The organism is Pseudomonas sp. KCJK9058, from assembly GCF_046230975.1.
GTDB classification, from domain to species: Bacteria; Pseudomonadota; Gammaproteobacteria; order Pseudomonadales; family Pseudomonadaceae; genus Aquipseudomonas; species Aquipseudomonas alloputida.
Window position 1 is genome coordinate 111370 of sequence record NZ_JBJJLR010000005.1, and the last position, 49577, is coordinate 160946.

Sequence of the window (49577 nt, forward strand, 5' to 3'; positions counted from 1 at the left end):
GCGTTCCAACCCTGCAGGAGCTTCCAGCATGAGCGACTACCCTACCCCTCCTTTCCCATCCCAACCGCAAAGCGTTCCCGGTTCCCAGCGCAAGATGGATCCGTATCCGGACTGCGGTGAGCAGAGCTACACCGGCAACAATCGCCTCGCAGGCAAGATCGCCTTGATAACCGGTGCTGACAGCGGCATCGGGCGTGCGGTGGCGATTGCCTATGCCCGAGAAGGCGCTGACGTTGCCATTGCCTATCTGAATGAACACGACGATGCGCAGGAAACCGCGCGCTGGGTCAAAGCGGCGGGCCGCCAGTGCCTGCTGCTGCCCGGCGACCTGGCACAGAAACAGCACTGCCATGACATCGTCGACAAGACCGTGGCGCAGTTTGGTCGCATCGATATCCTGGTCAACAACGCCGCGTTCCAGATGGCCCATGAGAGCCTGGACGACATTGACGACGATGAATGGGTAAAGACCTTCGATACCAACATCACCGCCATTTTCCGCATTTGCCAGCGCGCTCTGCCCTCGATGCCAAAAGGCGGCTCGATCATCAACACCAGCTCGGTCAACTCTGACGACCCGTCACCCAGCTTGTTGGCCTATGCGGCCACCAAAGGGGCCATTGCCAATTTCACTGCAGGCCTTGCGCAATTGCTGGGCAAGCAGGGCATTCGCGTCAACAGCGTCGCACCCGGCCCGATCTGGACCCCGCTGATCCCGGCCACCATGCCTGATGAGGCGGTGAGAAACTTCGGTTCCGGTTACCCGATGGGACGGCCGGGTCAACCTGTAGAGGTGGCGCCAATCTATGTCTTGCTGGGGTCCGATGAAGCCAGCTACATCTCGGGTTCGCGTTACGCCGTGACGGGAGGCAAACCTATTCTGTGATCGTGCTGCCGGCGCCTGCTGACGCGGGCCTCGGCGCCTCTGGCAGAGCGGTATCGAGCCTGAGCTTGACGCGTGCCCTACCAGACGTCATCAGCGTTGAACCCTGCCGCCCACTGCTACTCAACCTCATGCAAGCCATTTTTCATTCGCCCGCGACGAGGTGACACCATGAATGCTATCGACCTGCTGGTTCAAGACCATAAATTAGTCAAGAAGCTGCTGGAAGAGCTCTGTGCGACCACAGAGCGTGCCGTGAAGAAACGCGCCGAACTGCTGCAACGCATTGAGCAGGAACTGCAAATCCACACCGCTCTGGAGGAGGACATTCTCTACCCGGCGATCAAGCAAGCCGGTGGTAAAGAGGAAGCCAAGATGTATTACGAAGCCAAGGAAGAACACCGGACTGTCGACGCCCTGGTGCTGCCTGATCTGCTTCATACGCAGCCAGGCACGCTTGAGTTCGCCGGTCGGGTCAAGGTGATGAAGGAGCTGCTTGAGCATCACATCGAAGAAGAGGAGGAAGAACTCTTCCCCACCGCGAAAAAGCTCCTCGGCAAAGACCAACTGGACGAGCTGGGGCTCGCCATGCAAGCCCAGAAAAAACTGCTCAAGGGTGAGCAACGGGCCGCTTGAATCAAAGGCGCCAGGCCGGGTCGGACACGACCGGCCCGGCCTGACGCCAGGGATTAATGTTTGGGACTCGCTTCGATGGAGAGCTGGATCGAATTGCTGGAGTGGCCGGCCATGGTGGTCACAGTGGTGGCAGCCTGGTGCATCGGGTCGCACCGCCCAGGACGGCGCATGGTGGGCTTCTGCTGTTTCATCGCCAGCAACATACTGTGGTCAGTCTGGGGGTGGCATGCCCAGGCCTGGGCTTTGATTGTGCTGCAGCTTGTGTTGTGCCTGATGAACCTGAGGGGGTGGCGCAAGAATAAACGCGCTTCAAGTAAATCGCAGGTCACACTTGCCGAGCATCCCTTCGCACCGCCTGAGGAGGTACGCCCAACACACGGACGAATACCTCGCGCAGGTGCCGGCGGTCCCTGAACCCGGTTTCCTTGGCCACCACCTCCAGGCTGTGCCGGCTCTGCTCGATCATCAGCCGGGCAGCCTCCAGCCGCAGGCCCTCGATGGCCTTGGCGGGTGACTGCCCGGTTTCGGCGGTGAATACACGGGTGAACTGCCGCGGGCTCAGGTGCGCCACCTGGGCCAGCTCTTCCACGCACAATGGGCGGCTGAGGTGCCTGCGCGCGTAATCCAGGGCGCTCTGGATACGGTCCGTCCTGGGCGACAGCGACAACAGTTCCGAGTGCTGGCACTGCCCGCCAGAACGGCGTTGGTGCATGACCATCTTGTGCGCTACCGACCTGGCCATCTCGTTACCCAGATCCTTTTCCACCATGCCCAGGGCCATGTCCAGGGCGGCGGTCATGCCGGCGGACGTCCAAATCGGCCCATCGACGATGAAGATCCGGTCTTCCTCGACGTCGATCTTCGGGTGCAACTCACGCAACTTGTTCGCGTAGGCCCAGTGGGTTGTAGCACGCCGCCCATCCAGCACCCCGGCCTGCGCCAGAACGAAACTCCCGGTGCATAAGCCCGCAGTGCGCCGCGCAGCGTCGACGAAGCCCCGCACGCTGGCCAGCACCTCGTCACCGGGTGGCGTCAACGGCGTCAGCGTACCCGTCACCATCCAGGTGTCGGCCAGGCCAGGGGCAGCCAACGGCAGCGTCTCGACAGACATCCCCAGCGAGGAGCGTACCGTGCCGCCCCCGACAGAAAAGTTCTCGAGCCTGTAAACCGCTTTGCCGGCGACGATGTTGGCAAACTCGAACACGGTTTGCGTTGCCAGGCACATGATCTGAAAGCCTTCGGTTAACAAATAGCCGACCCGGTGCATGCTTGAGCCCTCTGAGCAATGTCCTGAAAAACTACCATATACGTCCTTTAAGACAAAAACTGTCTTCTGCATGATGGCTCCACCCACTCAAAGCAACGGAGTATCACCATGACACAGGCATTCAAAGGCACCGCGCTTGTCACCGGCGCTTCCACCGGCATCGGTTCGCTCTACGCAGAACAGTTGGCACGCCGCGGCTATGACCTGGTACTGGTGGCCCGCAACCGGGAGCGCCTCAACGCATTGGCGGGCCGCCTCACTACCGAAACGCGGCAGAACGTGGAAGTGTTCCCGGCCGACCTGGCCAATACAGATGACCTTGCCAAGGTAGAACGCAAGCTGCGCGAAGACGCCAGCATCAGCATGCTGGTGAACAACGCGGGCATCGGCACCCACACCAGCCTGCTGGAAAGCGATGTCGAACGCATGGCCGAAATGATCAGCCTGAACGTCACCGCCCTCACCCGCCTGACCTATGCGGCTGTACCCGGTTTTGTAGCGCGCAAGCAGGGGGCGATCATCAATATCTCGTCCATCGTCAGTCTGGCGCCAGAACTGCTCAACGGCGTCTACGGCGGCAGCAAGGCGTACGTCACTGCGTTCACCCAGTCCCTGAACAAGGAGCTGGCGGGCAAGGGGGTTCAGGTGCAGGCGGTACTGCCCGGGGCTACCGCCACTGACTTCTGGCAAATCGGTGGCTTACCGGTCGAAAACCTCGACCCCGGCATCGTGATGTCGGCCCAGGACCTGGTGGACGGTGCGCTGCAGGACTTCGACAACGGAGTGCTGATCTCCTTGCCGTCGATGCAAGATCTGCAAGCCTTCGACCAATACGAAGCTGCCCGGCAGGCCTTGTTCAGCCAGCTGTCCAGCAACCAGCTTGCACCGCGTTACAGCGCCAGCTGACGGATGCGCGTGAGGCGCTTACGCTTGGTAACGAGTGCCTCACACCATTTTCACTGAGGGAGAGAAAGTCTTGCGCTATTTGGCCAGTTTATCGACTTAATCCAAACCACTAGCCTGAGCTCACTTTTCCAATACCCAAGAGGTTGCGCCCATGAAGGCTGTCGTTTACACCCAACCCGGTTTGCCGATCCAGGACCCACAGTCGCTGTATGACGCGCAGTTGCCCGAACCCAAACCGGGTGCCCGGGATCTGCTGGTCGAGGTAAAGGCCATTGCTGTCAACCCGGTCGACACGAAAATCCGCGCGAGCCGCGGCGGTGAGCAACCACAGGTTCTTGGCTGGGATGCGGTTGGCGTTGTTCGCGAGGTTGGGCCAGAGGTCACGTTGTTCCAACCTGGCGATGAGGTTTACTACGCCGGTGCCATCGACCGTGCTGGCAGCTACAGCGAGCGCCATGTGGTGGACGAGCGTATCGTCGGACACAAGCCCCGCAGCCTGGACAACGCCAGTGCCGCAGCCCTGCCCCTTACTTCCATCACCGCATGGGAGCTGCTGTTCGACCGCCTGGGTGTCGAAGAAAACGGGGGCCAGGGCCAAAGCCTACTGGTGATCGGAGCCGCCGGCGGGGTGGGCTCGATCCTGGTCCAGCTCGCCAGCAAGCTCACTCAGCTGGTGGTCATCGGCACAGCGTCGAGGCCTGAAACCAAAGCCTGGGTCAAGGAACTGGGGGCGCATCATGTCATCGATCACACCAAACCGATCCCGCATCAACTGGAAGCGCTCAAGCTGAGCCAGGTCGACCATGTGATCAGCCTGACCCATACCGACACCTACCTCCCCCAACTGGTCGAAGTGCTTCGCCCACAAGGCAAGCTCGCGCTGATCGACGACCCGGCGCAACTGGATGTCATGCCGCTCAAGCGCAAATCCCTCTCCCTGCACTGGGAGCTCATGTTCACGCGTTCGCTGTACCAGACCGAGGACATGATCAAGCAGCATCAACTACTCGATCGCATTTCACAGCTGGTCGATGATGGGGTGCTCAAGACCACCCTCGGCGAGCACTACGGCACCATCAACGCCGAGCACCTCAAACGCGCTCACGCCCTGATCGAGAGCGGGAAAGCACGCGGCAAGATTGTTCTGGAAGGTTTCTGATCGCGTTCCGGTTCTGATCCAGGGCTCAGCTTTCAAGACCACCCCGGCCTCCGCTTCGCGAATGCACAAGCCATGAACCACCACCTGAAAGGAACGTTTCCCGGCGGCGGCTGGCCTCCTCAAGGTTTTGCAGTGCGCCCTTTTTTCCACTGCGCCCTGGAGACACCTTCAGCGTAGCCGGTGACACCGATCGCTACCTGCTGAATGCGGCCGCCATGCTGAAGGAAGGCCTCGACCTGCTCGCAGATGCGCACATGGGCTTTTTGGGCCGCGCTGGGGTACGTCTGGGACATGTTGGCATCTCGGTTATGAGCCACTGAACGACAGTCACCCGAGCAAGCACTATACACCCTGCATTGCCATCAGCGTCTGAAGCCTGCCAAAACCCTGCTTTTGTCGACCGAAGGGCGTGGCCATGGTGAGCTGCAAGCGCACAAGCCCAGGAATGCTTGCCTGAACATATGGAAATACGTATATTCGGCTTTCCGTATGTACAGCCCCCCCCCCCATGATCACACCGCCCGATGTCTTCAAGAGCCTCTCTGACGAAACCCGCGCTCGCGCCACGCTGCTTATCGCCAGCCTGGGCGAACTGTGCGTCTGCGAACTGATGTGCGCGCTGGACGACAGCCAACCCAAGATCAGTCGCCATCTGGCACAACTGCGCAGCAATGGCATGCTGCTGGACCGCCGTCAGGGCCAATGGGTGTATTACCGGCTGAATCCGGAACTGCCTTCCTGGGTTCACGAAATGCTTCAGGTCACCTTGCACGCCAATTCGCAATGGCTGGCTGACAATGCCCTTCGGCTGAAGAACATGGACGGTCGCCCCGTGCGTGATTCCGTCTGCTGCTGATCATCACCAAGCGAGATTTTCATGCTGCCCGCCATTGCTGTCTTCGTCTTCACCCTCATACTGGTCATCTGGCAGCCCAAGGGGCTCGGTGTTGGCTGGAGCGCCGCGCTAGGCGCCATCATCGCCCTGGCTACAGGCGCCGTTTCACTGCATGACATCCCTGCCGTATGGGCCATTGTCTGGAACGCCACCGCCACGTTCATCGCGGTCATCATCATCAGCTTGCTGCTGGATGAGGCCGGTTTCTTCGAATGGGCCGCATTGCATGTGGCGCGTTGGGCAAACGGCAGCGGCTACCGCCTGTTCGCCTTCTGCGTACTGCTCGGCGCCGCTGTATCGGCGCTGTTCGCCAACGACGGTGCGGCGCTGATCCTCACCCCCATCGTCATGTCGATGCTGCTCGCGCTGCGCTTCTCACCTGCAGCGACACTGGCCTTTGTCATGGCCGCAGGCTTCATTGCCGACACGGCCAGCCTGCCGCTGGTGGTCTCCAACCTGGTCAATATCGTCTCGGCCGACTACTTCGGCCTGGGCTTCGCCGAATACGCATCGGTGATGGTGCCGGTGAATATCGCCAGCGTGGCGGCCACCCTGCTGGTGCTGTTTCTGTACTTCCGTCGTGATATCCCCAGGCAGTACGCGCTCGATGCGCTGAAGGCGCCGAGCGAGGCAATTCATGACCACGCCACCTTCAAAGTCGGTTGGTGGGTGCTGCTGGTGTTGCTTGCAGGCCTGTTCGTACTGGAACCTCTGGGCATCCCGATCAGTGCGGTGGCCGCCGTCTGTGCCGCAATCCTCTTTGCCGTGGCCGCTCGCGGTCACCGCATCTCAACCCGTCGCGTGCTGCGGGAAGCGCCGTGGCAGGTGGTGATTTTTTCTCTGGGCATGTATCTGGTGGTGTACGGCCTGAAGAACGCCGGCCTCACGGACATGCTCACCCACCTGCTGGACAGGCTTGCCGAGCAGGGCCTGTGGAGCGCGGCCATTGGCACCGGGTTGATCTCCGCGCTGCTGTCCTCAGTCATGAACAACATGCCCAGCGTGCTGATCGGCGCCTTGTCGATCCAGGCCAGCGGCGCAGAGGGCGTGGTACGTGAGGCGATGATCTACGCCAACGTCATCGGCTGCGACCTCGGCCCGAAGATCACCCCGATTGGCAGCCTCGCCACACTGCTTTGGCTGCATGTGCTGGCGCGTAAAGGCATGCGCATCACCTGGGGTTACTACTTCAAGGTCGGCCTGCTGCTCACCGTACCGGTTTTGCTGATCACCCTTTCTGCTCTGGCACTGCGCCTGAGCCTCTGACGTTCGTCCCCCCAGCGGAGGAGCCCTCCATGCGAGTCCTGTTCATGTGCACGGCCAACAGCTGCCGCAGCATCCTGTCCGAAGCAATGTTCAACCACCTGGCACCGCCCGGTTTCGAGGCAGTCAGCGCTGGCAGTTTCCCCAAGGGCCAGGTGTTGCCACGCAGCCTGAGCACGTTGCAGCAGGCCAATATTTCGACCCAGGGCCTGAGCAGCAAAGGCAACGATGCGTTCGAGGGCAACCCACCCGACATCGTCATCACCGTCTGCGACAAGGCCGCGGGCGAAGCCTGCCCGGTGTATTTCGGCCCTGCGCTGAAGTCGCATTGGGGGCTGGAAGACCCGTCCGATGTCGTGGGTGACGAAGCTTCGGTCGATGCGGCTTTCCGGGCCACACTGGCCCGCATCGAATCTCGCTGCCAGGCCTTCTTCACACTGCCGTTCGATCAACTCGACCGCGAGCAGCTCAAGCACGCGCTGGATCGCATCGGCTCGCTTTGAACAGGAAGAAATCATGTCCGAGCAACTGCCTAACCTCGACCTCACGCTGTTCGACCTGCCGCCTTCGGCAACCCCGACCAGCGAACACAAACCACGCATCCTGCTGCTGTACGGGTCCACCCGAGAACGCGCCTTCAGTCGCTTGCTGGTAGAAGAAGCCGCGCGCCTCCTGGAGCACTTCGGTGCAGAAACCCGCACCTTCGACCCGTCGGGCCTGCCGCTGCCTGACGATGTCCCCGTGGAGCATCCCAAGGTGCAGGAGCTGCGAGAACTGGTGCAATGGTCAGAAGGCCAGGTGTGGTGCTCGCCGGAGCGCCATGGGGCGATGTCTGCGGTGTTCAAGGCACAGATCGACTGGATTCCGTTGGCGCTGGGGGCATTGCGCCCCACCCAAGGCAAGACCCTGGCCGTGATGCAGGTGTGCGGCGGATCGCAGTCGTTCAACGTGGTCAACCAGTTGCGTGTGCTGGGCCGCTGGATGCGGATGTTCACCATCCCGAACCAGTCTTCGGTACCCAAGGCTTATCTGGAGTTCGACGACACCGGGCGGATGAAGCCATCGCCGTACTACGATCGCGTGGTTGATGTCATGGAGGAGCTGGTGAAGTTCACCGTGCTGCTGCGCGACCGCCAGGCATTCCTGGTGGATCGCTATTCGGAGCGCAAGGAAAGCGCCGAGCAGCTGTCTGAGCGGGTCAATCAGCGATCCATCTGACGCAAACGTGATTCAAGACAGTGGAAACGACAGGGTAGCGGCCAGCCCGCCACCCGCTCTGTTTTCAAGGCGTACCTGCCCCCCCATACGGTCGATGATGGTCGCGACGATGGAGAGCCCGAGGCCAGCACCATTTGGGCTGTTTCGGCTATAGAAGCGTTCGAATACACGGGATAGGCTCTCCTCGTCGATACCCGTCCCTTCATCCTCGACGACCAGTTCGATACGGCTGGCCAGGCGCCTCAGTGACACGGCTATGCGCCCCCCAGGCGGTGAGTGTTCTACCGCGTTGGACACCAGGTTCTGTAGCGCAATGCCCAGCGCGCCAGCGTCGACCTGCAGATGAAGGCCCCCTTCGCCGATGTCCAGCGAGGGTTCCAAGCCACGGTCCAGTATCCATGGGGTCAATTCAGCCAGCGTTTCGGTGACGACCTCGGCCAGGTCGATACGGGCGCTGGCTCGCTGCCCCAGTTTTGGCTCAACGCGGGCCAATGTCAGCAACTGGTTGACCACCCGTGTCAGCCGATCGACCCCGCCCACAAGAAAGCCCAAGGCTTTCTCGCGCTCGGCATCATTGCTGGCGGCCAGCGCGTTCTGCGCGTGCAGCCGCAGTACGGCCAGAGGCGTACGCATTTCGTGGGCAGCATCGGCAATGAAGCGATGCTCACGCCGCAGCAGATCGTCGATCTGCGCCAGCAAGCGATTGATGGCCGCCTGCATGGGCTCCAGTTCAGTGGGAAGCGGTACCAGTTGCAGCGGCTCCAGCGAATCGGCATGGCGTCTGCGGATGACATTGGCCATGTTCTGCAGTGGCCGTAGCCCCCAGCCGATCGCAGCCCACACCAGCAGTGCCAACGCCAGGCTGCCAAGCAGGAACGGGAACAGCGTGTGGCGAACGATGCGGTCGATCAGGTCGTAGCGCACATCATCACGCTCACCCACCCAGATAAGCCAGTGTTTTTCCGGCACCGGCAAAACGAAACCGCGCCATTGTTCACCGCCACTGGAAAAGTCGTAGAACCCTGGAGCAGTGGGTGGTGGGTCGATGGGTGGCGCACTGGGTGTATGCACCAGCAACGCCATGCCTTCTCCCCAGACCTGGAACGCCAGCTTGCTTTCGTAAGGGTGGCCCACCTGATGCCGCCCTGCTTTGCCCAAGGCATCGTTGAAGGCCTGATACAGCGCCTCACGCGAGCCCTCTTGTACCGGCATGCTCATGACGCCTTGCAGCAAACGCGCGTTCTGGGCCAGGTGCGCGTCATACACCTCGTTAATTTCGTGGCTGCTGTCATGGTAGTTATAGAGCGCGAGCAGGCCGGTGCCCAGTAGCAGCAAGAGCATCACGCGCCACAGCGTACGCTGGCGTAGCGAGCTCATGCCTTGACCTCGACCAGATAGCCAATGCCGCGCACCGTGCGAATCAGGCCGTTGAACAGCTTCTTGCGCAGGTGATAGATGTTCACCTCCAGCGTGTTGCTCTCCGGTTCTTCATCCCAGCCATACAGCAGTTGAGTGAGGCGCTCACGTGTGAATACCTTGCCGGGATGTGCCAGCAACTCATGCAACAGCACATACTCTTTGGGGGTGAGCACAACTTCGACGCCGTTGTAATGCACTTGTTGGGTGGTCGGGTCCAGGCTGACCCCGGCATGCTCGATCAGTACCTTGGCGCGCCCGACGCTGCGCCGCAGCAAGGCGCGCAAGCGCGCCTTGAGCTCGTTGAGGTCGAAAGGCTTGACCAGATAATCATCGGCGCCGGCATCCAGGCCGGCAATGCGATCATCAAGGGCATCCCGCGCGGTGAGGATCAGCACCGGCAGGCTGTCGCCGCCGGCGCGTAATCGCCTGAGTAGCTCGATGCCATCCAAACGGGGCAATCCAAGATCCAGGATCAGCAGGTCGAAGGTCTCGTGTTGCAGCGCATGCAAGCCACTGACACCGTCCCGCAACCAGTCAAGGGTGTACCCCTCCTGGCGCAAGCCGTCGCAGATCCCTTCCCCCAGTGCAATGTCATCCTCAACCAGCAACAGCCGCATGTTCAGTCCTGTTTGTCCTTGATAGCCTTGAGTAAAGCATCGATATCGGCACGCCGGCCCTGGTCAGCCAACTCACGCCCCGGCCGGGGCGGTGCCTGCAAGGCTTTCTGCAGGGCTGCGGTAGCTTCAGGGTAGCGCTTCTGCCGATACAGATGATCAGCCCAGAAATAGTTGCTGTCGATACCGTTGGGGTTGATCTGCAAGGCTTTGCGCAGCATCTTGTCGGCCATTTCGGCATCACCGAAACCGATAGGCCAGCCGGGCACCTGATCATACAGCGTGCCCAGGCTGGTGTAGGCCGAACCTTGCAGGGCGTTGGGGTCCAGCTTCATGGCCTGCTCCAGGCTGGCTTTCGCCGCCTTGACCTTGCCCAGTGCACCGAGGCCACCCGTCGCCCCCGCCCAACTGCTGTTGATGATGCCCTCCCAGATCAAGGGTTCAGGTGTGCCCGGATACTGATGAACAAACGTTGCTGCATCGCCTGCCAGCTTTTCGAAGGCGTCGGCACGCGTGTCCTTGGGCATTTGGTACTGAATCTGCGCCCAGCGCTGCTGCAGATCACTCAGGCGCTGGCTGCCTGCCTGGTCCAATGCCCAGGTGAAGGGTGCAAATGCCAGCAAGCTGGCAATGAACAGACGCTTCATTTGTTCGACTCCTTGGAATGGCTGCCGATATAGCGGCGAATGACTGGCAGTTGCTTGCGCAGTGCGCGATCGACTATGCCCGGCAACATCCCGTTGATACGCACGAAGAGCTTTTCCGGCCACCCCAGATAAAGCTCGGTGCGCTCGGATTGCACCGCCTCGAGCACAGCACGGGCGACGTCCGCAGGGTCGTCCATGCCAACTTTCAGCGCTTGATTGAGCGCAGTCGCAGCACTGCTGTTCATCGTTGTGCGGGTCGCCCGGGGGGCGGCATACAGCACGTTCACCGTGGTGTCGGCCAACTCGCGGCGCAGCGCTTCCGAAAAACCACGCAGCGCAAACTTGCTGGCGCAGTAGGTGGCGTAGCCGGGGTAGCCGATCGAGCCATAGGTCGACCCGACATTGACCACCAACGCCTTGGGCTGAGCGCGCAGCAACGGCAGGCAGGCGCGTGTCAGTTGCAGGGGGGCCTTCAGGTTGATGTCCAATAGCTCGTCCAGCGCATACTCATCCAGCTGGTCGAGCAGAGCGAAGCGATTCACGCCAGCCGCGTTGATCAGCACATTGACAGCCCCCATCTCGCGTGCCCGCTCGATGACATGTTCGCGCCCTGACGGGCTGCGCAGGTCGGCCTCCTGCCAGCGCAGACGATCAGGGTACCGGTTCATCAGGCCAGCCAGCTTGCCCATATGCCGACTGACGGCCAACACCTGGGCACCGGCAGCACAGAGCTGTTCAGCCAGCTCCAGGCCTATGCCCCCACTGGCGCCGGTGAGGATCACCACGGACTCAGCCAAACGCATGGTGCACCTCTTGCTGCCCGGCACGCGGCAAGCCCTGGAACATCTCGGTGTACAAGCGGTAGACGACCTTGGCCGCGTGGAGGACGGCCTGCTGGTCACCGGCATCGTCGAGGCGGTCCATCAACTGTTTGTAGGTCACCATGTGGTCCTGGTCGAGCGCACCGTGCGAGCTGAGGTAGCTGAATGCCTGGTCTGGCAGTGCCAATGTGTTCTGGATAACGCCCGCCGCCTGGGTGGCCAAGGCGATGCTGGTGCCTTCAAGCACGTTGACCATGCCGAACAACCCGACCGGGTTGCCACGGGCGATCAGGTCGTACAGGTAGGCGACCATCAGCTCGATGGATTGCACCGGCTGGCCATCGCGCACGGCCTCCCAGTCACCGCCGCACGCGTTGATGTCGTTGAGGATCCACTGCTCGTGGCCGTATTCCTCTTCAATGTATTCGCAGACCGCGCCGCGCAGCCACTCCAGCCGCAGCGGCAATCGAGCCCCACAGGCCATCATCAGCGGCACGGTATGGCGCACGTGGTAATAGGCCTGGGTCAGGAAGGCGACGTAGCTGTCCAGGCTGACCTGGCCGGCCAGCGCTTCGCGGATCACCGGTACGGCGAACAGCGCCTGACGCTCTTGGGCGGTTTGTACTTGCAGGGTGTCGAAAAAGGACATTATGAACCTCACAACGAGATGTCGGACAACAGGGTGTGGTAACGCTGCAAGATCGCCTCACGTCGCGGGCGGCCATTGGCAGTCAGGGTTTCGTCAAGCGTGCTCAGAGGCACTGGCAAGCGGCGCCAGGTGTGCACCCTGGCGTAATCGGGCAGTCGCGCGTTGCATTGCTGTACGGCCTGTTCGATGGCCTCGTCGCTGATGCCGGGATCCAGCGGCCAGAGCAAGGCAAGGTTGCGTGGCAAGGCCTCGCCATGCACGAAAGCCTGGGCGATCACGCCACTTTGGCTCAGCTCGGCTTCTACCCACTCCGGGTTGACGTTGCGCCCGAAGCTGGTGATGAACTGATGCTTCTTGCGGCCATCCAGGTAGAGGTAGCCCTCCTCATCGAGGTGCCCTACATCGCCTGTTGCCCACCACTGCCCGGTTACCGGCGGCTCTCCCAGGTAGCCCAGCAATATCGAGCCGGCCACCAAAACTTCGCCATCGTCGGCAATGCGCACCTGCACATGCGGCAATGGCTTGCCGACGCTCCCAGGGCGCACAGCCCCTGTGCGGTTGAGCGCCACTACCGAGGCGCACTCGGACAAGCCGTAACCTTCGAACACCGGCAAACCGACCGCCTCGGCCCGCACGAGCAGGCTTGGCGATACCCGAGCGCCGCCTACCGCCACCAAACGCAGAGGGCCGACCCGCATCAGCCCGCGTTCGATCGCTGTCACCAGCCCCATCAGCAGTTGCGGCACAAGGATCAGGCTCTGCGCACCACTGAGGGCGATTGCGCCCAGCAGGCGCTTGAAATCGACCTGGCTTGCGCCTCCCATCCCCAATTGCTGCTGCGGATAGAGCTGCACACAAGCGCCAGCCATGAGCGCGGCGTAGACGCCCAGGTTTTCCAGCAGAACACCCAGTGGCAGTACCGCCAGGTATCGCTGCGGCTCGGTTGGGCGGCTGGCGGCCTCCAGCTCATGCGCCACACGCAGCAGGGTTTCAGCGCTCAGGCACACGCCTTTGGGCGTGCCGGTACTACCGGAGGTGTAAGTGATCTTGGCAGTGCCCTCCGGCAGCGCCGGGGCGACAAAACTGTCACGCTGCCACACGCCAGCTGGCGCCTGCCGGGCAAAGCCAAGCGCAACGAGCTGTTCGGCCCACTGCGCCTCGCACACGACCGCCGTGACCCCGCTTTGCTGCAAGCAGTGCTGGAACTGGGTCGCGCTGAAAAACGACGGCACTGTCACAGTGGCGCGTTCGGCGAACAGCGCCGCCAAATCCCAGAATAGCGCCTCGGGCCCGTTATCCAGCACCACGGCGAAGGTTCCTGGTGGTTGGCTACGCAGGCAGCCCGCACGAGATTCGACTTCGTCGAGCAGTTGCCGGTAGGTGTAACGCTGCGCATCGCCCTGGACGGCCACGGCGTCAGGATGTTCCAGGGCATGCTGGCGCAACAGTGCCTGAAAGGCAGTCAGTTCATGCCGCATGGCCGGTCTCCAGGGTTAGCATGGGAAACCCAAGCCGCTCGAACATGCCCGCCTGCTTCAGGGCATCGAAGCCAAAGCCTATGTTGCCGGCGAATACCTGGGGTCGCTGGTCGTAGTAGGTCCCCCACTGGTCGACTTGGCCCTGCAAGCGCGCAGGATCCGCTGAGGCCAGAACAGTGGGCACCAGCCCCAGTCGCTGGAAACTGTTGAACAGTGTCGCGGCGCCCGTGAATGCGACCCACTCCAAACCGCGCATGGCCAGCAACCACGTCACGGCAATGATCATTATTCGAGCGCTGCCGGCGCTGAGCGAGGCCAGGTTGCCTACTTCTACCATGCAGTTGCGATCCGGTGAGGCACCGGTTACCCGTGAAACAGCGGATTCCAGAGGCTCGTCCAGGTACCGCTCAAGAAAGAGCGGCCCTTCGCTGGCCGGTCGCATGCCCGCCGCCGCGATCAGGCGACCGTGGCTACCCTGCAAGGCAAGCAGTTCCGGCAGGTAATGCTGCACATCCGCCTGGTGCACGCAGGCAAAGCGCTCGTGTATGAAGTGCTCCAGCTCGCCTCGCCCATGATCGCCGCTGAGGTGAAGAGAAAGATGCGCCTGATGATCGGCATGGCTACCGATGGGTAACGGAAGCAAACTGTGCCATTGATGAGTCTGAGTCATGAAATTTCCCCGCCTGGGTGCGACGGAGGGAATTATCGGGGCCGAATCTGAATGCAATCTGAAGTCGGCTACTGTCGGAGCGCCTCAGCCCGGTGCTCGTTCATGTGCTGAATTGATTATGACCGGGCACGACGCGTGCCCAGCTCGATCCAGACGGGTGCATGGTCGCTGGCCTTGGCCTGGTTACGCACCCACGCATCGACACCCGCCCGCTTCAGATAAGGCGCAAGCTCGGGGTTGAGCAACAGATGATCGATCCGCAACCCGGCATTGCGGGCCCAGTGGTTACGGAAATAGTCCCAGAAGGTGTAGACACGCTCGTCCGGGTACAGATGGCGTATGGCATCGAGCCACCCCTGATCAAGCAGTCGTTGGTAACACGCTCGCGACTCAGGCTGCAGCAGTGCGTCCTTCAGCCAGGAACGCGGGTTATAGATGTCCATGTCGGTGGGCACGACATTGAAATCCCCTGCCAGCAGCGTGGGGTGGCCACTTCCATAGAGGCTGCGCGCATGCTGGATCAGGCATTCGAACCAGTGCAGCTTGTAATCGAACTTGGGCCCGGGCTGCGGGTTGCCGTTCGGCAGGTAGAGGCAAGCGACCAACACCCCGTGTGCCGCAGCTTCCAGATAGCGGCTCTGGCTGTCCTCTTCCAGGCCGGGCAAGCCGCGGCGAACCTCGAGCGGATCGCTGCCCCGCACCAGAATGGCCACGCCGTTCCATGACGGTTGCCCATGATGAAGGCTGCCATAGCCTGCTGCCTCCAGCTCCGCGCGAGGGAACTGCTGATCGGCCGCCTTCAGCTCCTGCAGGCAGGCAATGTCGGGCTGCTCCCGCTCCAGCCAGGCCAGCAGCGCCGGCAAACGGCTGCGGATGCCATTGATGTTGAAGGTGGCGATCTTCAGCGCTTTCATGCGTCCGGGTCGCTCACATGGGCCTGCACGGCATCTTCCAGCGCGCGGATATGCGCCTCATCGGCCAGCGCCTTGAGCGCCAACCAGTCGTCCCAGTCGATGGCACCGTCGTCGCGCAGGGCCTCGGCTGTGCGAAGCAGTTCATGGTGGTAGGCATCCGGTGACGCGCGCCGGTAACTGATGTCGTCGTACTGGGCGTACCAGGCTTCAAGCTCGGGAATGTTGCGTTCGATGCTCATGAAAGCGTCCTCGCTGTACCCTTTGCTTGTCAGAACCCGGGCACAGCGCGACGTTCAATCAGGGCGTCACTGAAAGCAATGGGGATACCGTGCCATGTCACTCTCCAGCTTGTCCGCATCCGCTGCCCTCTTGCGCACTTCGGCATAAAACAGCTGGCACTGGTTCTGAAACCTGGTGAAATCGCGGTTGGCGGTTTCAATGGCACTGCTCCGGTCGCTGCCCGCGAGGCCGTCGACAAGCCGCTGTGACGAGGTATACGCCTGCCAGCAGGCTTCAACCTGCTGCAGCCCCTTTGCAAGGTTCTCGGTGTCGATAGTCGCCATTGCAGCACCCTCTTTGGACCGAGCCTGGTCCGTCGGTGTGAATCGCCAGAGCGACGATAACGGGATGAAGCCTGTAACGACGCGCTTCGGCTGAAAGCGTAGACTATTTCGACGCAGATGCCCCAGGGTCAAAAAGCAGTCCAGCCTGCAGGCGCGGGCGTGCCCGCGAACACCTGCAAAGCCGCTGCCCTGCACCGCAGGGCATTCTCCATGGCAAAGGCGGCACTTGCCGGAGCTGTGCAAGCCCCGACAAAGGGGTCAACGCAGATAGTCCTGAACCCACTTCACCCAACAATCAGCGCCAATTTTCACCAACGCATCATTGAAATCGTAGTGGGGGTTATGCACCGAGCACCCATGGAACTCGCCCGTGCCATTGCCCAGCATGAAGTAACAGCCAGGCCGCGCCTGCAACATGTAGGCAAAGTCTTCGGTGCCCATGACCTTCTTCGGCATCTTGTCCAGCAACGCGCCGTCGGCGAACAACGGCCTCAGGCTGTCACGCAGCAACGCGCTTTCGTGATCGCTGTTGCACAAGGCGGGCGCCAGTTGGGTGAATTGCACATCGATCTCCACGCCATAGCTTTCTGCGTGCCCCTTGGCCAGGGCGTCAATGCGGCTGTTGATCTTCTGCTGGGTCTGGGCCGTGTCGGTGCGCACGCTCAGCAACATGCAGGCCTCGTCAGGGATGATGTTGTAGACGGTGCCGGCCTGGATCATCCCGATGCTGATCACGGCGTAGTCCTCGACGCTCAGGTTGCGCGACTTGATGGTCTGGATGCCACTGATCAGGCTGTTCAACGCCATCACCGGGTCTACCGACAGCTCAGGCATCGCTCCATGCCCACCTTTGCCGGTAATCCGAATGCTGACACGTTCGGAAGACGCCATGGTGGGCCCCGCCTGCACCACGCACGTGCCCACCGGCAGGCCGGGCATGTTATGCAACGCGTACACCGAGTCGCACGGGAAGCGCTCGAACAGGCCGTCGTCGATCATCGCCTTGGCCCCTGCCAGGCCCTCCTCGTCGGGCTGGAATATCACATTCAACGTCCCGTTGAACTGGCGTGTAGTCGCCAGTTGCGCAGCGGCTGCCAGCAGGATCGCGGTATGCCCGTCATGGCCACAGGCATGCATGCGGCCGGGGAGCTTGCTGGCATGCGCAAACGCATTCTTTTCGCCCATCGGCAGTGCGTCCATGTCTGCACGCAAACCGATGCTGCGCGGGCTGTCCCCCACTTTCAGCACGCCGACCACACCATGCCCACCTACATTGCGATGCACTTCATAGCCCAACGCTTGCAGCTTGTCGGCTACCAGGGCCGCTGTATCGGGGGTGTCGCCGCCAATTTCCGGCGCAGCGTGGATCTGCCGGCGCAGCATGACGAACTCATCCAGCTCGGCGGCTGAGCTCGGTGTTTGATTGCTCTGCAAAATACCCATATCACTCGCATCCTTTATTTTCGGGGAAATACCTGAGGCAGGCCAGGCTGACGATGCCGCCGGCCAGCAGGAAGTAAGCTGGCGCCAACGGCGTGCCCAGCGCTGCAATCAGCCAGGTGGCCACCAACGGCGAAAAACCACCGAACAGGGTCACACCCAGGCTGTAGCTGACCGAGGTGCCGAACGAGCGCCTGGCCTTCGGGAAGCCCTCCATGATCAGCGCGAAGAACGCACCGGCACCGATACAGGTCGGCAAGATCAGGATCGCCACGCCCATCATGGCCAGGCCCATGTGCTGCACGTGCCCAAGCAGATAGAACACGGGCAGGGTCAACACCACCGGCGCGGCGACCGTCCACACCAGCAGGCGTTTTCTGAGCTGATACTTGTCGGCGAATTTGCCGGCCAACGGGCAGATGACGGCCATGCAACCGCTACTGATGCAGGCAATCGCCATCGCGCTGCCGGGTGGGTAATGCAAGGCGGTGGTCAGGTAGGTCGGCATGTAGAACACGAACAGGTACATGCCAATGGTCGAGCTGGCCATCAGGCCGATGCCTTGGGCGATGCGTTTGAGCAGTTCGGCATCCAGCCCCCGCTCTGCCTTCTGCGCCGGTGCGGCCTCATGGGTTTCCGGCAACCGCGTGCGTATGTACCAACCGACTGGCCCGATCAGCAGGCCGAAGATGAACGGTATGCGCCATCCCCAGCTTTCCAGCGCCGTGGGGTCGAGCAACTGGCTGAGGGCCAGGCCAAAGCCGGCCCCCACCAAGGCGGCATAGCCTTGGCTGGCGGCCTGCCAGCTGACGCTCTGGCAGCGATTGCCGACTGCACTGGATTCCATCAGGAACACCGACGCGGTACCGACCTCCCCGCCTGCCGACATGCCCTGGATGAGCCGGCCGGTCACCAGCAGCAAAGTGGCGAAAATCCCGATCTGTGAATACGTGGGCGCAAAGGCAATCATTGCGGTGCCCAGGGTCATCAGCCCGATGGTCAGGCTCAAAGCGGCCTTGCGTCCATGCCGGTCAGCATAGCGGCCGATGACCATCGCCCCGACCGGGCGCATCAGGAAACCGACGCCAAAGGTGGCCAGCGACATCAACAACGACGCCATGGCCGAGTCAGAGGGGAAGAAGTGCTTGCCGATCAGTACAGCGAAGAAGCTGTAGATCGTGAAGTCGTACATTTCCAGCGCATTGCCCAACGAGCAGGCGACCAAGGTTTTACGGGAGGACGATACCTGCGCGGCTGAATGCGCACCTTTTTGCAGGCTCGGCGATGTGGGTAGCGGTCTGATCATTGTTGTCTCCGTTGGCAAATCGCGGCGTGCAGCGAATATCAGCCAATCGGGCACCCAATACACTTGCAGTTTCGGCATAGGGATAACCAATGATTAATTAGCCGGCGCGATCGTTGGCCAAAATTGCCCTGAGCTGGCGCACAGTCCGCCCTCGCTCCGCGCGCGGCCCCAATAACGCCCACAGATCAGCATCCGTAGCGCAGCGTTGACGCGGGTACCAAGCCTGTCTAACGCGGATGCGCTCGCCAATCCACACGCCGCGCCAGCCCCTGATTAACCAAACGGCATGACCTGACCGAATAAGCAATCACGCTGCAACGTTCTATTCACCGACGCTAAAGCCACCCCATCACCGTGCTGGCCTGGAGTCGTGAATGAACACTCGCATTACATCGTTGCTGTTGATGATCCAAGGGGCTTGCCTTGCTGCGCAGGCACAGGCAGAGGGTTTTCCGACGCTCGCGCGGATTGCGCCGGGTTTTGGTTATTACGGGCTGGATTACGGCTTCGATGACACGCTCAAGGTGTACGGCACCGTGGATGCATTCGCCAGCTATCACGACTCACAGCACCACTCGGGTTTCAGGCTGGCCGGTGGCGGCGCCTGGACCAACAAGCTCGGGCTGTACGCACGCAAGGCGCTTGACCCCGATACTGTCGTGGAGCTTGACGTCGAGGAGGGTTTCAACCTCAATGGCGAGGCCCTGGAGGGCACCTGGGACACCGTCGGTACCCTGCGCCTGGCGACAGTCGCCCTGCGCTCGCGCACCCTGGGCAAGCTCGAGTTCGGCAAGACCTACGGCATGGCCACGCCCACCTACGCCGACCCGTTCCTGGCCACCTATGGCTCGCCCTACACCTACCTGGCCCTGCCTGCCGCCGGCAAGGGCGCCTATTACCTTGACCTGCGCCCCAAGCACACCCTGGCCTACACCAGCCCGACCTTCAGCGGCTTCAGCCTCGGTACCGCGCTGAGCTTCGGCTTCGACGATGCCGCCAGCGCTGGGCGCACCGTGCGTGGCGGTGGCGCCCGGCTGCAGTACCGCAACAGCCGGGTGATGTTGCTGACCTCCTACAACCGTTACTACAGCGACCCATGGGACGACGGCGGCGTTTCACGCCAGACCGCCAACGATTTCAAGAGCCTGTCGGCGTTCTACGATTTCGGCCCGCTGGCCACCAGCCTCACCTGGCAGCGTCAGGATGTGGACCAGGCCGGCACGCCCAGCACCACGCTCTATACCTTCGGCATGATGGCGCCGGTGGGCGAGCTGGACGTGCTGCGCCTGGCTGTAATGCAACGCCAGGTCAGCGCCCGTGACAAGGACGCGTGGGGTGTGATGATCGGCTATGACCATTTCATCAACCCCCGCTGGGCCCTCTATGGACGCCTCGGCATGATCGCCAACCAGCGCGCCTCGTCGATCACCTACGCCGGGACCCCGGTGGACCAGGTGGGCGATAACCCAAGCAACGTCTCGCTAGGCATGTACTACCACTTCTGACCCCACGGGGCGGGTCTGCTTGAGCACCTGCCCGCGCAAGCTGTGGAACAGCTCCTGGGCAGGCGCCGTGAGGCTGTGGCGGTCAATGCAGACCAGGTTGATGGGGTAATCCGGAATCAACTCCTGCACCGCCATGGCTACGAACTCGCAATCGATACCGTAGGTAGACCCTTGGTCCACCGCCAGCTCGCTGATGGTCATCAATGATTCCGTGTTCTTCAACAGCTTTAGCGCCATCATCACTGAAGTGCATTCAACGGTGTTCTGTGGCACCCGAAGGCCGTTGGCTTCGAACAGTTGGTGAAACTGCGAAGCCTGGTCGGACAACTCGTCCAGGCTGATCCAGGGGGCGTATTGCAAGGTGCGCAGTGACTGGCTGAACTTCTGCCGATTCGAGGCGTGGCAAATCACCCTGCCCTTGATACTGCCCAGCGCCTCCCAGTCCAGGCTCAGCCGACTCAGCGGTTGCTGCGAAGTAATGGCAAAGTCCAGGCTGCCATCGCGCAAGCGCTGCAGGATCTGGCTGGGGCGCAAGTCGGTGATGGTGATCTTCACCCGCGGGTACTTGCGCCGAAAGGCCAGGATACTTTCATCGACGCCATCGAGCATCGCCGTCAACGACGTCACCCCGATCGACACGGCGCCCAGCGCCGCATCCTGAATGCTCGCCGCTTCGATCTGCAGGCGGCGTATGCTCTCTACCACGAGGTTGGCATGGCGGATGACACGCTTGCCTTCCTCGGTAAGGGCCATGCCTTTGTGCGACCGCTGCAACAGGGTAAACCCCACCTCCCGCTCCAGCTCCTTGATCGAACGGCTCAGCGCGGGCTGAGTAATGTGCATGAGCTTGGAGGCTTCGAGGATGCTGCCTGCGTTATGAATGGCGACCAGCGCCCTGAGTTGGTGAAGTTTCAACCGTTTATACCTTGTTGTTAGCGGCCGGTTCGAAAAGTGTTCTGGCAGCCCTGACAGCCGTTGTCGGCAAGGCCTGAAAGGTATGGCTAGCGCAACACAGCCAGCAGGCTGGCCGCATCGCTGACCTCGAACTTGCCGGGGCTTTCAACCGCAATGTACTGGACTACCTGGTCGTCGACCAACATTGCATACCGCTGCGAGCGCCGCCCCAAACCGCGTGCCGAAAGGTCCTGGGTCAGCCCAAGCGCCTCGCTGAATTCGCCATTGCCATCGCCGATCATCTTGACCGCATCCCCGACCTGCATGCTGTTGCCCCAGGCGTTCATGACAAAGGCATCGTTCACCGAGACGCACAGGATTTCGTCAATGCCAGCCGCACACAACGCAGGGGCCGCCGCGACATAACCGGGAACGTGACGTTCAGAGCACGTCGGCGTGAATGCGCCCGGCAACGCGAAGATCAGCACCTTCTTGTGCTTGCAACGCTCGCGAATGGAAAAGGCCATCGGGCCGATCGCGCAGGCGCCTGCGTCGCTGTTGTATTGATAAAGGGTAACGTCGGGCAGTTGATCGCCGGTTTTGATCATCGCTGTCTCCTGGGTGGGGTGAAGGCCAGGCAGCCATGATGCCGCAGTCGTCCAGGCAACGCATCATGAACAGGGCTAAAAAACCTGTGAAATAACTTCAATATCATTCATGCAGCGCCCCGCCTAGGATACGCCTCAATCAAACACATCAAGATTACGGTGTGAACGACTCAGCCTACGCAACTGACCAGCACTGAGTTGCTCACACTCAGGCATCTGGAAGCCGTCACCATGAATAAAGCGCCAACATTCACCGTCAAGCGCATTGCGTTCGACGAACATTATCACCCCGCCGAAAACACCCGCATCACGACCAATTTCGCCAATTTGGCACGGGGTGCAAACCGCCAGCAAAACCTGCGCAATACCTTGACGATGATTAATAACCGTTTCAATGCGCTGGCGCACTGGGACAACCCCGAACATGATCGCTACCGCGTAGAGCTGGACATCATATCGGTGGAAATGAATATTGAAAATGCGCAGCACGGCCATGCACTGCCGCTGATCGAAATATTGAAAACCCATATTGTCGACCGCCAAAACAATACGCGCCTCGAAGGCATGGTAGGCAACAACTTCTCTTCGTACGTGCGCGATTACGACTTCAGTGTGCTGTTACTGGAGCATAACAAGCATCGGTCGACCTTCAGCACACCTGATCATTTCGGCGAGCTGCATGGCAACCTGTTCAAATGCTTCGTCAACTCGCAAACCTACCAGGAGCATTTCAGCAAACCACCGGTTATCTGCCTGAGCGTATCGAGCAGCAGGACTTACCTGCGCACCGAAAATCAGCACCCTGTGCTAGGGGTTGAGTACCAGCAGGATGAATACTCCCTGACGGATGAATACTTCAAGAAAATGGGCTTGAAGGTGCGCTATTTCATGCCGCCGAACAGCGTCGCCCCGTTGGCGTTTTATTTTGCCGGCGACTTGCTGGCTGACTACACCGACCTTGAACTGATCAGCACCATCAGCACCATGGACACCTTTCAGAAAATCTACCGACCCGAGATCTACAACGCCAATTCTCCCGCAGGCAAGGCCTACCAGCCCAGCCTGCAAAACCAGGATTACTCGCTCACGCGCATTGTCTACGACCGGGAAGAGCGCAGCCGCCTGGCGATCGAGCAGGGCAAGTTTGCCGAGGAGCAATTTGTCAAACCCTACCAGGCCACGCTGGCGCAATGGTCCGCTCAATACGCACGTTGAACATTCAAAGCACAAGGTCACAGTTCATGAACACATTGCTACCCACCTCCACGGCCGGCAGCCTGCCTAAACCCGCCTGGCTTGCTCAACCCGAAACACTCTGGTCACCGTGGAAGTTGCAAGACGAGCAACTGATCGAAGGCAAACAGGATGCCTTGCGCCTGGCCTTGCAAGAACAACAACACGCCGGTATCGACATCGTCAGTGACGGCGAGCAAACCCGGCAGCACTTTGTCACCACGTTTATCGAGCACCTCAGCGGCGTTGATTTCGAACAACGGAAAACCGTCAGAATCCGTGACCGCTACGATGCAAGCGTACCGACGGTTATGGGTGCTGTCGCTCGACAAAAGCCGGTGTTTGTCGAAGATGCCACGTTCTTGCGCCAGCACACCACACAGCCGATAAAGTGGGCGCTGCCCGGCCCCATGACCATGATCGACACACTGTATGACAACCACTACAAAAGCCGCGAGAAACTGGCCTGGGAATTCGCCAAGATTCTCAACCAGGAAGCCAGAGAACTGGAAGCCGCGGGCGTGGACATCATTCAGTTCGACGAACCGGCATTCAATGTTTTCTTTGACGATGTGAATGACTGGGGCGTGGCTACCCTGGAAAGAGCCATCGAGGGCCTCAAGTGCGAAACGGCCGTCCATATTTGCTATGGCTATGGCATCAAAGCCAACACCGACTGGAAAAAGACCCTCGGTTCAGAATGGCGGCAATACGAACAGGCCTTCCCCAAACTGCAGCAGTCCAGCATCGATATCATTTCGCTGGAATGCCATAACTCGCATGTTCCGATGGACCTGCTCGAGCTGATTCGCGGCAAGAAAGTCATGGTCGGCGCCATCGATGTGGCCACCCATGCCATTGAAACACCCGAACAGGTCGCCGCCACCCTGCGCAAGGCACTGCAATTCGTCGATGCAGACAAGCTCTACCCTTGCACCAACTGCGGCATGGCGCCCCTGCCTCGCCAGGTAGCCAGCGGCAAGCTCAAGGCGTTGAGTGCAGGCGCAGCCATCGTCCGTCAGGAACTCGCTAACGCACGCTGAAATGAATGCAGCCACAGGACCTACCATGTTGCTTTCCGGTACGGCGATCGAGCCGTCGACTTTTCGCCAGGCACTCGGGCACTACGCCTCCGGCATCACGGTGATTACATCGCACCACGAAGGTGAGCCGATCGGCTTCACCTGCCAGTCGTTCTACAGCGTATCGATGAGCCCGCCGCTGGTGTCATTCAGTGTGATGTCCCGTTCGGCCAGCTACCCGAAAATTCGCCAGGCTGGCCGCTTCACGGTCAACATCCTGTCAGGTGAACAGGTCAGCATTTCCAACCAGTTTGCCCGGCGCGGCGCCAACAAGTGGCAGGGCGTCGAATGGCAAGCATCGCCGTTGGGCAACCCGATCATTGCCGGCAGCCTGCATTGGCTTGATTGCGAAATTCACGCCGAACATGCCGCCGGGGACCACCTGATCGTGATTGGCGAAGTCAAAGCGTTGAACCTGCAGGCCACTGCTGCCACGCAGCCGCTGCTGTATTTCAAGGGGCAGTACTGCAACCTCGCCGCGCCTCACGCGGCTTGAGCCTCACCCCACTCACGGAAAACCCAGCAAAGGAATTGTCAGGATCACGCAGCAGTGAAGAAAATCCGCCATTACTGCGTTGATCCGCCATTTTACTCATGATCGATTTACGCCACCTGCGAACCCTCCACGCGCTGCGTGAAACCGACAGCCTGCACGAGGCCGCCGAGCGCCTGCACCTGACACAATCAGCCCTGTCGCACCAGTTCCGCGATATGGAAGAGCGCATCGGCATGCCACTGTTCGTGCGCAAATCCAGGCCGGTGCGCTTCACCAGCGCCGGGCTGAAGCTGCTGCAGCTGGCCGATCAGGTGCTGCCTCAGATCCGCAGTACCGAACGGGACCTGGGCAAGCTGGCCGGGGGCTGCGCCGGACGGTTGCACATCGCCATCGAGTGCCACAGCTGCTACCAGTGGCTGATGCCTTCAGTGGATGAGTTCCGCGGCGCCTGGCCTGAGGTGGAACTGGACCTCGCCTCCGGTTTTTCCTTCGCGCCACTGCCAGCCCTGGAGCGCGGCGACCTGGACCTGGTGGTCACCTCCGACCCGGTGACATTGCCGGGTATCAGCTACGTGCCTCTGTTCAGCTACGAGGCGCTGCTGGCCATCGACAACCACCACGCCATGCGCCACAAGCCGTACCTGGAGCCCGCCGATATCGCCAGCCAGACACTGATCACCTACCCGATCGAACGCACCCGCCTGGACATCTTCACCCGCTTCCTCGACCCCGCCGACGTCGAGCCCGCACAGGTCCGCACCTCAGAACTTACCGTGATGATGATGCAACTGGTTGCGTCCGGGCGCGGCGTCTGCTGCCTGCCCAACTGGGCCGTGCACGAATACAGTTCGCGCGGCTATGTAACCGCCAAGCGCCTTGGCGAACACGGCCTGCAGGCAAACCTCTATGCGGCACTGCGCAGTGACATGCTGGAGGTGCCGTACGTGCGTGATTTTCTGCTGACGGCCAAGGATATTTCGTTCACCACGCTGGCAGGTGTCAGCGTGCCTTCAGGCCCGGTTCTCTGAAAGCCGGGCGTGCGTTTGCGAACCTCAGTGCCGGCCATGGCGCGCCATGCCCCTACGGCCAACGAATCAGCTAGCCTTCGCCAACTGCACTTGCAGAAACGCCATCAGTGCCCCCGCCACAGGTGACAAGCTGCGCCCTTTGCGGGTGAGCATGCCGATGTGCCGTTCTACCTTGGGCTCGACAAGGGGCACGAACGCCAGTTTTTCGTTCTCCTGCGGAAAAGCGAGGTACGGCAAGGTACTGATCCCTACCCCCTCCTCCAGCATGGCGATCAACGAAATCATGTTGGAAATGAACAGCCGGCTATCGGCCAGCAAACCCTCGGCCTCGGTACCCGCCAGTAATTGCGAGGTACCGTTGCGGATCATCGGCACGCCCAGCAACTGCGCCCAATGCAGCTGCCCCCCCGCCTGCACCAGCGGGTGGTCGCTGCGGCACACCACGCCAACCTGATCATTCACGATGGGGGCGAATTCGAGCTGGTCATCGTCCACCCACAGGCTGCTGATGCCGAAATCCACTTGCCCTTGAGCGAGCAACTGCTGCACACGTTCGGCCGTGCCGTCCTGAATGCTGACCTGCACATTGGGGTGCGCGGCCACAAAGCGGGCCAGCGGCCCTGGCAGCATTCGGCTGGCCACAGAAGGCACGGTGGCGATGCTGACCTGGCCGATTTCATGCCGGGCAAACAGCATGGCTTCACGCGCAATACGGTCATGGTGCTCGATCAAGCCACGAAACAACGGGAGGCAATGCTCGCCATATGGCGTCAGCTCTACCCGGCCACCGCCCTTTTCGACCAGTGCCTGCCCCAGCTTCTGCTCCAGTTCACGCAGGGCCAGGGATATCGCAGGCTGGGTGCGAAAGGCCTGGCGGGCGGCCGCGTGGAAACTCTTGTGTTCGGCGACCAGTACGAAGTAACGCAACTGCGCGATTTTCAGCTCGGGCAACATGGTTAGCATTCCTTATCAAAGCATTTTTTTTATTAATTTTTATTTGCTGCATATTGCTCGCATGATGAATGCCATGCAAACGGAGGCGTTCATCCATGTCACACAAGACCTACAACAACTACATCGATGGCCAGTGGTGTGAAGGCCACGCCACTTTGGGCAACTACAGCCCCTCGGACACTGGCGACCTGATCGGCCAGTACCATCAGGCCAGCGCCGGACAGGCCCGCCAGGCCATTCAGGCCGCCCGCGCCGCTCAACCCCTGTGGGCCGCCAGTGGACTGGAAAGCCGCCAGCAAGTGCTGATGGCCATCGGCGACGAGCTGATCGCCCGCAAGGAAGAACTCGGCGAACTGCTGTCGCGAGAAGAAGGCAAACCCTTGGCCGAAGGCATCGGCGAGGTCAACCGCAGTGGCCAGTTCTTCCATTACTACGCCGCCGAAGTGCTGCGCCAGATGGGCGAGACTGCCGCCTCGGTGCGCCCAGGGGTGGACATCGAAGTGCATCGCGAACCGGTGGGTGTGGTGGGCATCATTACCCCATGGAACTTCCCCATGGCCACCGCCGCCTGGAAAATCGCCCCGGCCTTGGCCTTCGGCAACGCCGTGGTGTTCAAGCCGGCCAACCTGGTGCCGGCCAGTGCCTGGGCGCTCACCGAGATCATCAGCCGTCAGGGCCTGCCCAGCGGTACCTTCAACCTGGTGATGGGCAGCGGTGCCGACGTCGGCGAGGCCCTGATCGAGTCCGCCGAGATCGATGCCCTGACGTTCACCGGTTCTCTGCAGACGGGCCGACGCGTAGCGGTGGCCACCGCCGGTAACCTGGTGCGCTGCCAGCTGGAAATGGGTAGCAAGAATGCCCTGGTGGTCATGGACGACGCCGACCTCGAACTGGCCGTGGAATGCGCGCTCAACGGGGCCTTCTTTGGCACTGGGCAGAAATGCACTGCGTCATCACGGCTGATCGTCTGCGACGGCATCCACGACCGCTTCGTCGAGGCGCTGCGCCTGCGCATGCGCCAGCTCAAGGTCGGCCATGCACTGGAGGCTGGCGTCCAGATCGGCCCGGTAGCTGACGCGCGCCAGCTGGAACAGAACCTGGCCTACCTGCAACTGGCCCAGGCCGAAGGCGCCACCCTGATAGAAGGCGGCGAGCGCCTGCAATTGGCCTCCGATGGCTACTACATGCGCCCGGCCTTGTTCATCAACAGCCGCAACGACATGCGCATCAACCGCGAGGAAGTGTTCGGCCCCATCGCCTGCGTGATCCGCGTGCGCGATTTTGAAGAGGCGCTGGCCACGCTCAATGATACCGAGTACGGCCTCACAGCCGGGATCATCACCCAGTCGCTGCGCCACGCCAGCCACTTCAAGCGCCGCGCCCAGACCGGCTGCGTGATGGTCAATCTGCCCACCGCCGGGACCGACTACCACGTGCCATTCGGGGGCCGCAAAGCCTCGAGTTTCGGCCCCCGGGAACAGGGGCAATACGCTCGCGACTTCTACACCGTGGTCAAGACCACCTACCTGCGGCCCTGAAGGAATACATGCCATGCACGACCTTTTGATGATCGACGGCCTGCAGTACTCCAACTGGAGCCAGGAAATATTCCAGCAGATGCAGGCCGGTGGCCTGAGCGCAGTGCACGCCACCATCGCCTACCACGAAAACGCCCGCGAAACCCTGTCGCGCCTGGGCGAGTGGAACCGCCGCTTCGAGACATGGCCCGAGCTGATCCGCCCGGTGCGCACGGCCAGCGACATCCGCCTGGCCCACGAGGAGGGCCGGGTGGGTATCTTCTTCGGCTTCCAGAACTGCTCGCCGATCGAGGACGACATTGCCCTGGTGGAGGTTTTCCGCCAGCTCGGGGTGTTCGTCATGCAGCTGACCTACAACAACCAAAGCCTGCTGGCCAGCGGTTGCTATGAGCGCGAGGACAACGGCATCAGCCGCTTCGGCCGCCAGGTGATCGCCGAAATGAACCGCGTCGGCATGCTCATCGACATGTCTCACAGCGCCGAGCGAAGCACGCTTGAGGCCATCGAACTGTCCAGCCGACCGGTGATCATCTCCCACGCCAACCCTGCCAGCTTCCACGCCGCCAAGCGCAACAAATCCGATGCGGTGCTACGCGGGATCGCAGAGTCCGGCGGGCTGCTGGGCTTCAGCACCTACCCGTTCCACCTCAAGGGTGCCTCGGACTGTAGCCTGGAAAGTTTCTGCGACATGGTCGCGCGCACCGCCGACCTGATGGGTGTGGAGCACATCGGCATCGGCACCGACCTGTGCCAGGCGCAACCCTTGTCTGTGCTGGAATGGATGCGCAACGGCCGCTGGAGCAAGGACAAGGACTACGGCGAAGGCTCCAGGGACAACGCCAACTGGCCGGCGCCCTTGCAGTGGTTCCGCGACAGCCGCGACTTCCGCAACATTGCCCAGGGCCTGCGCGCCCGCGGCTTTGCCGAGCACGACGTGGGCAACATCATGGGGCTGAACTGGTTGCGCTTGCTGGAGACCGCTACCACGGCACAGGCCTGAACCCCTTGCACGGACAGCATCAACAATAAAAAGAATCGCAGGTTCCGGAGGTTTCATGAAAAACCCAACCACCTTGCAGGCCGACGGCCAGGCCATGGGCCTGCCTATGGCACGCGATATCGACTGGCCGTTGTTCCTGATCAGCGGCGGATTCCTAGGCGCCTTCCTGCTGGCGGCGCTGATCGACATCGACACCGTGTCGGCGCTGGTCAATACCCTGTTCGCCTGGTCGACAAAGGCCTTTGGCCTCTATTGGCAAGTGCTGATGCTGGCAACCTTCGCCGTCAGCCTGTTCATCGGTTTTTCCAGGTGCGGGCGTGTACGCCTGGGCGGGGTCACCCAGCGCCCGGACGTCAGCACCTTCAACTGGATCGCCGTGATCATGTGCGCCCTGCTGGCAGGTGGTGGCGCCTTCTGGGCCGCTGCCGAACCCTTGATGCACTTTGCCAGCCCACCGCCCTTCTTCGCCGGCCTGCAACCGCACAGCGAAGCGGCGGCCACCGCGGCACTGGCGCAATCGTTCGTGCACTGGGGCTTCCTGGCCTGGGCCGTGCTGGGCAGCCTGCTGGCGATCGTGCTGATGCACCTGCATTACGATAAAGGCCTTCCGCTGGCGCCGCGCACCCTGCTTTACCCCCTGTTCGGCCAGCGAGCGCTCAAGGGCCCGATCGGCACCTTGGCCGACGCTGCCTCGATCATCGCGGTAGTGGCCGGCACCATCGGTCCGATCGGTTTCCTTGGCCTGCAGATCAGCAGCGCCATGCACGCCGTGTGGGGGCTGCCCAACACTATCGTCACCCAGTCGCTGACCATTGTCCTGGTGACCGCGATGTACACCGTCTCGTGCCTGGTGGGCCTCAAAGGCATCCGCTTTGTCAGCGAGATCAACGTCTGGTTGATGATCGGCCTGGCCCTGTTCATGGTGGTATTCGGACCGACGCTGTTCATCCTCGGCGGTTTCCCGGCGGCCTTTGCCCTGCACGTGGAGCACTTCATCCCCCTGACGATGTTCCGCGCCGACCCCAAATGGCTGGACTGGTGGACGGTGTTCTACTGGGGCTGGTTCATCGGCTACGCGCCCATGGTGGCCCTGTACGTCGCGCGGATCTCGCGGGGCCGCACCATCCGCGAGATCATCATGACGCTGTCGATCATCGCACCGCTGGTGACCATGTTCTGGTTCACCGTGGTAGGCGGTACCGGGATCGGCCTGGAGCTGCAAGCGCCAGGCAGCGTCACCGCCCATGGCGCCAAGCCTGAAGACCTGCTGCTGGGAGTGACGCAGAACCTGCCACTGGGTGGCCTTGTCAGCGCGCTGTTCCTGTTCCTGAGTTTCATCTCGGTGGCCACCAATGGCGACGCCATGGCCTTCACCGTGGCGCTGGCGATGTCCAGCGACGATAAACCGAAGAAGTGGTTGCGCGGTTTCTGGGCAATCGGCATGGGCCTGGCGGCGGTGGTACTGATCACCATTGGCGCAGGCGGTGTGACGGCCCTGCAATCCTTCATTGTCATCACCGCGGTGCCGGTGTCGCTGGTGATCCTGCCAGCCCTGTGGGATGCCGTGCGCATCGCTCGACACATGGCCCGTGAACAAGGCGTCTGAACATGATCCATCCAGGTACAACAACAATGCCCAACAGCGTGCCTGCAATACCCGCGTTGCGCCCTGCCAGCCAAGTCATGGACCTGGCCCGGCTGGGTAGCCACTTCCAGAGCCCGCTAAGCTTCGTGCGCAGCAGCATGCGGCGGATGATGCAGCAGCGCTGGCAAATCCGGCGCAGCTGTTTCGACCTCGATGGCCAAGGCTTCGGCACTGCGATCTACCGCATCGAAACGCCAAACGGCCATTACCACTGCGTGATCTTCTCGGCCTACCTGCCGCCGGAAAAGCGCAGCGATCGGGTCATCGCCGACCAGTGGGACGTCAGCTTCGTGCTGGTGGCCGGCGATGTCGACTCGGCACAACTGGCCGACCTGCAACGCAACGTGCCGCTGCAGGAAGCCGGTCGCTTCGATGCACGCGTGCTGGTGTTGTCGCGGGCCAACCGTAGCTTGCGCAATTTCGACCGGTTTCTGGCGGCGCTGGCAGAAGGACGCCAGCCCGATCCACAGCAACTGGCTGAAGTCGGCTACCTGTATCGCACCACAGCGGTTTACGGTAACGGCAAGTTCGGCATCGCCGATTTTGGTTGCCTGCAAGATAACCTGGACTTCAACCAGCCGTTCAGCGCGCAGATGTTCACCGTCTACCTGCTGCGACACTTCAGCATCGAGCAGATCAACCACATGGCCCGGGCACTCGCCCCGCAGCGGGCAGTGCAACTGGCCCCGGCGCTACAACGCTACCTGGGGGTCGGCAACGCGACCGGGCTGGGAATGGCCCCTTTTCTGATCAACCACCCTCAACTGGTGGAGCACTGGATCAGTACGCGGGAAACGGCCCTGGCCCTGGTGCTGGCGCAGTCGGCGGAGCCCGATCAATTGGCACGCCTGCAGCAATTGCTGGCGCGCGCCCAGTTGCACCTGAGCCAATCCCGGACCGAAGACCAGCGCCAGCATGAGCAGAACCTGCAAACCTTGGCCGAGCTTGCTTTACTGGCCACCTGGCTTGGCACGCAAGCCGACGGCGCGGGCCTTTGGCCGCGCCTGCTGGCCTGGGCGCAATTACACACGGGGGTGGGCTGCCAGGAGCTTCTGGTCAGCCTGCTGCTGGAGCTGTACCCCGAGCAGGTCACGCCCCTGGCCGAGCACATGGGGGTCAACGAAAGCTGGCAGCTGGACGCCCAGATGCCCCTTGGGCAACTGCGCCAGCTCATCGAGCAGCAGTATGGCTGGGCGTTGCGCTACGACTTCAGTGCTGCCGATGCGGAGCACTTCTTCTGGTACCGCTCAGCTGAAAAAGAAGAGCCGCGCCTGGGCATTCGCGCAGAGGAGCCAGGGGCCGAAAAAGAAATGCAGCTGGGTATTGCCCGCAATATCCAGCAGTGCCATGGCGCGCTGCTGGAGCACCTGCAACGGCAGCCTCAGGCGCTGACCGCTCACTTCCTGATCGCCCAACCGATGTTCAAGGGCGCGGTACGCCGCCTGCAAGGCATGGCAAAAACAAACTTCGGTGAAATCCGTGCCAATCTGCTGGCCCGGGACATGCTGCCGATTCACCTGCTGCGCTGCAAACTGGCATTTTTCGGCGCGGGGAAATTCGACCCCAAGTCAAGCCGCTGGGTGCGTATCACGCTGTTCCAGGGCGCGCCGCTGGTCAGCGACATCGGTCAGCCGTTCGCAGACGACTGGAATTTCGCAGTCATGCCGCAAAGGGAGCTTTGACCATGCGCGTATCGCTTAACGAAATACAGGTGATGTGCCGCAAGGCATTCGAAGGCATGGGCTTCGCCCCGGGCGACTGCGAGGATGCCGCCGAACTCGTGGGCTGGTTGCAACTGCAGGGGCTCGATGGCGTGGGGGCACTGGAAAAGGCGTTGCGTTATCTGCAAGCCGAAGCTGCACGGCCATACGCCTTGTGCCATGAGGATAACGCCCTGCTGGTGATCGACGCCAAGGGCCAGAGCGTGTTGCGCTGCGCCGCCACGGTGGTGGAACTGGCGGCAGCCAAGGCCATGCGCTGTGGTCAGGCTGAACTGCGCATACGCCACTGCCACAACCGTTTGCTGTTGCTGGGCTACCTGAGCCGGGCAGCGGTGCAGGGGCTGCACGTGCAAGCACGCTGGGAGGACGCCCGCCAATGCCACCTGGCCGATTTTACCGCCGGCATGCCGCGCCCGGAACTGAGCAGTGAAACCCGGCCCCAGGCCATTGAAGCGGCCGCGCAAGACGTAACGGTGCTGTTCACCCGAGCAGGCCAGACCGCCCAGGCAGTAAGCGACCCGCAGCGCACACTGCAGCAAGGTTTTACCGTCAACGAACATACCTGGCAAAGGCTCAGGCAGCTGGCCGAACACATCCTTGTCGAGAGCACCGAAGCCTCACGCCGCCACGGTGCAGGCGGCGGCAGCGACGCCGACTGAACACCCTTGCCACTGAGGAAACAACCCATGAAGCATGCAATAAAGACCGAGCTGTTCGCCTCCAGGGCGCCACTGGAATGGGCGGTCGTCGGCAACGGTACGTTGTACACGGCCCAGATCCCAATCGATACGCAGGGCCAGGTGGTTGCCGGCGGCATCGAGGCCCAGGCCCGCCAGACACTGGACAACCTGCGCCACACCCTGGAAGCCGCTGGCAGCTCGCTGGATGCCGTGACTCAGGTACTGATCTACGTGACCGACCGCCGCTATCTGGCAACTGTAAATGCCGTGTACGCCGAGTATTTCCAGGCACCCTACCCCAACCGCGCGGCCGTCGTGGTGGCGGGCCTCGCCCGGGAAGAAATGCTGGTGGAGCTGGTGGTCTACGCCTGCCTCTGAGGGCCTGAAGGCGCTCGCCTGGCGATATTCAGCGTGTGTTCAATCGGGTGCCGCCCGCGCGGCACTCGATGCATGCCCCCTTCCCCCCAAGTCATGCACCCGGACTATTCCCTTTTTCTGCCGCCGGGCACCGGCTTGCGCCCCATTTCGGTTCAAAACCCGCGCCCGGATCAAAAGCGCCCTTTTTTGATGCGCCGGCCCTTGCGGCCAGGCAGCACACATCGGGTGTGCCCCTCACATTTCCTGCATCGCCAGAACCGCCAGGGGTATGCGGCACTTTTATTGCAAAGACTGGTTGTACTCAACGCACAGGCAATCTACCGAAACCGAGGTTAACGCGAGACACAGCTCCCACTTACCCCAGCAAGGCAGCACCCTGAAAGACGCAGATGAACCGCAATGAAGCTGCCGGCAACGGCGGCAAGGAGTGGGTATGTCCCGGGCTTTTTTCAATGAAATGTACGAAGCGAACGGCACTTGCCGCCCGCATTACCAGGAGTTCGCCCGCTGGCTGGCCAACACCCCGCTGGAGTTGCTGGAACAGCGCCGACGCGAGGCCGACCTGCTGTTTCACCGCGCTGGCATCACCTTCACCTTGTACGGCGACAAGCAGGATACCGAGCGCCTGATCCCCTTCGATATCATCCCGCGCAGCATCCGCGCCAGCGAATGGCGCACGGTCGAGCGTGGCTGCATTCAACGGGTACAGGCGCTGAACCTGTTCCTGCAGGACATCTACCACGACCAGCGCATTCTCAAGGCCGGCATCATCCCGCCAGAGCAAGTGCTGGCCAACGAGGGCTACCAGATCGCCATGCAGGGCCTGGACCTTCACCGTGGGCTGTATGCGCATATTGCCGGTGTCGACCTGGTACGTGACGGCGATGGCAGCTACTTCGTGCTGGAAGACAACCTGCGTACCCCCAGCGGCGTCAGCTACATGCTCGAAGACCGCAAGATGATGATGCGCCTGTTCCCCGAACTGTTTGCCGCCCAGCGCATCGCGCCCATCGATCACTACCCCAACCTGCTGCTGGACACGCTCAAGAGCGCCAGCCCATTGGACAACCCTACCGCGGTGCTGCTCACGCCCGGCCGTTTCAACAGCGCCTATTTCGAGCATGCTTTCCTGGCCCGGGAAATGGGCATCGAGCTGGTCGAAGGCGCCGACCTGTTCGTACGTGATGAGCATGTGTACATGCGCACCACGGCCGGCCCCCACCAGGTGGACGTGATCTATCGTCGCCTGGACGACGACTACCTCGACCCGCTGTCCTTCAACCCTGACTCGATGCTGGGCGTGCCGGGGCTGATCTCGGTTTACCGCGCCGGCAATGTGGTACTGGCCAACGCCGTCGGCACTGGCGTGGCCGATGACAAATCCATCTACCCCTTTGTCGACGACATGATCCGCTTTTACCTGAGCGAAGAACCGATCCTGAACAACGTGCCGACCTGGCAGTGCCGCAAGCCGGCGGACCTGTCCCATGTACTGGCCCACCTGCCCGAACTGGTGGTCAAGGAAACCCAAGGTTCCGGCGGCTATGGCATGTTGGTCGGGCCCGCCTCGACCAAAGCCCAGATCGAGGACTTCCGCGCGCGCATCAAAGCCCGCCCGCACGCCTATATCGCTCAACCGACGCTGTGCCTGTCAACCTGCCCGACCTTCGTCGACAGCGGCATCGCACCGCGTCACATCGACCTGCGCCCGTTCGTGTTGTCGGGCAGTGAAACCCGCCTGGTGCCCGGTGGCCTGACGCGCGTGGCGCTCAAGGAAGGCTCGCTGGTGGTCAACTCGTCGCAAGGCGGCGGTACCAAGGACACCTGGGTGGTGGAGGACTGAGCCATGCTTTCGCGAACCGCTTCCGACCTGTACTGGATGTCCCGCTACCTGGAGCGTGCAGAAAACCTCGCGCGCATGCTCGAGGTCAGCTACTCGCTGTCGCTGATGCCCCAGGCCGGGCGCAGCGACGGCCATGCCGAACTGGCAATGTCGCTGATGGCCTCGGGCATGCTGGACGACTACCTGCGTCGGCACAATGAACTCGACACCGAGCGCATGCTGCACTTCTTCGCCCTCGACGCCACCAACCCCAGCAGCATCTATTGCTGCCTGCAGGCCGCCAGGACCAATGCCCATGCAGTGCGCGGCCGTATCACCGCCGACATGTGGGAGAACATCAACGCCACCTGGATCGAAATGCGCAACATTGCCAGCAACGGCCTGGGTCGCTATGGCATCAGCCAGTTCTGCGACTGGGTAAAGGAACGGTCGCACCTGTTCCGCGGTGCGACCTCCGGCACCATCATGCGCAACGATGCCTACAGCTTCATTCGCCTGGGGACCTTCCTGGAGCGGGCGGACAACACCCTGCGCCTGCTCGATTCGCGCTATGAAATGTTCGGCGAGGCCTCCGAAGAGGTCAGCGACGACTCCGCCCGCGGTTATTACCAATGGAGCGCCCTGCTGCGCGCGCTGACCTCGTATGAGGCCTTCAACGAGCTCTATCGCGCCGCGCCCAGTGCCCGGCCGGTGTCCGAGCTGCTGCTGTTGCGGGTGGACGTGCCGCGCTCGCTGCATGCCTGCATCGAGGAACTGGACCTGATCCTGGCGGGCCTGCCGGGCAGTACCGGGCGTGCCGCCCAGCGCATGGCCGCCGAACTGAACGCGCGCCTGCGCTACACCGCCATCGACGAAATCCTTGATGCAGGGTTGCACCCCTGGCTAAGCGACTTCATCGGCCGCATCAACCAACTGGGCCAGGCCGTCCATCACTCCTACCTGGAGGTTGTATGAAACTGTCCATTCGCCACGACACAACCTATAGCTACGCCAGCGACGTGTGCAACAGTATCCAGTTCCTGCGCCTGACGCCGCGCAGCAGCGAACGCCAGCGTATCAATCAATGGCAACTGGACCTGCCCTGCAAGGTCAAGGGCCAGATCGACCCTTACGGCAACATCCTGCATGTGCTGACACTGGACAAACCCCATGGCCATCTGGCGCTTACCGCACACGGCCAGGTCGAGATCGACCCGGATTGCGAGCACGAAACCGAGAGCCAGTCTCCCCTGCCGTTCCTGCGCGGTAGCCACCTGACGCTGGCCGACAACACCCTGATTGCTTTCGCCGCCCGGCATTGTGGCAGTCACCGCGACCGGGCAGCACTGATCGGGCTGATGCAAGGCCTGGCCGAGCACATGCCCTACAGCCCTGGGGCCACGTCGGTGGGCACCACGGCCATCGAAGCCTTCAACGGTGGCGCAGGCGTGTGTCAGGACCACACTCACGCCTTCCTGGCCTGCGCACGCAGCCTGGGGGTGCCGGCACGCTATGTGTCCGGCTACCTGTGCACCGAGGACGAACAACACCTGGCCAGCCACGCCTGGGCCGAAGCCTGGGTCGATGAAGCCTGGTACAGCTTCGACATTACCAACCGCCTGACCCGGCCAGAGCGTCACCTGAAGCTGGCGGTGGGCCTGGACTACCTCGATGCCTGTCCGGTCAGGGGCGTACGCCGCGGCGGCGGCGCCGAATCGATGCAGGCCAGCGTCCACGTGCATCGCCAGTGACAGGCTGGCGTCAGACCGGTCTTGCCGCGCGAGTGCGGCAAGACCCTTCCACACGCAACACAAGGGAAACCGCATGACTTACTGTGTCGCCATGCACCTGGAGGACGGGCTTGTCTTCATCAGCGACTCACGCACCAACGCCGGCATCGACCAGATCTCCACGTTCACCAAGTTGTTCGTCTTCAGCGTCCCGGGCGAGCGGCTGATCGTGCTGCAGACCGCTGGCAATCTGGCAACCTCACAGTCGGTGGTAAACCTGCTGCAGCAACGCACCCAGGGCAACGGCCCCCACCTGCTGAACGTTGCCACGCTCTACGATGCAACGGTGCTGGTCGCCGACACCCTGCGCGAGGTGGTCAAAAGAGACCGCAGCAAGCTCACGGCCGATATCGACCTTAGCAGTTCATTCATCGTCGGCGGCCAGATAGCCGGCGGCCCCATGGCCATCTACAACGTGTATGCACAAGGCAATTTCTTCCAGGCCACACCGGACACTCCGTTTCTGCAGCTGGGTGAAAGCAAGTACGGCAGGCCAATACTCGACCGCAACCTGGATTACCGCACGCCGCTCGATGAAGCGCTGCGCTGCGGCCTGATTTCGTTTGACTCCACCATCCGCAGCAACCTGTCGGTGGGCATGCCGCTGGACTTGCTGGTGTACCGCAACAACAGCCTGGAAAGCATAACGCGCAAGCGCATTACCAGCGACGATGCCTATTACCAGCAGATTCGCAGGCAGTGGAGCGACGGCTTGAAAACCCTGCTGGCCGAACTGCCAGCGCCGCCTTATGGCTGAGTAAGCGAACTGTCCAGATCCTCTGGTGCCTGGACAGGCACTTTCGCGGCCTGGCCCGTGCCCACAGGTACTGTGCAAGCCTTGAAGGCGGTGATGGCCTGTGGGAGCGGGCGAGCCCGCGAACAGGCCGGTACAGGCAACACCTCAGTAAAACCAATGTGTAATGTTCGAAACTCCGTGGGTTATCCTGCGCCTTCCCCCCCTGTCACGAGCCTGTCATGTCGTGCGCTGCTACACCGGTGCCAATCCACCGCGCCGACCAGACTCCCGCAATGCCGCCCCATGCCATGCATGACATGGGCTCACCTATGGGGTGAGGAGTGATCGTTTGAGTCGATCAAATCGCTGAAATCTAATGGGTGCAAACCAACAAGAAGCTCGCACGGAAGCGATCAGCGATAGAGAAAACCACACGATGACTCCAACGTTCTCATTACTCGTCCTGGGCACCGCGATACTCCTGATCGTCGTCATGATCAGCAAACTCAAAGTACACCCGTTTCTGGCCTTGATGGCCGCAAGCCTGGTGGTCGGTGTCGGCACCGGCATGGCGCCTACGGCAATCGTGGCGGCATTCGAGAAAGGCATGGGCAGCACGCTGGGCTTTCTTGCCGGCATCATCGGCCTGGGCAGTATCCTCGGCAAACTGCTGGAGGAATCCGGAGGCGCCAGGCGCATCGCCACCACACTGCTGAACAGGCTGGGGGAACGCAATGCCTCGTGGGCAATGATGCTCGTCGGCTTTATCGCCGGCATCCCGGTATTCTTCGAAGTCGGCTTCGTCCTGCTGATTCCGTTGATCTACGTGGTTGCACGGCAAACCCGCATCAGCATGCTGTACCTCGGCGTGCCGCTGGCCACCTCGCTGATGGTGGTGCACTGCATTCTCCCGCCACACCCGGCCGCCACAGCCATCACCGGCATGCTCAATGCGGATATCGGTACGGTCATCCTGTACGGCCTGATCGTTGGCCTGCCGACCGCTATCATCGCGGGCCCGGTGTGGGTTCGCCTCACCTGTAACCGTGAAGCCGGCGAATCCCAGCAGGCCTTCCTGTCTGCGCGCACGGTGGCTCAAGCAGAAGAGCAGGCAATGCCCGCGTTCGGCATCACACTCACCACCGTACTGCTGCCACTGGTGTTGATGGTCGGCAAAACGTTGGCCGTCACGGTCCTGGACAAGGGCTCTGCGCTGTACGAGTGGGTGGCCTTCCTGGGCAGCCCACTGATTGCCCTGACGCTGTCGGTGGTGTTCGCCTACTGGGCACTGGGCTTGCGCCGCGGCCTGGATATGGCAGACCTGCTGAACCTGACCCAGCGCTGTTTCCCTCCCCTGGCCGGCATTCTGCTGATCATCGGTGCCGGCGGTGCCTTCAATGACATGCTCGTGGGCAGCGGCATCGGCAAGGCACTGGCCGATGTGCTGAACCAGACGCAGCTCAACCCGATCATCCTCGCCTGGTTGATCGCCGGGATCATGCACTTTGCCGTCGGCTCGGCCACCGTCGCGATGATCAGCGCGGCCGGCATGGTGATGCCAATCCTTGGCCAGCACCCGGAATACAACCGGGAAATCCTGGTGATCGCCATCGGCGCCGGCGCCATCGGCTGGACCCACATCACCGACTCGGCGTTCTGGGTGGTGAAGGAGTACCTGGGCCTTTCCCTGAGTGATGCACTGAAGAAGTTCACTGCCGCTACAGTGCTGGCCTCGGTAGTCGCCTTGTGCCTGACCCTGCTCCTTTCGAAGATTGTCTGATCTACTCTGCACATACCGCACTACAGGTGAAATCATGATTCACGGAAAAACCCTGGAAGCCTGGCAACAAAGCCACCCGATCATCGCCGAGCTGGTGGCCCTGAAGCCAACCAGCTGGTTCAACCCTGGCATCGCCAAGGCTGCAGAAGCCCTGCACGACGTGGGCCTGACGGCGGCCGACGTGCAAGTCACCAGCGCGCGACTGCAGCGGTTCGCGCCTTACCTGGCCACCGTGTTCCCCGAGACGGCAGCCGCCGGCGGGGTCATCGAGTCGCACATCACCCCGCTGCCACAGCTGCGGCAGCTGCTTGTCGAGGAGGGATCGCTGCAGAACGCAGGCAGCCTGTGGCTCAAGGCGGACAGCGACTTGCCTATCTCCGGCTCGATCAAAGCCCGGGGCGGCATCCATGAGGTGCTCAAGCACGCCGAGGACCTGGCCCTGTCTGCCGGCTTGATCACGCCAGCGGATGACTACACCAAACTGGCGAGCGACCAGGCCCGCGCATTCTTCAGCCAGTACACGATCGCCGTGGGCTCAACCGGCAACCTGGGGCTGTCGATTGGCATCATGAGCGCCAAGCTGGGCTTCCAGGTGAGCGTGCACATGTCGTCTGACGCCAGGCAATGGAAGAAGGACAAGCTGCGGGCCAACGGCGTCACGGTGGTCGAACACGCCTCCGACTACAGCGTGGCGGTCGAGCAAGGCCGCCAGCAGGCGGCATCCGACCCCAGCTGTTACTTTGTCGACGACGAAAACTCCCCGCAGCTGTTTCTCGGCTATGCCGTGGCCGCCGAACGGTTGGCGCGGCAATTCGACCAGGCGGGCATCCAGGTTAACGCAGATCATCCATTGTTCGTGTACCTGCCGTGCGGCGTAGGGGGCGGCCCAGGCGGTGTTGCGTTCGGGCTGAAGCTGGTATTCGGCGATGCGGTGCACTGCATCTTTGCCGAGCCCACCCATTCCCCCTGCATGCTGCTGGGTGTCTATACCGGCCTGCACGATGAAACCAGCGTGCAGGACTTCGGCATCGACAACATCACCGCCGCCGACGGCCTGGCGGTCGGGCGCCCATCAGGGTTTGTCGGCAAAGCCATGCAGCGCCTGATCGATGGTTACTACACCGTGACCGACGAAGAACTGTACCGCTTGATGGTCATCGCCCATGAGCAGGACAAGGTCAAACTGGAACCCTCTGCCCTGGCCGGCGTACCCGGTATGCTGCGGGTGCTGCAAGCAGGCGATTACCTGGCTCGCCAGGGTTTCACCCCAACCCAGCTGCAGCAGGCTACACACCTCGTCTGGGGGACGGGTGGCAGCATGGTGCCGGACGATGAATTCAACGCCTATCTGGCGAAAGGGCGCAGCCTGCAGGCAAACGTGTAACCGCAATCAGCTAACGGCGCAGGAAGGATTGATCAATGAAAAAGCCCGGCGGCGGCGCCGTGAAACTCAATGGCTCGCACCTGGGCAGCCTGCATGTCTTTCTGGTGGCGGCACGCCACTTGAGCTTCTCGCGCGCCGCCGATGAGCTGTGCCTGACGGCCAGTGCCGTGAGTCACCGCATCAATCGCCTGGAGGATGAGCTGGCGCTCAAGCTGTTCCACCGCATGCCGCGCAAGGTCAGCCTCACCGAAGACGGCGAGCGCCTGTTCGCGGTCATGCAACGGACCATGGATGAGTTAAGCGAGGCCGTGCAGGAACGTGCTCACGCCGAAATCGCCGGCCAGTTGACGTTGTATGTGCGCCCGTCAGTCGCACAATGCTGGCTGGTGCCGCGGCTGGCGCAGTTCACCGCCCGCTACCCTGATATCCAGCTGGATATCAGGGTGGGCAACGAGAGCATCGATTACCGCACCCGCAAGATCGACCTGGTCCTGTGTTATTCGGATGGCCATCACCCGGGGTTGCAGAGCATCCACTTGATGGACGAGCGGATCGCCCCGGTGTGCTCCCCCCGTTACGCAGAAACCCATGCATTGACCGGTGACCTGCACCCGCTGGATCATTGCACCGCCTTGCATGACGTAGCGGCCTGGGACAACGCTGCATTCGATGCAGAATGGCAGCTCTGGGCCAACACCACAGGTGCGGGTATCAGCCTCCCGCGCCGATTCCTCACATTCGATCGCTCCGACCTGTGCACGCTCGCCGCGCTGAATCACGTAGGCATCGCCATTGGCCGCGAACAGCTGGTCAAGGATCGCATTGCACAGGGTGAACTGGTCCTACCGTTCGGTGGGTTCGTCAACACCCCCAACCATGGTTATTACCTGGTCTACCCGCACCATGACCCGATGCCCAAACGCCTGCAGGTGTTGATCGACTGGCTCGTGGAATGTGCCCACTCATCCAGTGCAAGTCATTGAGCGACTCAACCTGTTCAGCAGGTCAGCCAGCGCGTCAACGGGTCTCAGCGTTCGCTGGGCGGGGCCGTATCAAGGCCTACCCCAGTAACTGGCTCAGCACCGCCCGTAACTTGCCCGGTTTGACCGGTTTGTTCAGCAATGGCGCGCCTAGCTTCTGCAATGATCGCCGGCACTGGTCACTACGATCTGCGGTGATGATCACGGCAGGAATGGCACTGGCAAAGTGTTCGCGCAAGTGCCTGACCACCTCACATCCGACCACGCCGTGGTCCAGGTGAAAGTCCGCCAGGATCAGTTCCGGTGCCTGCCCCTGCAGCGCCAGCAAAGCCGCCTCCTGATCGGTAGCGGTGACCACCTCGCAGCCCCACTGCCCAAGCAGAGCCCCCATGCTCTGGAGAATGCTCACTTCGTTATCCAACACCAACAAGCGGCGGCCCGGCAATGGATTGCCGGCACTTGGCTGCAGCAATGCCTGATAAACGGCCTGCGGCAGCTGCTCGCCAATCGGGACCTCGATGCTGAACACCGAACCACGCCCCGGCCACGAACGTACCTCAATCCGGTAACCGAGAATCTTGGCGATCCGCTCGACGATGGCCAGCCCCAGGCCAACGCCCTTGCGATCCGCTGCGCGGCCAACGTCCAGCTGGTTGAACTCGAGAAATATGGCCTGCAGCCGATCCTGCGCTATGCCCCGCCCGGTATCCCACACCTCCAGCCGCAAATGACCACCGCGGCGCCTCGCCCCCAGCAAGATCCGGCCTTCGTCGGTGTAGCGGCAGGCGTTGCTGAGGAAGTTGCGCAGGATACGGGTCATCAGTCGCAGGTCAGTGCTGATGGCACAGTCCGGGATGCGCGCATGCAGCTTCAGGCCCGCCGCATCGGCCACTGAGCTGAACTCCGAGACCAGCGGCGCGAACAGCTCGTCCAGGCGGTACACGGCCACATCCGGCTTTACCGCCGCCTGGTCGAGCCGGGAAATGTCCAGCAGGTCGGTCAGCAGGTCTTCCGCGCCCTCCAGGGCCTGGTGGGTCCGCTCCACCAGCACATGCTCGGCCTCTGGCAATGGCCGCTCGCGCAAGGTCGAGATCAGCAAACGGGCGGCGTTCAGCGGTTGCAGCAGGTCATGGCTGGCGGCGGCGAGGTATTTGTCCTTGCTGCGGTTGGCAGCTTCAGCAGCATCGCGCGCCTCCAGCAATTCATCGGTACGCGCAGCGACCCGTTGCTCCAGTTCGTCATTGAGCTGTTGCAGGCGTTGCTGGGCCAGCTTGCGTTCGGTGATGTCGGCGACGAACCCCTCCACCAGCCCTTCATGGCCGGGTTTGAGCAGCAGGTTCATGAGCACATCGAGATGGCTGCCGTCCTTGCGCCGCAGACGGGTTTCGTAGCCGTGCAGGCTGTGCTCACGGGCGAGCACTGCGGTAATGGCCTGTAACTCCTCGGCACCGCCGTCAAACAGGTTGGCGGCCAGGTCCGTCAGGGAAAACAGCACCGATTGCGGGTCGTCATAGCCGAGCATGCGCGCCAGCGCCGGGTTGGCGGCACGCATGCCGTCCTGAAGGCTGGCCTGGAAAATACCGTGCACGGCGTTTTCGAACAGCCATTTGTAACGGTTGCGTTCGGCTTCCAGTTCGTCCAGGCGGGCGGACAGCTCCGGGTAATGGCTTTTGCGCGCCGAGTGGTCACCCAGCCCCAGCAGCCCGGCCAACGCCCGCTGCTGCTCGTCAGAGGGCCTCGCCATAAACGACCTCGACATCACGCTGGCTCGACGCACGGGGGTTGGTGAGGATGCACGGGTCATCCATCGCATGTTGCGACAGGAACGGAATGTCCGCGGTGCGCACCCCGTGCAGGCCCAGGGTTTCATGGAAGCCGATGGCACGCTTCAGGGCAATCAGGTGCTCTACCAACCGACCGCAGATCTGCCGGTGATTGAGACCGCGGCAGTCGATACCAAACACTTCGGCGATCACTTTGAAACGCTCCGGCGCCGAGCTGTAGTTGAACGCCACCACGTGCTCCACCAGCACCGCGTTGCACAAGCCATGGGGCAAGTCGAGGAAGCCGCCCAGGCTGTGCGACATGGCGTGCACTGCGCCTAGGATCGCATTGGAGAACGCCAGCCCCGCCTGCATGCTGCCGAGCATGATCTTTTCACGCAGTGCAATATCGGTGGGGTTGGCGATCATCTCCACCAGGTTGCCATTGATCAGGCGCATGGCTTCCAGCGCATGGGGATCGGTCAGCGGCCCGTGGCCGGTAGACACGAAGGCCTCGATGGCATGCACCAACGCATCGATGCCGGTACAGGCCGACAGGAACGGGTCCATGCTCAGGGTGGTCTGCGGGTCGATCAGCGACACGTCCGGCACCACCGCCTTGCTGACGATGGAGAACTTCATGCGTTCCTGCTGGTTGGAAATGATCACGAACTGCGACACGTCCGCCGAGGTGCCGGCGGTGGTCGGAATCAGGATCAGCGGCGGGCTGGGCACGCGGATCATGTCCACGCCTTCGAATTCGAGGATGCTGCGCCCATGGGCAACCACGATACCGATGGCCTTGCCGCAATCCATCGGGCTGCCGCCACCGACGGCGACGATCACGTCACAGTGGTTCTGCCGATAGATTTCGGCGCCGAGCATCACCTCTTCGACCCGCGGGTTGGGTGACACCGCTGTGTACAGGCAGTAGTCGATACCCTGGGCCTGCAGGCTGGCCTCCACATCCGCCACCCAGCCGGCCGCGATCACGCCAGGGTCGCTGACCACCAGTACCTTGCGCGCACCGAAGGTTTTGGCGTAATTGGCCACATTGTGCCGGCAGCCGGCACCAAAGATGATTTCAGGCGATACGAACTTGCGAAGGGGGCTGAAACTCTGGCTCATTGGTAAGCCTGTTCTTATTGTTCTGGAAGATAACCGCCAGCGTAAAGCATCCCACCACGAAAGCAACCAGACCAAAGCGGGGCTACCGGTCATTCTATCCAGGATTTGGCGCGGGCCACCTCCAGAAACGCCAGTACGTCCTCTTCGAGCCCCGGTACATCGGGGAAGCGTTGTGCCAGGCGGTCGATGACCGTTGCCACCGTACTGTGGCCGTCCAGCAGCGCCAGGACCCAGCCGGCACTGGCATTGAGCTCGATGATGCCCCCGGCGTACAACAGCACGTGGCAAGCCTTCTGTGGCTCCCAGTCCAGGCGCAAGCCTCGCCCCAAGGCAAGGGCCTGCTGGCGATCGATGAGGTTCACAGGCGCATACTCCAGGAGGATCCGGCCACCGTGGCGATGGCCGGGCCGTCATCAACGGTTGGCGAAATACATCGTCACTTCGAAGCCAATGCGCAGGTCGGTATAGGCGGGTTTAGTCCACATAGGGCAAGTCCTCTTCTTGTGCCGGAGGATTCCGGTAGAAGCATTAATGCACGGGGGCGGACCGGACCGAATGCTACTTTGGAACGAGCTGGCGGGGTGCGTTGGTACGGGTAGGCCGTTACGTGTGCCGGCCTCTTCGCGGGCAAACCAGCGCCCACAGGTTCTGCACCGGTTCTGGAACCAGCGGTGAACCTGTGGGGGCGGGCGAGCCCGCGAAGGCCGCGACGCGGTTTAGAAGAAGCCCAGCGGATTGATGTCGTAGCTCACCAGCAAGTTCTTGGTCTGCTGATAATGGTCAAGCATCATCTTGTGGGTCTCACGGCCAACACCGGACTTCTTGTACCCCCCGAACGCCGCATGCGCCGGGTACAGGTGGTAGCAGTTGGTCCACACTCGCCCGGCCTTGATCCCGCGGCCCATGCGGTAAGCGCGGTTGATGTCGCGGGTCCACAGGCCGGCGCCCAGGCCGAATTCACTGTCGTTGGCGATCGCCAGCGCTTCGGCTTCGTCCTTGAAGGTGGTCACGCCCACCACTGGCCCGAAGATTTCTTCCTGGAACACGCGCATGTTGTTGTTGCCCTTGAGCAGGGTTGGCTGAATGTAGTAACCGCTGGCCAGGTCACCCTGCAGCCGCTCGGCACCACCGCCGGTGAGCAGCTGCGCGCCCTCCTCCCGGGCAATCTCCAGGTACGAAAGGATCTTGTCGTACTGTTGCTCGGACGCCTGGGCACCCACCATGGTTTCGGTATCCAGCGGGTTGCCGCGGGTGATCTTGGCGATCTTCTTCATCACCTCGGCCATGAACGGTTCGTAGATCGACTCCTGGATCAGCGCACGTGACGGGCAGGTGCACACCTCGCCCTGGTTGAAGAACGCCAGCACCAGGCCTTCGGCAGCCTTCTCGATGAACGCCGGCTCGGCCTGCATGATGTCTTCGAAGAAAATGTTCGGCGACTTACCACCCAGTTCGACGGTGGACGGGATGATGTTCTCGGCCGCGCACTTCATGATGTGCGAGCCCACCGGGGTGGACCCGGTGAACGCGATCTTGGCAATGCGCTTGCTGGTGGCCAGCGCCTCGCCGGCCTCACGGCCAAAGCCCTGGACGATGTTCAGTACGCCTGCCGGCAACAGGTCGGCGATCAGTTCGGCAAAGACGGTAATCGACAGCGGCGTCTGCTCCGCGGGCTTGAGCACCACGCAGTTGCCAGCGGCCAAGGCCGGGGCGAGCTTCCAGGCGGCCATCAGCAGCGGGAAGTTCCACGGGATGATCTGCCCCACCACACCCAGCGGCTCGTGGATGTGATAAGCCACGGTACCTTCGTTGATTTCGCCTACGCCACCCTCCTGGGCGCGGATGCAACCGGCAAAATAGCGGAAGTGGTCCGCTGCCAGCGGCACGTCGGCATTCAAGGTTTCGCGTATGGCCTTGCCGTTGTCCCAGCTTTCGGTAACCGCCAGCACTTCCAGGTTCTGTTCGATGCGGTCGGCAATTTTGAGCAGTACCCGCGCACGGTCTTGCACCGAGGTCTTGCCCCAGGCTTCGGCGGCGGCATGCGCGGCGTCCAGGGCGCGCTCGACGTCCTGGGCCGTGGAGCGCGGGAATTCGGCAATCGGCTGGCCATTGACCGGCGAGCTGTTGGTGAAGTACTGGCCAGCCAACGGCTGCACGAACTCGCCACCGATGAAGTTGCCATAACGGGGTTTGAAGGATACGACGGCGCCTGGAGTTCCGGGTTGTGCGTAGATCATGCTGAGCCTCTGCGGGTCGGTGCCTGTCCCACGACAGGCGATGCACCGATGGTAAGAAGCCCCGCGTGCCGGGCGAATGCATCGTTGGCAGCGGGGCTCTCGTCATTTGGTAGTAGGGCCGCTTGCCACCGATCAGCGGCAACAAGCGGCAGTAGGCAGGCGTTATGGCTTGGCGCTTGCCGTTTGCTGCAACTGCTTGGGCAACTTGAAGGTCCAGAGCATGCCGCCCTGGTTGAAGTCCTTGACCCGTTTGGCCACTTCGCCGCCCCACAGCGGCACCGCGCCGCCCCAGCCGGAGACCACCGAAACGTATTGCTCGCCGTCCATTTCCCAGGTGACGGGCGAGCCAAGCACGCCTGAGCCGGTCTGGAATTCCCAGACCTTGTCGCCGGTCTTGGCGTTGAATGCCTGCAGGAAGCCCTCTGGCGTGCCCGTGAACACCAGGTTGCCCTTGGTGGTCAGCACACCGCCCCACAGCGGCGCGTAGTTCTTGTGGCGCCACACTTCCTTGCCGCTGATCGGGTCGATGGCGCGCAGCACGCCGATGTAGTCTTCATTGAGCGGCTTGATGGTGAAACCGGCGCCGAGGAACGCCGCACCTTTCTTGTAGGCGATGCCTTCGTTCCAGATGTCCATGCCCCACTCGTTGGACGGCACGTAGAACAGCCCTGTGTCCTTGTTGTAGGCCATCGGCATCCAGTTCTTGGCGCCGAGGAAGGCCGGCGCGACGAACACCGAGCTGCCCTTGGCCTCGCTGCCGGGGGCACCCGGGCGGCTGGCGTCGTTGTAGATCGGCCGGCCGTCCTTGTCCAGGCCCGTGGCCCAGGTGATCTTGTCAACGAAGGGGAAGCCGCGGATGAACTTGCCGTTGGTGCGATCGAGCACGTAGAAGAAACCGTTGCGGTCGGCCGTGGCGGCAGCCTTGACCTCCTTGCCGCCGTCCTTGTAGTTGAACGAGATCAGCTCGTTGACGCCGTCGAAGTCCCAGCCGTCATGCGGCGTGCTCTGGAAGTGCCACTTGATGGTGCCGTCGTCAGGGTTCAGCGCCAGGCGTGAGGAGGAGTACAGGTTGTCACCGGGGCGCAGGTGCGAGTTCCACGGGGCCGGGTTACCGGTACCAAACAGGATCAGGTTGGTTTCCGGGTCGTAGTAACCACCCAGCCACGGCGCGGCGCCGCCGGTCTTCCACAGGTCGCCAGGCCAGGTCTTGCCCGCCTCACCGCCGGAAATACCGTTCTCGATCGCCTTGCCGTCCTTGTACACATAGCCCATGTGCCCTTCCACGGTGGGGCGCATCCACAGCAGCTCGCCGTTCTCCGGGTTGTACGCCTGGATCTTGCCCACCACGCCGAACTCGCCGCCGGCAACGCCGGTAATCAGCTTGCCATTGACGATCATCGGCGCGGCACTGATGGAGTAGCCTTCTTTGTGGTCGGCAACCTTCTTGCTCCAGACCACCTTGCCGGTGTCCTTGTTCAGGGCCACCAGCTTGGCGTCCAGCGTGCCGAAGAACACCAGGTTGCCGTACAGTGCGACGCCGCGGTTGATCACGTCGCAGCAAGGGCGGATGTCATCCGGCAGACGTGCATCGTATTGCCACAGTTTCTTGCCGGTGCGGGCGTCCACGGCGAACACCCGCGAGTAGGAGCCGGTCAGGTACATCACCCCGTCCTTGATCAGCGGCTGGGCCTGCTGGCCGCGCTGCTTCTCCCCGCCGAAGGAAAACGCCCAGACCGGGCGCAGCTCCTTGACGTTATTGACGTTGAGCAGGTCCAGCGGGCTGTAGCGCTGGCCCTGGACGCCCAGGCCATTGGTCACGATCTGCTGCGGGTTCTTCGGGTCCTGGAGGATTTCTTCATTGCTGACAGCGGCGTGCGCCGCGCCGGCAAGCAGCATGGCGCTGAGCACCAGGCTCACGGCGAACAAGGGGCGACGTGGGGATCGGGTCATGACGGCTACCTTTGGTTTTTTTGTTGTGCCCGGGAAAATTTCCCGGTGTGCTGGGAATTCTTGGTCCCGACCCGATTGCCAACAATTGCCCGCAGTGCGGAGTTTTCTAGTTCCTTGGTAGGGGCCTGAGTGATGGACGGGGGCAGCCATAGAGCGCGGCACGGACGGCGCAGGGACTCACAGGCACCGTAAATGTCATGGCAAGCGCTGCAACTGCTGGCGCTCGTAACGCGGGTACAGGTGGCTGACACTGCGGATCAGCTCATAACGCGTCAGGCTGATCCCGGCAAACCGTTCGGGAATGGGGCTGCGGATCATCTCGGCCATGTCGTCACCGCGCGCCGCGCCATCACGCATCAGGCCATCGAGCCAGCCCAGGTAGTCACGCATCTGCACGAACGGCTGCGCATCACTGGCCAAAGGGCCATGCCCGGGTACAAGCTGTTTCCAGGGCAGTGCCTGCAGGGTATCCAGGTCCTTGAGCCACACGTCCAGCC

General features: G+C 62.0%; 49 protein-coding genes and 2 pseudogenes. 27 read left to right on the top strand and 24 right to left on the bottom strand.

The genetic code is table 11. The features are described 5' to 3' along the window. The first annotated feature begins 28 nt into the window (after positions 1-28). The 3 genes and pseudogenes from ACK59Z_RS05360 to ACK59Z_RS05370 form a co-directional block, all read left to right on the top strand. Positions 29-886, top strand: coding sequence for a glucose 1-dehydrogenase (locus ACK59Z_RS05360; protein ID WP_010953639.1), 858 nt, complete (start codon positions 29-31; stop codon positions 884-886). A gap of 168 nt (positions 887-1054) precedes the next feature. Further along, positions 1055-1519 (top strand): hemerythrin domain-containing protein, encoded by a 465-nt coding sequence (locus tag ACK59Z_RS05365; protein WP_010953638.1) that lies wholly within the window; start codon positions 1055-1057, stop codon positions 1517-1519. A 75-nt stretch (positions 1520-1594) separates the two neighbouring features. After that, a pseudogene (locus ACK59Z_RS05370) lies at positions 1595-1819 on the top strand (hypothetical protein); the annotation flags it as partial. A gap of 25 nt (positions 1820-1844) precedes the next feature. On the opposite strand, the gene ACK59Z_RS05375 reads toward ACK59Z_RS05370, so the two are convergent. Beyond that, complete coding sequence (locus tag ACK59Z_RS05375; RefSeq protein WP_108191607.1) at positions 1845-2786, bottom strand: GlxA family transcriptional regulator; 942 nt, start codon at positions 2784-2786, stop codon at positions 1845-1847. Positions 2787-2894: 108 nt separating this feature from the next. Here ACK59Z_RS05375 and ACK59Z_RS05380 point away from each other — a divergent pair, with 108 nt between their 5' ends. After that, entirely contained in the window at positions 2895-3692 is a 798-nt protein-coding gene (locus ACK59Z_RS05380) for an SDR family oxidoreductase (protein ID WP_108191608.1), read from the top strand. A 151-nt stretch (positions 3693-3843) separates the two neighbouring features. Next, positions 3844-4851, top strand: a complete 1008-nt coding sequence (locus ACK59Z_RS05385) for a zinc-binding alcohol dehydrogenase family protein (protein ID WP_108191609.1) — start codon at positions 3844-3846, stop codon at positions 4849-4851. Between the two features lie 119 nt (positions 4852-4970). On the opposite strand, the gene ACK59Z_RS05390 is transcribed toward ACK59Z_RS05385, so the two are convergent. After that, positions 4971-5144 carry a hypothetical protein gene (locus tag ACK59Z_RS05390; protein WP_017147688.1) on the bottom strand — a complete coding sequence of 58 codons (174 nt, stop codon included), beginning with the start codon at positions 5142-5144 and terminating at the stop codon, positions 4971-4973. Positions 5145-5359: 215 nt separating this feature from the next. On the opposite strand from ACK59Z_RS05390, the gene ACK59Z_RS05395 reads away from it, so the two are divergent. Genes ACK59Z_RS05395 through arsH form a run of 4 tightly spaced genes read left to right on the top strand, consistent with a single transcriptional unit; the run spans position 5360 to position 8227 of the window. Further along, positions 5360-5707, top strand: a complete 348-nt coding sequence (locus tag ACK59Z_RS05395; RefSeq protein ID WP_014756342.1) for a metalloregulator ArsR/SmtB family transcription factor — start codon at positions 5360-5362, stop codon at positions 5705-5707. A 21-nt stretch (positions 5708-5728) separates the two neighbouring features. After that, complete coding sequence (locus ACK59Z_RS05400) at positions 5729-7012, top strand: arsenic transporter (protein WP_019751182.1); 1284 nt, start codon at positions 5729-5731, stop codon at positions 7010-7012. A 29-nt stretch (positions 7013-7041) separates the two neighbouring features. Next, positions 7042-7512 (top strand): arsenate reductase ArsC, encoded by a 471-nt coding sequence (locus tag ACK59Z_RS05405; RefSeq protein ID WP_108191610.1) that lies wholly within the window; start codon positions 7042-7044, stop codon positions 7510-7512. 13 nt (positions 7513-7525) lie between these two features. Then, the gene (gene arsH, locus ACK59Z_RS05410) at positions 7526-8227 is read left to right on the top strand and encodes an arsenical resistance protein ArsH (RefSeq protein ID WP_004576503.1); all 702 of its coding nucleotides are present in this window, start codon (positions 7526-7528) and stop codon (positions 8225-8227) included. 12 nt (positions 8228-8239) lie between these two features. Here the strand turns inward: arsH and ACK59Z_RS05415 are convergent, their stop codons facing one another. From ACK59Z_RS05415 to ACK59Z_RS05470, 12 genes are all read right to left on the bottom strand, one after another. Beyond that, positions 8240-9604 carry a HAMP domain-containing sensor histidine kinase gene (locus ACK59Z_RS05415; protein WP_019751180.1) on the bottom strand — a complete coding sequence of 455 codons (1365 nt, stop codon included), beginning with the start codon at positions 9602-9604 and terminating at the stop codon, positions 8240-8242. After that, positions 9601-10263 carry a response regulator gene (locus ACK59Z_RS05420; protein ID WP_060538171.1) on the bottom strand — a complete coding sequence of 221 codons (663 nt, stop codon included), beginning with the start codon at positions 10261-10263 and terminating at the stop codon, positions 9601-9603. Before ACK59Z_RS05420 ends, ACK59Z_RS05415 begins: the two co-directional genes overlap by 4 nt. A gap of 2 nt (positions 10264-10265) precedes the next feature. After that, the gene (locus tag ACK59Z_RS05425) at positions 10266-10907 is read right to left on the bottom strand and encodes a hypothetical protein (RefSeq protein WP_003254032.1); all 642 of its coding nucleotides are present in this window, start codon (positions 10905-10907) and stop codon (positions 10266-10268) included. After that, positions 10904-11710: an SDR family oxidoreductase gene (locus tag ACK59Z_RS05430; protein ID WP_004576501.1), complete on the bottom strand. Its 807-nt coding sequence runs from the start codon at positions 11708-11710 to the stop codon at positions 10904-10906. Before ACK59Z_RS05430 ends, ACK59Z_RS05425 begins: the two co-directional genes overlap by 4 nt. After that, the gene (locus ACK59Z_RS05435; RefSeq protein ID WP_108191611.1) at positions 11697-12377 is read right to left on the bottom strand and encodes a TenA family transcriptional regulator; all 681 of its coding nucleotides are present in this window, start codon (positions 12375-12377) and stop codon (positions 11697-11699) included. Before ACK59Z_RS05435 ends, ACK59Z_RS05430 begins: the two co-directional genes overlap by 14 nt. Positions 12378-12385: 8 nt before the next feature. Further along, positions 12386-13855 carry an AMP-binding protein gene (locus ACK59Z_RS05440; protein ID WP_108191612.1) on the bottom strand — a complete coding sequence of 490 codons (1470 nt, stop codon included), beginning with the start codon at positions 13853-13855 and terminating at the stop codon, positions 12386-12388. After that, the gene (locus tag ACK59Z_RS05445; protein WP_033725924.1) at positions 13845-14525 is read right to left on the bottom strand and encodes a thermostable hemolysin; all 681 of its coding nucleotides are present in this window, start codon (positions 14523-14525) and stop codon (positions 13845-13847) included. The genes ACK59Z_RS05440 and ACK59Z_RS05445 overlap by 11 nt, the downstream gene beginning before the upstream one ends. Before the next feature lie 116 nt (positions 14526-14641). Then, on the bottom strand, positions 14642-15439 hold the full coding sequence (gene xth, locus ACK59Z_RS05450) for an exodeoxyribonuclease III (protein ID WP_019751176.1): 798 nt from the start codon (positions 15437-15439) through the stop codon (positions 14642-14644). After that, on the bottom strand, positions 15436-15678 hold the full coding sequence (locus ACK59Z_RS05455) for a hypothetical protein (protein ID WP_003254042.1): 243 nt from the start codon (positions 15676-15678) through the stop codon (positions 15436-15438). The genes xth and ACK59Z_RS05455 overlap by 4 nt, the downstream gene beginning before the upstream one ends. 66 nt (positions 15679-15744) lie before the next feature. Further along, positions 15745-16002 carry a hypothetical protein gene (locus tag ACK59Z_RS05460; protein WP_108191613.1) on the bottom strand — a complete coding sequence of 86 codons (258 nt, stop codon included), beginning with the start codon at positions 16000-16002 and terminating at the stop codon, positions 15745-15747. Between the two features lie 258 nt (positions 16003-16260). Further along, complete coding sequence (locus ACK59Z_RS05465) at positions 16261-17445, bottom strand: M20 aminoacylase family protein (protein ID WP_108191614.1); 1185 nt, start codon at positions 17443-17445, stop codon at positions 16261-16263. A gap of 1 nt (position 17446) precedes the next feature. Continuing rightward, positions 17447-18748: an MFS transporter gene (locus ACK59Z_RS05470; RefSeq protein ID WP_108191615.1), complete on the bottom strand. Its 1302-nt coding sequence runs from the start codon at positions 18746-18748 to the stop codon at positions 17447-17449. A gap of 374 nt (positions 18749-19122) precedes the next feature. Here ACK59Z_RS05470 and ACK59Z_RS05475 point away from each other — a divergent pair, with 374 nt between their 5' ends. Beyond that, entirely contained in the window at positions 19123-20253 is a 1131-nt protein-coding gene (locus tag ACK59Z_RS05475; protein WP_108191616.1) for a porin, read from the top strand. Here ACK59Z_RS05475 and ACK59Z_RS05480 read toward each other — a convergent pair. Together ACK59Z_RS05480 and ACK59Z_RS05485 are read right to left on the bottom strand one after the other, a co-directional pair. Then, entirely contained in the window at positions 20230-21168 is a 939-nt protein-coding gene (locus ACK59Z_RS05480) for a LysR family transcriptional regulator (protein ID WP_004576494.1), read from the bottom strand. The two genes, ACK59Z_RS05475 and ACK59Z_RS05480, sit on opposite strands and share 24 nt — an antisense overlap. An 86-nt stretch (positions 21169-21254) precedes the next feature. Beyond that, complete coding sequence (locus ACK59Z_RS05485) at positions 21255-21755, bottom strand: peroxiredoxin (RefSeq protein WP_004576493.1); 501 nt, start codon at positions 21753-21755, stop codon at positions 21255-21257. Positions 21756-21986: 231 nt separating this feature from the next. Between ACK59Z_RS05485 and ACK59Z_RS05490 the strand changes: the two genes are divergently transcribed. The 4 genes from ACK59Z_RS05490 (at position 21987) to ACK59Z_RS05505 (ending at position 25594) form a co-directional block, all read left to right on the top strand. After that, the gene (locus tag ACK59Z_RS05490) at positions 21987-22970 is read left to right on the top strand and encodes a DUF1852 domain-containing protein (protein WP_004576492.1); all 984 of its coding nucleotides are present in this window, start codon (positions 21987-21989) and stop codon (positions 22968-22970) included. Between the two features lie 26 nt (positions 22971-22996). Continuing rightward, positions 22997-24031 carry a methionine synthase gene (locus ACK59Z_RS05495; RefSeq protein ID WP_004576491.1) on the top strand — a complete coding sequence of 345 codons (1035 nt, stop codon included), beginning with the start codon at positions 22997-22999 and terminating at the stop codon, positions 24029-24031. Positions 24032-24056: 25 nt separating this feature from the next. Continuing rightward, on the top strand, positions 24057-24566 hold the full coding sequence (locus ACK59Z_RS05500) for a flavin reductase family protein (RefSeq protein WP_108191617.1): 510 nt from the start codon (positions 24057-24059) through the stop codon (positions 24564-24566). Positions 24567-24664: 98 nt separating this feature from the next. Next, complete coding sequence (locus ACK59Z_RS05505; protein ID WP_108191618.1) at positions 24665-25594, top strand: LysR family transcriptional regulator; 930 nt, start codon at positions 24665-24667, stop codon at positions 25592-25594. 66 nt (positions 25595-25660) lie between these two features. Here ACK59Z_RS05505 and ACK59Z_RS05510 read toward each other — a convergent pair whose 3' ends face one another. Beyond that, on the bottom strand, positions 25661-26548 hold the full coding sequence (locus tag ACK59Z_RS05510; protein ID WP_003254059.1) for a LysR family transcriptional regulator: 888 nt from the start codon (positions 26546-26548) through the stop codon (positions 25661-25663). Positions 26549-26643: 95 nt separating this feature from the next. Between ACK59Z_RS05510 and ACK59Z_RS05515 the strand changes: the two genes are divergently transcribed. The 13 genes from ACK59Z_RS05515 (at position 26644) to dsdC (ending at position 42005) form a co-directional block, all read left to right on the top strand. Continuing rightward, on the top strand, positions 26644-28086 hold the full coding sequence (locus ACK59Z_RS05515; protein ID WP_070095508.1) for an aldehyde dehydrogenase family protein: 1443 nt from the start codon (positions 26644-26646) through the stop codon (positions 28084-28086). Positions 28087-28099: 13 nt separating this feature from the next. Next, the gene (locus ACK59Z_RS05520) at positions 28100-29086 is read left to right on the top strand and encodes a dipeptidase (protein WP_003254063.1); all 987 of its coding nucleotides are present in this window, start codon (positions 28100-28102) and stop codon (positions 29084-29086) included. A 55-nt stretch (positions 29087-29141) separates the two neighbouring features. Beyond that, positions 29142-30692: a BCCT family transporter gene (locus ACK59Z_RS05525; RefSeq protein WP_409292575.1), complete on the top strand. Its 1551-nt coding sequence runs from the start codon at positions 29142-29144 to the stop codon at positions 30690-30692. A 26-nt stretch (positions 30693-30718) separates the two neighbouring features. Further along, the gene (locus tag ACK59Z_RS05530; protein ID WP_409292577.1) at positions 30719-32413 is read left to right on the top strand and encodes a hypothetical protein; all 1695 of its coding nucleotides are present in this window, start codon (positions 30719-30721) and stop codon (positions 32411-32413) included. 2 nt (positions 32414-32415) lie between these two features. Further along, positions 32416-33111: a DUF3726 domain-containing protein gene (locus ACK59Z_RS05535; RefSeq protein WP_409292579.1), complete on the top strand. Its 696-nt coding sequence runs from the start codon at positions 32416-32418 to the stop codon at positions 33109-33111. A 27-nt stretch (positions 33112-33138) separates the two neighbouring features. After that, on the top strand, positions 33139-33510 hold the full coding sequence (locus ACK59Z_RS05540; protein WP_003254071.1) for a RidA family protein: 372 nt from the start codon (positions 33139-33141) through the stop codon (positions 33508-33510). A gap of 433 nt (positions 33511-33943) precedes the next feature. Continuing rightward, positions 33944-35353 carry a circularly permuted type 2 ATP-grasp protein gene (locus ACK59Z_RS05545; RefSeq protein WP_004576482.1) on the top strand — a complete coding sequence of 470 codons (1410 nt, stop codon included), beginning with the start codon at positions 33944-33946 and terminating at the stop codon, positions 35351-35353. 3 nt (positions 35354-35356) lie between these two features. Continuing rightward, positions 35357-36307 carry an alpha-E domain-containing protein gene (locus ACK59Z_RS05550; RefSeq protein WP_012052764.1) on the top strand — a complete coding sequence of 317 codons (951 nt, stop codon included), beginning with the start codon at positions 35357-35359 and terminating at the stop codon, positions 36305-36307. Continuing rightward, positions 36304-37083, top strand: a complete 780-nt coding sequence (locus tag ACK59Z_RS05555; protein WP_004576480.1) for a transglutaminase family protein — start codon at positions 36304-36306, stop codon at positions 37081-37083. Before ACK59Z_RS05550 ends, ACK59Z_RS05555 begins: the two co-directional genes overlap by 4 nt. Before the next feature lie 73 nt (positions 37084-37156). Continuing rightward, the gene (locus ACK59Z_RS05560) at positions 37157-37879 is read left to right on the top strand and encodes a proteasome-type protease (protein WP_108191623.1); all 723 of its coding nucleotides are present in this window, start codon (positions 37157-37159) and stop codon (positions 37877-37879) included. Between the two features lie 415 nt (positions 37880-38294). Next, positions 38295-39638: a gluconate:H+ symporter gene (locus ACK59Z_RS05565; RefSeq protein WP_019751157.1), complete on the top strand. Its 1344-nt coding sequence runs from the start codon at positions 38295-38297 to the stop codon at positions 39636-39638. A 34-nt stretch (positions 39639-39672) separates the two neighbouring features. Then, entirely contained in the window at positions 39673-41022 is a 1350-nt protein-coding gene (locus tag ACK59Z_RS05570; RefSeq protein WP_409292583.1) for a D-serine ammonia-lyase, read from the top strand. 35 nt (positions 41023-41057) lie between these two features. Next, positions 41058-42005, top strand: a complete 948-nt coding sequence (gene dsdC, locus ACK59Z_RS05575) for a DNA-binding transcriptional regulator DsdC (RefSeq protein ID WP_108191626.1) — start codon at positions 41058-41060, stop codon at positions 42003-42005. 76 nt (positions 42006-42081) lie between these two features. On the opposite strand, the gene ACK59Z_RS05580 is transcribed toward dsdC, so the two are convergent. The 7 genes and pseudogenes from ACK59Z_RS05580 to ACK59Z_RS05610 form a co-directional block, all read right to left on the bottom strand. Beyond that, positions 42082-43746 (bottom strand): NahK/ErcS family hybrid sensor histidine kinase/response regulator, encoded by a 1665-nt coding sequence (locus ACK59Z_RS05580; RefSeq protein WP_108191627.1) that lies wholly within the window; start codon positions 43744-43746, stop codon positions 42082-42084. Then, positions 43730-44893: an alcohol dehydrogenase-like regulatory protein ErcA gene (gene ercA / locus ACK59Z_RS05585; RefSeq protein WP_003254086.1), complete on the bottom strand. Its 1164-nt coding sequence runs from the start codon at positions 44891-44893 to the stop codon at positions 43730-43732. The genes ACK59Z_RS05580 and ercA overlap by 17 nt, the downstream gene beginning before the upstream one ends. A gap of 89 nt (positions 44894-44982) precedes the next feature. Further along, positions 44983-45255 carry a pyrroloquinoline quinone biosynthesis peptide chaperone PqqD gene (gene pqqD / locus ACK59Z_RS05590; protein WP_003254087.1) on the bottom strand — a complete coding sequence of 91 codons (273 nt, stop codon included), beginning with the start codon at positions 45253-45255 and terminating at the stop codon, positions 44983-44985. 51 nt (positions 45256-45306) lie between these two features. Then, positions 45307-45378: a pyrroloquinoline quinone precursor peptide PqqA gene (gene pqqA / locus ACK59Z_RS05595; protein ID WP_003243383.1), complete on the bottom strand. Its 72-nt coding sequence runs from the start codon at positions 45376-45378 to the stop codon at positions 45307-45309. Positions 45379-45609: 231 nt separating this feature from the next. Next, positions 45610-47130 (bottom strand): aldehyde dehydrogenase family protein, encoded by a 1521-nt coding sequence (locus ACK59Z_RS05600; protein ID WP_409292586.1) that lies wholly within the window; start codon positions 47128-47130, stop codon positions 45610-45612. Positions 47131-47292: 162 nt separating this feature from the next. After that, complete coding sequence (gene pedH, locus ACK59Z_RS05605; RefSeq protein WP_003254089.1) at positions 47293-49080, bottom strand: PQQ-dependent alcohol dehydrogenase PedH; 1788 nt, start codon at positions 49078-49080, stop codon at positions 47293-47295. Between the two features lie 195 nt (positions 49081-49275). Continuing rightward, positions 49276-49577 (bottom strand): annotated as a pseudogene (locus tag ACK59Z_RS05610) (MBL fold metallo-hydrolase); the annotation flags it as partial.

Excerpts from the sequence above, each read along its gene's own strand:
- ACK59Z_RS05360 (WP_010953639.1), top strand. The coding sequence starts at position 29 with ATGAGCGACTACCCTACCCCTCCTTTCCCATCCCAACCGCAAAGCGTT.
- ACK59Z_RS05365 (WP_010953638.1), top strand. The coding sequence starts at position 1,055 with ATGAATGCTATCGACCTGCTGGTTCAAGACCATAAATTAGTCAAGAAG.
- ACK59Z_RS05375 (WP_108191607.1), bottom strand. The coding sequence starts at position 2,786 with ATGCACCGGGTCGGCTATTTGTTAACCGAAGGCTTTCAGATCATGTGC.
- ACK59Z_RS05380 (WP_108191608.1), top strand. The coding sequence starts at position 2,895 with ATGACACAGGCATTCAAAGGCACCGCGCTTGTCACCGGCGCTTCCACC.
- ACK59Z_RS05385 (WP_108191609.1), top strand. The coding sequence starts at position 3,844 with ATGAAGGCTGTCGTTTACACCCAACCCGGTTTGCCGATCCAGGACCCA.
- ACK59Z_RS05390 (WP_017147688.1), bottom strand. The coding sequence starts at position 5,144 with ATGTCCCAGACGTACCCCAGCGCGGCCCAAAAAGCCCATGTGCGCATC.
- ACK59Z_RS05395 (WP_014756342.1), top strand. The coding sequence starts at position 5,360 with ATGATCACACCGCCCGATGTCTTCAAGAGCCTCTCTGACGAAACCCGC.
- ACK59Z_RS05400 (WP_019751182.1), top strand. The coding sequence starts at position 5,729 with ATGCTGCCCGCCATTGCTGTCTTCGTCTTCACCCTCATACTGGTCATC.
- ACK59Z_RS05405 (WP_108191610.1), top strand. The coding sequence starts at position 7,042 with ATGCGAGTCCTGTTCATGTGCACGGCCAACAGCTGCCGCAGCATCCTG.
- arsH (WP_004576503.1), top strand. The coding sequence starts at position 7,526 with ATGTCCGAGCAACTGCCTAACCTCGACCTCACGCTGTTCGACCTGCCG.
- ACK59Z_RS05415 (WP_019751180.1), bottom strand. The coding sequence starts at position 9,604 with ATGAGCTCGCTACGCCAGCGTACGCTGTGGCGCGTGATGCTCTTGCTG.
- ACK59Z_RS05420 (WP_060538171.1), bottom strand. The coding sequence starts at position 10,263 with ATGCGGCTGTTGCTGGTTGAGGATGACATTGCACTGGGGGAAGGGATC.
- ACK59Z_RS05425 (WP_003254032.1), bottom strand. The coding sequence starts at position 10,907 with ATGAAGCGTCTGTTCATTGCCAGCTTGCTGGCATTTGCACCCTTCACC.
- ACK59Z_RS05430 (WP_004576501.1), bottom strand. The coding sequence starts at position 11,710 with ATGCGTTTGGCTGAGTCCGTGGTGATCCTCACCGGCGCCAGTGGGGGC.
- ACK59Z_RS05435 (WP_108191611.1), bottom strand. The coding sequence starts at position 12,377 with ATGTCCTTTTTCGACACCCTGCAAGTACAAACCGCCCAAGAGCGTCAG.
- ACK59Z_RS05440 (WP_108191612.1), bottom strand. The coding sequence starts at position 13,855 with ATGCGGCATGAACTGACTGCCTTTCAGGCACTGTTGCGCCAGCATGCC.
- ACK59Z_RS05445 (WP_033725924.1), bottom strand. The coding sequence starts at position 14,525 with ATGACTCAGACTCATCAATGGCACAGTTTGCTTCCGTTACCCATCGGT.
- xth (WP_019751176.1), bottom strand. The coding sequence starts at position 15,439 with ATGAAAGCGCTGAAGATCGCCACCTTCAACATCAATGGCATCCGCAGC.
- ACK59Z_RS05455 (WP_003254042.1), bottom strand. The coding sequence starts at position 15,678 with ATGAGCATCGAACGCAACATTCCCGAGCTTGAAGCCTGGTACGCCCAG.
- ACK59Z_RS05460 (WP_108191613.1), bottom strand. The coding sequence starts at position 16,002 with ATGGCGACTATCGACACCGAGAACCTTGCAAAGGGGCTGCAGCAGGTT.
- ACK59Z_RS05465 (WP_108191614.1), bottom strand. The coding sequence starts at position 17,445 with ATGGGTATTTTGCAGAGCAATCAAACACCGAGCTCAGCCGCCGAGCTG.
- ACK59Z_RS05470 (WP_108191615.1), bottom strand. The coding sequence starts at position 18,748 with ATGATCAGACCGCTACCCACATCGCCGAGCCTGCAAAAAGGTGCGCAT.
- ACK59Z_RS05475 (WP_108191616.1), top strand. The coding sequence starts at position 19,123 with ATGAACACTCGCATTACATCGTTGCTGTTGATGATCCAAGGGGCTTGC.
- ACK59Z_RS05485 (WP_004576493.1), bottom strand. The coding sequence starts at position 21,755 with ATGATCAAAACCGGCGATCAACTGCCCGACGTTACCCTTTATCAATAC.
- ACK59Z_RS05490 (WP_004576492.1), top strand. The coding sequence starts at position 21,987 with ATGAATAAAGCGCCAACATTCACCGTCAAGCGCATTGCGTTCGACGAA.
- ACK59Z_RS05495 (WP_004576491.1), top strand. The coding sequence starts at position 22,997 with ATGAACACATTGCTACCCACCTCCACGGCCGGCAGCCTGCCTAAACCC.
- ACK59Z_RS05500 (WP_108191617.1), top strand. The coding sequence starts at position 24,057 with ATGTTGCTTTCCGGTACGGCGATCGAGCCGTCGACTTTTCGCCAGGCA.
- ACK59Z_RS05505 (WP_108191618.1), top strand. The coding sequence starts at position 24,665 with ATGATCGATTTACGCCACCTGCGAACCCTCCACGCGCTGCGTGAAACC.
- ACK59Z_RS05510 (WP_003254059.1), bottom strand. The coding sequence starts at position 26,548 with ATGTTGCCCGAGCTGAAAATCGCGCAGTTGCGTTACTTCGTACTGGTC.
- ACK59Z_RS05515 (WP_070095508.1), top strand. The coding sequence starts at position 26,644 with ATGTCACACAAGACCTACAACAACTACATCGATGGCCAGTGGTGTGAA.
- ACK59Z_RS05520 (WP_003254063.1), top strand. The coding sequence starts at position 28,100 with ATGCACGACCTTTTGATGATCGACGGCCTGCAGTACTCCAACTGGAGC.
- ACK59Z_RS05525 (WP_409292575.1), top strand. The coding sequence starts at position 29,142 with ATGAAAAACCCAACCACCTTGCAGGCCGACGGCCAGGCCATGGGCCTG.
- ACK59Z_RS05530 (WP_409292577.1), top strand. The coding sequence starts at position 30,719 with ATGCCCAACAGCGTGCCTGCAATACCCGCGTTGCGCCCTGCCAGCCAA.
- ACK59Z_RS05535 (WP_409292579.1), top strand. The coding sequence starts at position 32,416 with ATGCGCGTATCGCTTAACGAAATACAGGTGATGTGCCGCAAGGCATTC.
- ACK59Z_RS05540 (WP_003254071.1), top strand. The coding sequence starts at position 33,139 with ATGAAGCATGCAATAAAGACCGAGCTGTTCGCCTCCAGGGCGCCACTG.
- ACK59Z_RS05545 (WP_004576482.1), top strand. The coding sequence starts at position 33,944 with ATGTCCCGGGCTTTTTTCAATGAAATGTACGAAGCGAACGGCACTTGC.
- ACK59Z_RS05550 (WP_012052764.1), top strand. The coding sequence starts at position 35,357 with ATGCTTTCGCGAACCGCTTCCGACCTGTACTGGATGTCCCGCTACCTG.
- ACK59Z_RS05555 (WP_004576480.1), top strand. The coding sequence starts at position 36,304 with ATGAAACTGTCCATTCGCCACGACACAACCTATAGCTACGCCAGCGAC.
- ACK59Z_RS05560 (WP_108191623.1), top strand. The coding sequence starts at position 37,157 with ATGACTTACTGTGTCGCCATGCACCTGGAGGACGGGCTTGTCTTCATC.
- ACK59Z_RS05565 (WP_019751157.1), top strand. The coding sequence starts at position 38,295 with ATGACTCCAACGTTCTCATTACTCGTCCTGGGCACCGCGATACTCCTG.
- ACK59Z_RS05570 (WP_409292583.1), top strand. The coding sequence starts at position 39,673 with ATGATTCACGGAAAAACCCTGGAAGCCTGGCAACAAAGCCACCCGATC.
- dsdC (WP_108191626.1), top strand. The coding sequence starts at position 41,058 with ATGAAAAAGCCCGGCGGCGGCGCCGTGAAACTCAATGGCTCGCACCTG.
- ACK59Z_RS05580 (WP_108191627.1), bottom strand. The coding sequence starts at position 43,746 with ATGGCGAGGCCCTCTGACGAGCAGCAGCGGGCGTTGGCCGGGCTGCTG.
- ercA (WP_003254086.1), bottom strand. The coding sequence starts at position 44,893 with ATGAGCCAGAGTTTCAGCCCCCTTCGCAAGTTCGTATCGCCTGAAATC.
- ACK59Z_RS05600 (WP_409292586.1), bottom strand. The coding sequence starts at position 47,130 with ATGATCTACGCACAACCCGGAACTCCAGGCGCCGTCGTATCCTTCAAA.
- pedH (WP_003254089.1), bottom strand. The coding sequence starts at position 49,080 with ATGACCCGATCCCCACGTCGCCCCTTGTTCGCCGTGAGCCTGGTGCTC.